The organism is Empedobacter falsenii, assembly GCF_019308355.1.
In the GTDB taxonomy this organism is placed as follows: Bacteria; Bacteroidota; Bacteroidia; order Flavobacteriales; family Weeksellaceae; genus Empedobacter; species Empedobacter falsenii_B.
Window position 1 is genome coordinate 1 of record NZ_JAAGKM010000017.1, and the last position, 56,196, is coordinate 56,196.

Annotated in this window: 56 protein-coding genes and 1 tRNA gene; 24 read left to right on the top strand and 33 right to left on the bottom strand. The window is 31.2% G+C overall.

The window, feature by feature from the left end; translation table 11 throughout:
- Window positions 1-179 precede the first annotated feature (179 nt).
- Window positions 180-449, bottom strand: coding sequence for an integrase core domain-containing protein (locus tag G0Q09_RS08245; RefSeq protein WP_257468126.1), 270 nt, complete (start codon window positions 447-449; stop codon window positions 180-182).
- Window positions 450-625: 176 nt separating this feature from the next.
- Here G0Q09_RS08245 and G0Q09_RS08250 point away from each other — a divergent pair, with 176 nt between their 5' ends.
- Together G0Q09_RS08250 and G0Q09_RS08255 are read left to right on the top strand one after the other, a co-directional pair.
- Entirely contained in the window at window positions 626-802 is a 177-nt protein-coding gene (locus G0Q09_RS08250; protein WP_219034530.1) for a helix-turn-helix transcriptional regulator, read from the top strand.
- A 150-nt stretch (window positions 803-952) separates the two neighbouring features.
- On the top strand, window positions 953-1,531 hold the full coding sequence (locus G0Q09_RS08255) for a DUF4468 domain-containing protein (protein WP_219034531.1): 579 nt from the start codon (window positions 953-955) through the stop codon (window positions 1,529-1,531).
- Window positions 1,532-1,735: 204 nt separating this feature from the next.
- On the opposite strand, the gene G0Q09_RS08260 is transcribed toward G0Q09_RS08255, so the two are convergent.
- The gene (locus G0Q09_RS08260) at window positions 1,736-3,958 is read right to left on the bottom strand and encodes a TonB-dependent receptor (RefSeq protein WP_219034532.1); all 2,223 of its coding nucleotides are present in this window, start codon (window positions 3,956-3,958) and stop codon (window positions 1,736-1,738) included.
- Between the two features lie 69 nt (window positions 3,959-4,027).
- Between G0Q09_RS08260 and G0Q09_RS08265 the strand changes: the two genes are divergently transcribed.
- Window positions 4,028-5,122, top strand: coding sequence for a PepSY-associated TM helix domain-containing protein (locus G0Q09_RS08265; RefSeq protein WP_219034533.1), 1,095 nt, complete (start codon window positions 4,028-4,030; stop codon window positions 5,120-5,122).
- A gap of 132 nt (window positions 5,123-5,254) precedes the next feature.
- On the top strand, window positions 5,255-6,064 hold the full coding sequence (gene murI, locus G0Q09_RS08270) for a glutamate racemase (RefSeq protein WP_219034534.1): 810 nt from the start codon (window positions 5,255-5,257) through the stop codon (window positions 6,062-6,064).
- A 73-nt stretch (window positions 6,065-6,137) separates the two neighbouring features.
- Here the strand turns inward: murI and G0Q09_RS08275 are convergent, their stop codons facing one another.
- Window positions 6,138-6,515 (bottom strand): GreA/GreB family elongation factor, encoded by a 378-nt coding sequence (locus G0Q09_RS08275; protein ID WP_125350614.1) that lies wholly within the window; start codon window positions 6,513-6,515, stop codon window positions 6,138-6,140.
- Between the two features lie 530 nt (window positions 6,516-7,045).
- Here G0Q09_RS08275 and G0Q09_RS08280 point away from each other — a divergent pair.
- The 6 genes from G0Q09_RS08280 to G0Q09_RS08305 all read left to right on the top strand — a co-directional run bounded on the left by G0Q09_RS08280 (window position 7,046) and on the right by G0Q09_RS08305 (window position 11,017).
- On the top strand, window positions 7,046-7,360 hold the full coding sequence (locus tag G0Q09_RS08280) for a hypothetical protein (protein WP_219034535.1): 315 nt from the start codon (window positions 7,046-7,048) through the stop codon (window positions 7,358-7,360).
- A gap of 91 nt (window positions 7,361-7,451) precedes the next feature.
- A complete protein-coding gene (locus G0Q09_RS08285; RefSeq protein WP_219034536.1) occupies window positions 7,452-7,799 on the top strand; it encodes a hypothetical protein in 348 nt (115 codons plus the stop codon).
- An 84-nt stretch (window positions 7,800-7,883) separates the two neighbouring features.
- Window positions 7,884-8,726, top strand: coding sequence for an MbnP family protein (locus G0Q09_RS08290; RefSeq protein WP_219034537.1), 843 nt, complete (start codon window positions 7,884-7,886; stop codon window positions 8,724-8,726).
- 44 nt (window positions 8,727-8,770) lie between these two features.
- Window positions 8,771-9,811 carry a cytochrome-c peroxidase gene (locus G0Q09_RS08295; protein ID WP_219034538.1) on the top strand — a complete coding sequence of 347 codons (1,041 nt, stop codon included), beginning with the start codon at window positions 8,771-8,773 and terminating at the stop codon, window positions 9,809-9,811.
- 10 nt (window positions 9,812-9,821) lie between these two features.
- Window positions 9,822-10,787, top strand: a complete 966-nt coding sequence (locus tag G0Q09_RS08300; protein ID WP_257468129.1) for a hypothetical protein — start codon at window positions 9,822-9,824, stop codon at window positions 10,785-10,787.
- 2 nt (window positions 10,788-10,789) lie between these two features.
- Window positions 10,790-11,017 (top strand): YHS domain-containing protein, encoded by a 228-nt coding sequence (locus tag G0Q09_RS08305; protein WP_114999320.1) that lies wholly within the window; start codon window positions 10,790-10,792, stop codon window positions 11,015-11,017.
- Between the two features lie 162 nt (window positions 11,018-11,179).
- Here the strand turns inward: G0Q09_RS08305 and G0Q09_RS08310 are convergent, their stop codons facing one another.
- From G0Q09_RS08310 to G0Q09_RS08330, 5 genes are all read right to left on the bottom strand, one after another.
- Window positions 11,180-12,574, bottom strand: a complete 1,395-nt coding sequence (locus tag G0Q09_RS08310) for an MBL fold metallo-hydrolase (RefSeq protein ID WP_219034540.1) — start codon at window positions 12,572-12,574, stop codon at window positions 11,180-11,182.
- A 257-nt stretch (window positions 12,575-12,831) separates the two neighbouring features.
- Window positions 12,832-13,491 carry a YeiH family protein gene (locus tag G0Q09_RS08315; RefSeq protein WP_371875734.1) on the bottom strand — a complete coding sequence of 220 codons (660 nt, stop codon included), beginning with the start codon at window positions 13,489-13,491 and terminating at the stop codon, window positions 12,832-12,834.
- Between the two features lie 277 nt (window positions 13,492-13,768).
- The gene (locus tag G0Q09_RS08320) at window positions 13,769-14,398 is read right to left on the bottom strand and encodes a Crp/Fnr family transcriptional regulator (protein ID WP_219034541.1); all 630 of its coding nucleotides are present in this window, start codon (window positions 14,396-14,398) and stop codon (window positions 13,769-13,771) included.
- 2 nt (window positions 14,399-14,400) lie between these two features.
- Complete coding sequence (locus G0Q09_RS08325) at window positions 14,401-14,814, bottom strand: YeeE/YedE family protein (RefSeq protein ID WP_114999314.1); 414 nt, start codon at window positions 14,812-14,814, stop codon at window positions 14,401-14,403.
- A gap of 4 nt (window positions 14,815-14,818) precedes the next feature.
- Entirely contained in the window at window positions 14,819-15,367 is a 549-nt protein-coding gene (locus G0Q09_RS08330) for a YeeE/YedE family protein (protein ID WP_114999312.1), read from the bottom strand.
- A 128-nt stretch (window positions 15,368-15,495) separates the two neighbouring features.
- Here G0Q09_RS08330 and G0Q09_RS08335 point away from each other — a divergent pair, with 128 nt between their 5' ends.
- Window positions 15,496-16,629, top strand: coding sequence for an MBL fold metallo-hydrolase (locus G0Q09_RS08335; RefSeq protein WP_180906036.1), 1,134 nt, complete (start codon window positions 15,496-15,498; stop codon window positions 16,627-16,629).
- 162 nt (window positions 16,630-16,791) lie between these two features.
- Window positions 16,792-18,003 (top strand): diaminopimelate decarboxylase, encoded by a 1,212-nt coding sequence (gene lysA, locus G0Q09_RS08340; RefSeq protein ID WP_180906035.1) that lies wholly within the window; start codon window positions 16,792-16,794, stop codon window positions 18,001-18,003.
- A gap of 161 nt (window positions 18,004-18,164) precedes the next feature.
- On the opposite strand, the gene G0Q09_RS08345 is transcribed toward lysA, so the two are convergent.
- Window positions 18,165-18,401, bottom strand: a complete 237-nt coding sequence (locus G0Q09_RS08345; RefSeq protein ID WP_219034542.1) for a hypothetical protein — start codon at window positions 18,399-18,401, stop codon at window positions 18,165-18,167.
- A 253-nt stretch (window positions 18,402-18,654) separates the two neighbouring features.
- Here G0Q09_RS08345 and G0Q09_RS08350 point away from each other — a divergent pair, with 253 nt between their 5' ends.
- On the top strand, window positions 18,655-19,035 hold the full coding sequence (locus tag G0Q09_RS08350) for a hypothetical protein (RefSeq protein ID WP_219034543.1): 381 nt from the start codon (window positions 18,655-18,657) through the stop codon (window positions 19,033-19,035).
- Here G0Q09_RS08350 and G0Q09_RS08355 read toward each other — a convergent pair.
- From G0Q09_RS08355 to G0Q09_RS14980, 4 genes are all read right to left on the bottom strand, one after another.
- Window positions 19,022-19,717, bottom strand: coding sequence for a potassium channel family protein (locus G0Q09_RS08355; protein WP_135836030.1), 696 nt, complete (start codon window positions 19,715-19,717; stop codon window positions 19,022-19,024). The genes G0Q09_RS08350 and G0Q09_RS08355 overlap by 14 nt on opposite strands.
- Window positions 19,718-19,726: 9 nt before the next feature.
- Window positions 19,727-21,157 carry a TrkH family potassium uptake protein gene (locus G0Q09_RS08360; RefSeq protein WP_257468131.1) on the bottom strand — a complete coding sequence of 477 codons (1,431 nt, stop codon included), beginning with the start codon at window positions 21,155-21,157 and terminating at the stop codon, window positions 19,727-19,729.
- Between the two features lie 376 nt (window positions 21,158-21,533).
- Window positions 21,534-22,703, bottom strand: coding sequence for an MFS transporter (locus tag G0Q09_RS08365; RefSeq protein WP_219034545.1), 1,170 nt, complete (start codon window positions 22,701-22,703; stop codon window positions 21,534-21,536).
- Window positions 22,704-22,744: 41 nt separating this feature from the next.
- Complete coding sequence (locus G0Q09_RS14980) at window positions 22,745-23,008, bottom strand: GNAT family N-acetyltransferase (RefSeq protein ID WP_349679664.1); 264 nt, start codon at window positions 23,006-23,008, stop codon at window positions 22,745-22,747.
- A gap of 335 nt (window positions 23,009-23,343) precedes the next feature.
- On the opposite strand from G0Q09_RS14980, the gene G0Q09_RS08375 reads away from it, so the two are divergent.
- Window positions 23,344-23,428, top strand: a tRNA-Ser gene (locus G0Q09_RS08375).
- A gap of 106 nt (window positions 23,429-23,534) precedes the next feature.
- On the opposite strand, the gene G0Q09_RS08380 is transcribed toward G0Q09_RS08375, so the two are convergent.
- Both G0Q09_RS08380 and fabV read right to left on the bottom strand, forming a co-directional pair.
- The gene (locus tag G0Q09_RS08380; RefSeq protein WP_219034546.1) at window positions 23,535-24,944 is read right to left on the bottom strand and encodes an amino acid permease; all 1,410 of its coding nucleotides are present in this window, start codon (window positions 24,942-24,944) and stop codon (window positions 23,535-23,537) included.
- A gap of 312 nt (window positions 24,945-25,256) precedes the next feature.
- Complete coding sequence (gene fabV, locus G0Q09_RS08385; RefSeq protein ID WP_219034547.1) at window positions 25,257-26,459, bottom strand: enoyl-ACP reductase FabV; 1,203 nt, start codon at window positions 26,457-26,459, stop codon at window positions 25,257-25,259.
- A 456-nt stretch (window positions 26,460-26,915) separates the two neighbouring features.
- Between fabV and G0Q09_RS08390 the strand changes: the two genes are divergently transcribed.
- Window positions 26,916-27,221 (top strand): helix-turn-helix domain-containing protein, encoded by a 306-nt coding sequence (locus G0Q09_RS08390; RefSeq protein ID WP_219034548.1) that lies wholly within the window; start codon window positions 26,916-26,918, stop codon window positions 27,219-27,221.
- Between the two features lie 33 nt (window positions 27,222-27,254).
- Here G0Q09_RS08390 and G0Q09_RS08395 read toward each other — a convergent pair whose 3' ends face one another.
- Complete coding sequence (locus G0Q09_RS08395) at window positions 27,255-27,566, bottom strand: DUF3817 domain-containing protein (protein ID WP_038333915.1); 312 nt, start codon at window positions 27,564-27,566, stop codon at window positions 27,255-27,257.
- A 196-nt stretch (window positions 27,567-27,762) separates the two neighbouring features.
- Here G0Q09_RS08395 and G0Q09_RS08400 point away from each other — a divergent pair, with 196 nt between their 5' ends.
- Entirely contained in the window at window positions 27,763-28,881 is a 1,119-nt protein-coding gene (locus G0Q09_RS08400) for a calcium:cation antiporter (RefSeq protein WP_180906021.1), read from the top strand.
- Between the two features lie 61 nt (window positions 28,882-28,942).
- On the opposite strand, the gene G0Q09_RS08405 is transcribed toward G0Q09_RS08400, so the two are convergent.
- From G0Q09_RS08405 to truA, 4 genes are all read right to left on the bottom strand, one after another.
- Entirely contained in the window at window positions 28,943-29,893 is a 951-nt protein-coding gene (locus tag G0Q09_RS08405) for a LysR substrate-binding domain-containing protein (protein ID WP_038333906.1), read from the bottom strand.
- Between the two features lie 135 nt (window positions 29,894-30,028).
- On the bottom strand, window positions 30,029-30,445 hold the full coding sequence (locus tag G0Q09_RS08410; protein ID WP_219034549.1) for a hypothetical protein: 417 nt from the start codon (window positions 30,443-30,445) through the stop codon (window positions 30,029-30,031).
- Between the two features lie 76 nt (window positions 30,446-30,521).
- A complete protein-coding gene (locus tag G0Q09_RS08415) occupies window positions 30,522-32,282 on the bottom strand; it encodes an ABC transporter ATP-binding protein (protein WP_257468134.1) in 1,761 nt (586 codons plus the stop codon).
- A complete protein-coding gene (gene truA / locus G0Q09_RS08420) occupies window positions 32,269-33,024 on the bottom strand; it encodes a tRNA pseudouridine(38-40) synthase TruA (protein WP_219034551.1) in 756 nt (251 codons plus the stop codon). The genes G0Q09_RS08415 and truA overlap by 14 nt, the downstream gene beginning before the upstream one ends.
- Before the next feature lie 34 nt (window positions 33,025-33,058).
- Between truA and G0Q09_RS08425 the strand changes: the two genes are divergently transcribed.
- Window positions 33,059-33,550: a metallophosphoesterase family protein gene (locus G0Q09_RS08425; RefSeq protein ID WP_219034552.1), complete on the top strand. Its 492-nt coding sequence runs from the start codon at window positions 33,059-33,061 to the stop codon at window positions 33,548-33,550.
- Window positions 33,551-33,593: 43 nt separating this feature from the next.
- Here the strand turns inward: G0Q09_RS08425 and G0Q09_RS08430 are convergent, their stop codons facing one another.
- The gene (locus tag G0Q09_RS08430) at window positions 33,594-34,628 is read right to left on the bottom strand and encodes an alpha/beta hydrolase (protein WP_219034553.1); all 1,035 of its coding nucleotides are present in this window, start codon (window positions 34,626-34,628) and stop codon (window positions 33,594-33,596) included.
- A 223-nt stretch (window positions 34,629-34,851) separates the two neighbouring features.
- Here G0Q09_RS08430 and G0Q09_RS08435 point away from each other — a divergent pair, with 223 nt between their 5' ends.
- A complete protein-coding gene (locus tag G0Q09_RS08435) occupies window positions 34,852-35,064 on the top strand; it encodes a DUF2071 domain-containing protein (protein WP_257468136.1) in 213 nt (70 codons plus the stop codon).
- 55 nt (window positions 35,065-35,119) lie between these two features.
- Here G0Q09_RS08435 and G0Q09_RS08440 read toward each other — a convergent pair whose 3' ends face one another.
- On the bottom strand, window positions 35,120-35,599 hold the full coding sequence (locus G0Q09_RS08440; RefSeq protein WP_219034554.1) for a GNAT family N-acetyltransferase: 480 nt from the start codon (window positions 35,597-35,599) through the stop codon (window positions 35,120-35,122).
- A gap of 161 nt (window positions 35,600-35,760) precedes the next feature.
- On the opposite strand from G0Q09_RS08440, the gene G0Q09_RS08445 reads away from it, so the two are divergent.
- Complete coding sequence (locus G0Q09_RS08445; RefSeq protein ID WP_219034555.1) at window positions 35,761-36,414, top strand: CDGSH iron-sulfur domain-containing protein; 654 nt, start codon at window positions 35,761-35,763, stop codon at window positions 36,412-36,414.
- A gap of 184 nt (window positions 36,415-36,598) precedes the next feature.
- Here the strand turns inward: G0Q09_RS08445 and mnmA are convergent, their stop codons facing one another.
- The 3 genes from mnmA to G0Q09_RS08460 form a co-directional block, all read right to left on the bottom strand.
- Window positions 36,599-37,792 carry a tRNA 2-thiouridine(34) synthase MnmA gene (gene mnmA / locus G0Q09_RS08450; protein WP_219034556.1) on the bottom strand — a complete coding sequence of 398 codons (1,194 nt, stop codon included), beginning with the start codon at window positions 37,790-37,792 and terminating at the stop codon, window positions 36,599-36,601.
- Between the two features lie 64 nt (window positions 37,793-37,856).
- Window positions 37,857-39,173, bottom strand: a complete 1,317-nt coding sequence (locus tag G0Q09_RS08455; protein ID WP_219034557.1) for a Na+/H+ antiporter NhaC family protein — start codon at window positions 39,171-39,173, stop codon at window positions 37,857-37,859.
- Between the two features lie 165 nt (window positions 39,174-39,338).
- Window positions 39,339-40,205 (bottom strand): cupin-like domain-containing protein, encoded by an 867-nt coding sequence (locus G0Q09_RS08460; protein ID WP_125350158.1) that lies wholly within the window; start codon window positions 40,203-40,205, stop codon window positions 39,339-39,341.
- Between the two features lie 289 nt (window positions 40,206-40,494).
- Here G0Q09_RS08460 and G0Q09_RS08465 point away from each other — a divergent pair, with 289 nt between their 5' ends.
- Window positions 40,495-42,648 carry an OmpA family protein gene (locus tag G0Q09_RS08465; RefSeq protein ID WP_219034558.1) on the top strand — a complete coding sequence of 718 codons (2,154 nt, stop codon included), beginning with the start codon at window positions 40,495-40,497 and terminating at the stop codon, window positions 42,646-42,648.
- A gap of 63 nt (window positions 42,649-42,711) precedes the next feature.
- On the opposite strand, the gene G0Q09_RS08470 is transcribed toward G0Q09_RS08465, so the two are convergent.
- The gene (locus G0Q09_RS08470; protein ID WP_038333863.1) at window positions 42,712-43,917 is read right to left on the bottom strand and encodes an RsmB/NOP family class I SAM-dependent RNA methyltransferase; all 1,206 of its coding nucleotides are present in this window, start codon (window positions 43,915-43,917) and stop codon (window positions 42,712-42,714) included.
- A gap of 54 nt (window positions 43,918-43,971) precedes the next feature.
- Window positions 43,972-44,394 carry an acyl-CoA thioesterase gene (locus G0Q09_RS08475; protein WP_038333857.1) on the bottom strand — a complete coding sequence of 141 codons (423 nt, stop codon included), beginning with the start codon at window positions 44,392-44,394 and terminating at the stop codon, window positions 43,972-43,974.
- 364 nt (window positions 44,395-44,758) lie between these two features.
- Here G0Q09_RS08475 and G0Q09_RS08480 point away from each other — a divergent pair, with 364 nt between their 5' ends.
- A complete protein-coding gene (locus G0Q09_RS08480) occupies window positions 44,759-46,891 on the top strand; it encodes a Tex family protein (protein WP_219034559.1) in 2,133 nt (710 codons plus the stop codon).
- 75 nt (window positions 46,892-46,966) lie between these two features.
- Here G0Q09_RS08480 and G0Q09_RS08485 read toward each other — a convergent pair whose 3' ends face one another.
- Both G0Q09_RS08485 and G0Q09_RS08490 read right to left on the bottom strand, forming a co-directional pair.
- Window positions 46,967-47,470, bottom strand: a complete 504-nt coding sequence (locus tag G0Q09_RS08485; protein ID WP_219034560.1) for a DUF2314 domain-containing protein — start codon at window positions 47,468-47,470, stop codon at window positions 46,967-46,969.
- A gap of 42 nt (window positions 47,471-47,512) precedes the next feature.
- A complete protein-coding gene (locus G0Q09_RS08490; protein ID WP_114999246.1) occupies window positions 47,513-48,901 on the bottom strand; it encodes an HTTM domain-containing protein in 1,389 nt (462 codons plus the stop codon).
- A 72-nt stretch (window positions 48,902-48,973) separates the two neighbouring features.
- Between G0Q09_RS08490 and G0Q09_RS08495 the strand changes: the two genes are divergently transcribed.
- On the top strand, window positions 48,974-49,375 hold the full coding sequence (locus tag G0Q09_RS08495; protein WP_219034561.1) for a thiol-disulfide oxidoreductase DCC family protein: 402 nt from the start codon (window positions 48,974-48,976) through the stop codon (window positions 49,373-49,375).
- A 443-nt stretch (window positions 49,376-49,818) separates the two neighbouring features.
- Here the strand turns inward: G0Q09_RS08495 and G0Q09_RS08500 are convergent, their stop codons facing one another.
- The 3 genes from G0Q09_RS08500 to hisE are packed head-to-tail and all read right to left on the bottom strand — an operon-like array spanning window position 49,819 to window position 51,646.
- Window positions 49,819-50,490: a TPM domain-containing protein gene (locus tag G0Q09_RS08500; RefSeq protein ID WP_219034562.1), complete on the bottom strand. Its 672-nt coding sequence runs from the start codon at window positions 50,488-50,490 to the stop codon at window positions 49,819-49,821.
- Between the two features lie 16 nt (window positions 50,491-50,506).
- A complete protein-coding gene (locus G0Q09_RS08505) occupies window positions 50,507-51,283 on the bottom strand; it encodes a M48 family metalloprotease (RefSeq protein ID WP_219034563.1) in 777 nt (258 codons plus the stop codon).
- A gap of 18 nt (window positions 51,284-51,301) precedes the next feature.
- The gene (hisE, locus tag G0Q09_RS08510; protein ID WP_038333824.1) at window positions 51,302-51,646 is read right to left on the bottom strand and encodes a phosphoribosyl-ATP diphosphatase; all 345 of its coding nucleotides are present in this window, start codon (window positions 51,644-51,646) and stop codon (window positions 51,302-51,304) included.
- Window positions 51,647-51,876: 230 nt separating this feature from the next.
- On the opposite strand from hisE, the gene gcvP reads away from it, so the two are divergent.
- Both gcvP and aqpZ read left to right on the top strand, forming a co-directional pair.
- Complete coding sequence (gene gcvP / locus G0Q09_RS08515; protein ID WP_219034564.1) at window positions 51,877-54,732, top strand: aminomethyl-transferring glycine dehydrogenase; 2,856 nt, start codon at window positions 51,877-51,879, stop codon at window positions 54,730-54,732.
- Window positions 54,733-54,884: 152 nt separating this feature from the next.
- Window positions 54,885-55,595, top strand: coding sequence for an aquaporin Z (aqpZ, locus tag G0Q09_RS08520; RefSeq protein ID WP_125350651.1), 711 nt, complete (start codon window positions 54,885-54,887; stop codon window positions 55,593-55,595).
- A gap of 26 nt (window positions 55,596-55,621) precedes the next feature.
- Here the strand turns inward: aqpZ and G0Q09_RS08525 are convergent, their stop codons facing one another.
- Window positions 55,622-56,014 carry a hypothetical protein gene (locus G0Q09_RS08525; protein WP_219034565.1) on the bottom strand — a complete coding sequence of 131 codons (393 nt, stop codon included), beginning with the start codon at window positions 56,012-56,014 and terminating at the stop codon, window positions 55,622-55,624.
- Window positions 56,015-56,196 lie beyond the last annotated feature (182 nt).

A 56,196-nucleotide genomic window follows, 5' to 3' on the forward strand; every position in this document is an offset into this window, starting at 1 on the left:
TGTTCTTGGATGATTTGTGTTACAGATTTTTTCATAATAAACTGTGTTTTATAAATTTAATAAAATTAAATAAGGTGGATTACTAACCCACCTTATTTTATGTTTACACAGTTTTTTGGACACTGTCACAGAAAAGTAGTATTTTCGATATACACTAATTCATCTTAATCCTAAACTTACTATACAAGAGAGTTTTGATAATTAAAACTCCTATTATAGTTTTTCCATCTTTTATTCAATTTTTCTGATTGTAAATGCGCAGCATTTGGAGTTAAATAATCACAACTTACTTGTGGTCTCAATTCATTATATGATTTAAGACTATTATTAACTTTAATCTTTGTCTGATCAAAACCTAATGAGCTTTCATACAGGTTAAACTCCATTTTAATCATTCCATTAACCCTTTCTGCCATTGCATTTTCATAGGGATCACCTTTTTCGATCATACTTATGAGCAATAAATCTCTGATCTATAATTTCGCATCCAAACATCAATTTCCTAAACCATAAATTCTAGTAACTTCTTTTCTTGGTAAACCACTTTCAACTTTTTCTGTTTTTTTCATACACTTGCAATTTGTGTATAGCTAATTCAGGACAAGTCATATCCTTTAATCCTGAAATGACTCCAGACGAATTCAAATTTTGTTCTTTACTCAAATTAGGTTTTACAACAAAAGATATTACAGAATACAACAACCTTGCAATAAGAACTGTGCAAACAAGAAAAAGTAGATTAAGAAAAACCTTTGACATCTCTTCTGAAATCGATTTATACAAATGGATTGACGAAGTTTGAAGGATGAATGACATAGCTAAATCACCTCTATTTACAAGAAGTAAAAATATTTTATGTAAACAATATTCATAAACTTTAACACATTGATTTTTAAGTATTCATTCCAAAAATGAGACATTTTTCTTAAATTAGTATTTAAACGAATGAAATATGAAAATCTTATATACTTTATTTACAATTATTTGTTTATCGCAATTTAGCTATGCGCAATATTTTACTTTAACATCAAATGGATTTGTTTCATCTAAAGATAAAACTGATTATATCGTAATTGATAAACCAAATACCAAAAAAAATGAGTTATACAGAATTGTGTTGTCAGCCTTATCGAGTATGTACAAAGATCCAAAGAAAGTATTGAGTTTAGCCGAAAATGAAAGCATAACAATAAATGGATATGAGCAAGAAGCTTTAACTGTAAAACAAAAAATGAATTATATGCAAATAGGAAAGTCAAAGATTGAATATGACTTATCTTATTCGATTACAATTCTCTTTAAAGATGATAAAATTCGAATTAATCGACCTTCTTTTGAAGCAAGAAAGTGGAATTCGAGCATAGGAGATTATTATTATCTCGTATTGAATCCAACAAGCAAAAACAAAAATTCTATCTATAATAAAAAGAATGAAGTCGATTATCCTGATGCAGTAACTGGTTTGGAGAATCATTTTAATAAATTAATTCAAGAGATTTTAGATAAATCGAATAAAATTAATAATTGGTAAAAATTATAGAACCTCTCTATAGAAAATAAATTCAAAAATCTATTCTTTAGCCCATATATTTGTTCTCTTTTACCTATCCTACTCTACGATTTTTTTTGCTTTATTGGCTTTCGAATCATTCCTGCAATCATTAATCTTATTTTTTAGTTCGGTGTTTAATTCCCTTAAAATAAAAAAGCGAATCAAATGATTCGCTTTCATAAATTAAAAATTGTATGTAAAACTTAGATTAAAAGTTCTTCCACGTCCAGCGTAATAAAACAATTCTGGAACTTTATATGCACTATACAAAACTTGTGATTTTGCGCTCCAAATTGTTTGATAATCGGTATTAAAAATATTCTGAACACCTAAATTAATTTTACCAAAAGGTAATTTGTAAGCAACCATTAAATCTGATGTATTGTATGAATCGATCACATTTTCCAAACCATCTGTGTATTTGAAACTTTGTAAAGTTTGAAATCTAAAATTCCAATTATCAAATCCATAACCTGCATAAGCTGTAAATTTAGAAGGTCCAGAAGTTGAAACATCTTGTTTTTGCCAATCACCATTTTTCTCCACTTCAGATTTGATTAGCAATGTATTTGCTCCAACATAAAATCCTCCGTTCGTATAAGAAACCTCTGCTTCTACGCCCATATTTCTTAATTTTTGATCAACCACTTCTACCCAAAGATTTAGTCCATCACGTTTTAAAGCAATATTTTTGTCGGAATTACTGATAAATCCAGAGATTTGTCCTTTAAATCCATTATTTGTTCTGAAACGATAACCAAGTTCAAATTGTCCTGTTTTCACACCAGAAAGAGGAGAATCTTTTACATTCACACTCGAACTTAAATCCCAATTATTGGTTGCAGAATTAAATTTATAATTTCCATATCCATAAAATTTTGATGGATCAGCTAATGAAACTCCTTGTGAATAAGTTGTCCAAATTTGGTTCACTTCATTAATTTTATATAACAAACCAGCATTTAGCATCGTCATATTATAGCTACTTTTTCCACCTGGAATATAATCGGCACTGTTTCCATAACCATTAGCGATTTGCAATTGTTGAGTAGAACCAATAAAATCATCCAACTTAATTGAAATATCTTGGTAACGAATTCCTCCCGAAACTTTCAATTGGGGTAAAATATCATACTCAGCTTGCGCATATCCAGCAAAACTTGTAGAATGATTAGTTGGATAACGATCAATCGTTAAAACAGTGTGATTAATCATTCCTCCACTTGATAATGACTTCTGAGAATCAAATACATTTTGTTGACCTTCAAACTTTTCAAAATCAACATCTGCACCGTATGTTAATTTCAATTTTCCCCAATCTTTGACCAAAACAGCTTTTAGACCCGAATAATACGTATCCTGTTGAGAAGCCGACATATAAGGACTTGTCCCAGAAGGCAACGTTAAATTACCTGGGAATGGATAAAATCCTAATTTCTCGACACGAGAAGCAAATTGAACATACACATCTTGCCCTCCTAAAATATTAGTTCCATTATAACTCAATGTTCCCATTACACGCTCTGTTCCTGGATTTTTATCCGTATCAAAACCATCACGCATCTCCAAAACAGAAGCATCTCCTTTGGTTAAAACACTAATGTTTTCACCTAAATATAGACTACGATCTCCACTATATTTGGAACGATAATATTGCACAGATCCATTGATTTGATGATTCGGATTGAATTTATAACCTGCTGTTGCCAACACATCAATAGATTGATTATATTGTAAATCTAATTGCGAAATATCTGCAAATATTTGATCTCCATCTGCATCATAAGCTCCACCATTTTGTTGAAATGCAACAGCCAAACGTCCCGTAAATTTATCATTTTTGTAACCAATAGATTGAGCAACGCGCCAATCATGATCATCACTTCCTGAAAAACCTGTACGTAAACCAAGTTCTGTTTCGCCACTAATTCCATTTTTTAGTGCTTTTTTCGTCACAATGTTGACAATACCACCTGTCGCATTTCCGCCATAAATTGCGCTTGCACCAGATAAAACCTCAACTCTTTCGATATTAAACGGATCAATTGCATCTAATTGACGACTTATGTTACGGATACTGTTTAAAGAAACTCCATCTATCATCACCAGCATTGAACGTCCACGCATATTTTGACCATAATTTGATCTTCCTTGCGAACCAACATCCATCCCTGGAATCATAATCGCTAAAGCTTCTTTTAATGGAACACCATTTTTAGCTTGTTGTGCAATTTGTTCTTGATTGATCACCCAAACAGTTCCTGCCAAATCAGATATTTTAGTAGGTTTTCTTGAAGCAACTACCACAACATCATTCAAATCTGTGGATATACTATCATTCGTTTGGGCATATGACAGCGAGGCACTCCCCAATAAAATTGTTAAACAGATGATATTTTTTTTCATAGTGTGTTTTTAAATAATTTATATTTGCTGCAAATATAATTTTTATTTATTCTAAATTAATTTTTATTAATGAAAAAATATTTTCTCTTCTTTCACAAATGGTTTGGATTATTTACAGGTATTATTGTTTGTATTGTGGCAATAACAGGAGCTATATTTTGTTTTCAAGATGAAATAAAAGATACTCTTTTTGATTATAGAAAAGTCGAGATTGTTCATCAACCATTCATAAAACCAAGTAAAATTATCCATAAAGTACAAGACAAAAATCCTAAACATGTTGTGCTTCGAGTGATGTATATGGATAAAGATCGATCAACGGTTGTGATGACGATGGATGATAAAAAAGAATCTTACTTTGTGTATATTAATCCATATTCAGGGAAAATTTTACATCAAGAAAATATGAAACAAGATTTTTTCTTGGTGATACAATACATTCATATGAATCTTTTATTGGGTGATATCGGAAAAAATATAATTGGTTTTTCAACTGTTATTTTTATCATGATTATGATAAGCGGTTTAATTCTTTGGTGGCCCAAAAAGAGAAAACAAGCTAAAAATGGGTTAACGATAAAATACAAAGCAAAATGGAAACGTATCAATTATGATTTGCATAATGTACTGGGATTTTATGCTTTTAGTATTGCATTTATTGTCGCTTTATCAGGTATTGCATTTAGTTTCAAACCTGTTCGCAATTCATATATGCAAATCGTTAATCTTGGAAAATCATTTCCAAATGAAGAAAAAGGATATGTCTATCAACCTAAAAAAATGTTAGAAAACAATTACACTATTGTTGATTCTGCATATGCTTATAGTTTAAAAAATAGTCCAACAGCTTCTATGTATTGGATTTATTTACCCGTACCCGAAAAAAATCCTTTGGCCATAAGAGCGTATCATAAAAGTTTGCGTTATTATGCGGTTGACGAATATCAATTTGATTCGGAACAATTTCAGGTTTCTCAATTAATGAATGAGAATTTATCAAATGGTAAAAAGTTTGCAAACTCAATGTACGACATTCATACAGGACAAATATTAGGTTTATTTGGTAAAATATTAGCCTTTACTTCTTCAATAATTGTGGCAAGTTTACCTATTACAGGTTTTATAATTTGGCGAAATAAAAAACGGAAGCAGAAAAGAAAATAATTTTATTCAAACAATTGTTGAATAGATTATAAAATTTATTATTTCTATTAATTATATGTAAATTTTCAAACCAAATTATTACGCTAACATCTTAATACATTTTGTAAATTTGTGCTTCAAAAATAAGCGAATATGCAAGGACCAATTGGTGTTTTTGACTCTGGTTATGGAGGATTAACCGTTTTCAAAGAAATACAGAAAAAACTTCCGCAATACGATTATATCTATTTAGGTGATAATGCTCGTTGCCCTTATGGAATTCGCTCGTTTGAGACAGTTTATGAATACACCAAAGAATGCGTTTTTAAATTGTTTGATTTGGGATGTAACTTGGTTATACTTGCTTGCAATACAGCTTCTGCAAAAGCTTTACGAACAATTCAGCAAAATGATTTACCCGAAGGCAAAAGAATTTTGGGTGTTATACGCCCAACAACAGAATCGATAAATGAATACACAAAGAATAACAAAGTCGGAATTTTAGCTACACAAGGAACTGTTTTGTCTGAATCGTATAAAATCGAGATGAACAAATTTCATTCAACAATTGATGTTTTTCAATTGGCTTGTCCACTTTGGGTTCCTTTGGTTGAGAATAATGAAATTGATAGCAAAGCTGCGCACGATATTGTAGAAAAAGATATTCAACGCTTATTTGATCAATCATCCGAAATCGATACAGTTGTATTGGCTTGTACACATTATCCGCTTCTTCTTCCTGTTATTTCGCAATATGTACCAGAAAATGTAACAATTCTTTCGCAAGGAGAATTGGTCGCGAATAAATTAACTGACTATCTACATCGTCATCCCGAAGTAGAAACACAATGTTCAAAAAATGGGCATCTTACATTTTATACGACAGATGATGCGAAAAGTTTTGAAGCAAATACAACAATTTTTTATGGTCAGAAAATTACTGCTTCACATTTAGATGTTTAAAATATTTTTCCAGAAAATATACCAATAAAAAACCGAGCTAATGCTCGGTTTTTTTATTATGCTTTTGGACAAATTATGAAACTGCTTCTACATTCAGAATTTCATATTTTTTTGAGCCATCATTTGCTGGCCATTCAATTACATCACCAATTTTATAACCAATTGTTGCTAAACCTTCGTCCATTAAAATAGAATGACGATTCTTTTTCGGTTTTGCCTTTTCTGGGCTAACAAAATTTAATTGATATTCTTGATTTGAATTTAATTCTTTTATTGTTACTTTTTTCCCAACAGTCACAATATTATCAGCCAAATCTCTTCTCAAAATTTGTTCTGCATGACGCAATTCTTTTGTTAAGATATTTTCTTGTTCTGCTGTTACTTTTTTTCTTCTTAAATGGTCTTTAATTAAATCGTATAATCCTGTTGTTAAAATAATATTTGTTGTCATTTTGATAAATTCTTAGTTAAACTTTCAATCATTCGAAGAAGATTCTCTAAGACTCAAATATCAAATAACCGAAAATAAAATTCGCTAAAATTTGATACAAATCTCCTTACAGAAAATTGAAAATAATTGATAATTGAAAAAAATAGAAGGTTCCCTGTCTCGAGTCGTAACAGGGATTAGTTGATAAACTCTTTCGAGCTTCTTAAGAAAGTATCATCATGCAAATATGCCAACGACAAAAACAACCACAATTGGTTGTTTCTTCTATAGATGTCAATAAAATTTGCCATGAATTGATTCTAAAATGATTAATTCAAAGTTACGATATCTTTCTCAGTCTAAAAAATATAAACCTTTTAAGATTATTTCATTAATGTCATTTCAATAAAAAGAAACTTGAATTCAATTTCTGAAAAAACTGATAATCTTCATTTTCAAAATAAATAAAAACTGTCTAATTTTATAAAAATTTTAAGGAATTGAAATCTTACCTTTTCATACTAACTGTTGTTCTAATAACTTGTAGACCATTGCTACCTGTTATTGACTATTTGGTAAATTATGATAAGATTTCTAACGAATATTGTGTTAATATAGAGCGTCCAGAATTATTGTGTAATGGAGTTTGTTATCTGAAAGAACAAATTTCCAAGACTGTTAATGATGAACAAAATGATGATAATAAAATTCAAGTTTCTTTGCGTGCAATTGATTATTTTATTTATCAACCTACCTTCGAAATTAACACATTTACCTTCATAAAATCTATTGAAAAAATTTCGACTATCGAATTAGCTTTCGAAACTCAATATCAATTAGATCAACAACTTCAGCCTCCTATTTGATAAATAATTCTTGTTTATCAAATTATTATCTCATTAACATTTAATCAAGTTGACATTTCATATAAGATTTGTCAAAAGTTTCAATTGTTTATTGATTGCATTGTTCGTGCTTTTAATTGGTTTTCGTTCATTAATTCCTTTTACTGTATTCATTAGTACTCAGGAGAAGATTATTGATGAATATTGTATCAATAAAGAGCGACCAGAAATGCAATGTAATGGAAAATGTTATTTATCGAAGCAACTAAAAGAAACGGAACAAGAATCTAATTCGGTTTTAGTAAAGAATATTCGATTTGCAGAAATTTATATACATTTCGAATGCTTAGCTATTCCATTTATTCAAGATTTTATTGTAAAAATAAAACATCGATTCTTTTGGCAATCATCCTATTCTATCGATTGGGTTTTTAAATATCTAAAACCTCCAATTGTTTAATTAATAGAACAAATATCCAGTATTGGAGAACAATAATTGTTTTCCAACAGCATTCTTATTCAAAAAAATTAAACAATTATTACAATGAAAACAATCAAATATTTTTTAAACTTATCATTTATCGCATTACTTACTTTATTTACTTCCTGCAACAACGATGATGATTTCTCTGAAATTAAATCTACCGAAACAGGTAAAATTCAATTAAAGTTTGAAAATGGATTTGATAATTTGGGAGGAATTGTTTTAGATCAAACAACGCAAACCTCATCAAACGGACAAAAACATAAATTAACAACATTAAAATATATCATTTCTAACATCACATTAATTGATGAAAAAGGAAATGAATTTGATTATCATAAAAACGATCCAGACAAAGGCGCTTTTGTTATTAATCAAGATTCTGCTATAGCTAATGTCGTTTATTTAAATTTGGATAATATCCCTCAAAATAAATATACAAAAGTACGTTTCGGACTTGGTGTATCTCAGAAAGCTTATTTATTAGGACAGACTGGGCAAGCTACTTTTTGGGAAAAAGCAAAGAAAAATGGAATGACTTGGGCTTGGGCTGCTGGTTATGTTTTCTTTAAAATAGAAGGTTTTTATGGGAAAACTACTACTGACACTTTCTTCTTAACTCATACTGGAAATATGGGAGATATTAACAAAAATAATGTTCAAGATTTATATAGAGAAATAACAATAGATTTACCTACATCTGCACGAGTAACTTCTAAGATTAAGCCTTCTATTCATATTATGGCAAATTTGAATACCTATTTAAGTGGTGATCATAAATTGACTTTAGATGAGTCGAACAATAACATTATGGGATCTTCCAACTTTGCACAATTGGTCACAGAAAACATACAAAATATGTTTCGAGTTGATCATGTACATAACGACGAAAAAAATCAATAAAGTTTATAGCGGTGTTTTATAAACACCGCATAATTCTACAAACAATGAATAAAATAATAACAATTATTTTCAGTTTATTTATCTTGTTAAGTTGTAACGATGATGATATTGATTATGGACAGATCGTTGATGAACCTTATCAATTAGAAATTCCTTCTTATTTTCCTAAAATAACATTTGATACAGATAAATATCCGTTAACTAAGAATGGAGTTGAGTTAGGAAAAAAACTATTTTATGAAGGTCGATTATCTAGAAATAATACTATTTCATGTGCTTTTTGCCATATTCAAGAAAATGCCTTTACTCACCACGGACATCCTGTTAGTCATGGAATTGATGATCGATTAGGAATTCGAAATGCTCCTCCTATTCAAAATTTGGCATTTCTAAATCGATTTATGTGGGATGGCGTTATTCATGATTTAGCTCAACAACCAATTTCTCCTATTACAGCTGAAGAAGAGATGGATACTACTTTTCCCGAAATCATTAAGAAATTATCATCAGATTCTTCTTATCGAAAAATGTTTAAAAATGCTTTCGGAGATGATAAAATCGATGCAAATCGTATTCTCAGCGCATTAGGACAGTTTATGGCTTCAGTTGTATCAAAAGATTCTAAATATGATCAATATTTAAGGAAAGAGACAAATTTAACCGAAACCGAAAAAAAAGGTTTACAACTTTTTCAACAGAAATGTTCAAGCTGTCATAAAGGAACACTTTTTACAGATGAGTCTTTTCGAAATACAGGAATGTATTATAATAAACAATACAAAGATGGAGGTTTATATCGTGTTACATTAGATTCGACTGATTTTATGAAGTTTAGAGTTCCAAGTTTAAGAAATATTGAAATGACCAAACCTTATATGCACGATGGACGATTCTATAGTTTAGAAGCTGTTTTGAATTTTTATTCAGAAGGCATACAAAATGATAAAAATTTGGATTCTCAACTCAAACAAAATAATCGAATTGGAATTCCTATGACAGAAGAAGAAAAAAAGGCAATTATCTCTTTTCTAAAAACATTAACTGATTACTCATTTATTAATAACCCTGCTTATGCAGAATTTTAAATCTATTCAAATGAAATTATATATCAATTTATTTTTCGTTATATTATTTATACCCATTTCATTATTTGCTCATACAGATAATGATTCTATTGTAATCTCTCATTTATATGATTTAGAATTAGAATGTGATGCTTGCGGTTGTTCAGCAACTTCAACATCAAATGGAATTGAAAATCTTATAAATTCAAATTTCGTTGGTATTCGTTATCTACATCAATCTTATAAAGCTAAAGAAGATGCTTTTTCTAATAAAAGAACGCAAAAGCAACAATTCAATACCATTCAATTATGGGCAAGAATTCCAATAAATAATAGAATTGACATCAATGCTAGTATTCCTTACCATTTTCATAATAAAGAAGGTAAAAACTCTTCTTCTATTTCTGGTATTGGAGATTTAAATATGATGGGAATAGTTAAAGTCATTAAATCAAACACAAGTTCTAATGAGCTAAAACATGGATTAAGTGCTGCAATAGGTTTAAAAATTCCAATCGCAAAATTTAATCAAGCAAATGCTGAAACAACCAATCCAAGTTTTCAATTAGGTACAGGAAGTTGGGATACTCAGTTTGCAATAAATTACCAATTAGCTTTTAAGAATTCGACTTTACAATTAGTAACAGACTACAACTTGAAAGGAGAGAATAAGAAGAAATACAAATTTGGAGATCAATGGAATCAATTAATTCAATTACAACATCTTTTCATTAACAATGAATTAAAAATACTTGGAAAAGTCGGTTTTCAAAACGAACTTTATTATAAAAATGAACAATTTGGGGAGACGATTCCAAAATCTAAGGGAAAAGCTCAATTTGCGAAATTAGGATTAGAAGCAGCTGCTCGAAAGTTTAATTTTGGTATAGAATATTTTCAACCCATACTTTCTGATTTAAATTCGGGAGAAATCGAAGTAAAAAACAGAATAGGTTTCTTTTTTAATTACAATTTATTTCAATCTAAAAATCAATAACAATGAAAAAAATAGTAACATTAACATTCTTCATCATCTCTTTTTCAATTTTTGCTCAACAAAAACTAAAAGTAAAAGTTGTAAACGAGAAAGATCCTATTTGTGGAATGAATACCGCACAATTCTTAACAGATACCGCAATTTATCAAAAGAAAATTTATGGTTTTTGTAGTAAAAGCTGTAAAGTTGAATTCAAAAAAAATCCAAAAAAATACATGAAGAAAAAGTAAGAGTAAGAAAATAATTTGACAGTAATTGTACTTGATTCTAAGAAGAATTATTAAGCAACTACTGTCATTTTTATTTAAAATTGTTACTGCTTGATTAGTACTAGCTCTACTTCTACATTCGAATTTGATGTCAACATTTTTAAAATCTTTTTGAAAAACATATTATTTCACTAATGGTTTTTGATTCAATTTCCAATCAGCAATTCCTCCACTATAGTTTTCAACTTCAAAACCTTTCGATTCCAAAAAACTTTGTGCAATCGTTGCTCTATCTCCAGCTTGACAATGCAAGACAATTTTTTTAGTTGGATCTAATTCATTGTATCTTTTTGGTAAATAACCGACAAAAATATGCTTCGCTCCTTCGATATGACCTTCTTTAAATTCTGTTTCCCCTCTAACATCTAAAATCTGAACCTCATCATTTCCAATGTAATTTTCCATTGTATCTGCGTCGATTAAAATAGAAGATTCTAAAGAACTAAAATTACTCAACATATCTGTTGAAGTAATATAACCATAAACATTATCCAAACCAATTCGCATCAATTTTCGTGTCATTTCTTCTATTTCATCCTCTTCTACAATCAACACAATTGGTTCTTGATAATTTACCATCCAACCCATCCAAGTATTGAATGTTTTATTGTTTTGAATATTTAATGTTCCTGGTAAATGGATTTGAGAAAAATCTGTTTTGATACGCGCATCAATCACTTTCATTCCAAAATCTTTCGCTTTTTCAAATTCGATGTATGTTAATTTAGCCCATTTCGGAACTTCGATCAACAAAGGACGTTTTGTTTTATTCAGCTTTTTCATCATTGCAAAATAAGCTGGTGCTTCGGGTTGATCTGCCAATAAATAATCAACAAATCCTTTTTCATTCGAATCAAATTGCAACGCCCAATTTCTGATTTTCTCATAACCAACCGTCGTACTTGCTACAGCACCCAAAGCTTTTCCGCAAGCAGAACCTGCTCCATGTGCTGGCCAAACTTGTAGATAATCTGGCAATGCTTGAAATTTTTTCAACGATTCAAACATCTGCTTCGCTCCTACTTCTTTAGTACCAATTAATCCAGCTGCTTCTTCTAATAAATCTGGACGACCAATATCTCCTACAAAAACAAAATCTCCAGTAAAAATCATAACCGGTTCTTTCGTCGCAGGCGTATCTGTTAATAAGAAACTAATACTTTCTGGCGTGTGACCTGGTGTATGCATCACCTCAAAAATTAGATTTCCAACTTCTATTTTATCGCCATTTTTTAATCCGATATGTTCAAAATCGTATTGCCAATCTTCACCTCCTTCATCAGACAAATACATCTTTGCTCCTGTTACATAAGCTAACTCTTGGCTACCAGAAAGATAATCAGCATGAATATGTGTTTCTGCAATATGCGTAATTTTCAGCTTATTTTCTTCTGCTATTTTTAAGTATATATCAATATCTCTTTTTGGATCGATTACAATTGCTTCTCCTTTTGCTTGACAACCTACAAGGTAACTTGAATGTGCCAATGACTTTTCAAAAATGTGTTGAAAAAACATATGATAATATTTTTATGGTTTAACCTTTTCTAATTTGTTAAGCAAAGTTAAGTTGCTAAAAAAAAATCGACAGTAACCAATGTTACAGACTTAAAATAGAAAGAATAAAGATTTTAAAAATAATTTAAAACCAAAACCAAAGATAAAATGGAGATAAAAATCCAAAGTAAAATTCCGTATGATAAGGTTTTAAAACCTGCTTGTTTGATGGATTGTATGTTAATCAACGAGCCAATCATAAATAAAGCAACAACCATTTATTGTTTCGAAATTCCTTGTAAAATGTGATAAACTTTTTCGCCTTGAGGAAAATTAGTAGCGATAAGCATTGTTGCAATAAAACCAATAATAAAATAAGGAAATTTGTAAGAAGAGTTCTCTTTTTTGTTGAAATAACCAATTAATAAAGCCAACGGAAAAATCCATAATGTTCGGCTCAATTTCACAGTAGTTGCAACTTCTAAAGCTTGTTCACCGTATTGTTTGGCTGCACCGACAACAGAACTTGTATCGTGAATTGCAATTGCCGACCACAAACCAAATTGATATTGCGATAACTGAAAATAATGTCCAATAAACGGAAAAATCATTAATGCAATCGCATTCAACACAAACACAACTGCCATAGCAATGGTAATTTGATTCGCTTTTAGTTGTAAAACCGAAGAAATTGTGGCAATGGCACTTCCTCCACAAATAGCAGTTCCTGAAGTAATCAGCAGCGATGTATTCTTATTGATTTTTAATAATCGGTAGAATACAAATCCTAATGTAAAAACACTTAACACAGAAATAAAAGTGAGAAAAAATCCATCTTTACTTACCGAAACTGCCTCGTGAAGATTCAAACCTAACCCTAAACCAATGATTGCAATATTCAATAATTTCTTTGAATATCGTTTTGAGAATTCCCAAATTCATTCTGAAAAATTAAACCATAACCAATCCCTAAAAGTAACGCCACAGACGACTCTACAAAAGGAAAAAAAGTAAATAGCAACAATCCAAAATAAACTATACGGGCAATCATTTGTTTTATGAAATACAAAAACAAAAGTAATTGACCGTATCAAAATAGATTGTAACATTTGTTACAAATGATATTATTTTTATAAAATTTTCTATTATAAATTGTTTCAACAAAAAAAAAGGAAGCTTAACAATGCGCTTCCTTTTATATTTTTTAATAATTACTTACTTAATCGTGATTTCGTTTCTATTCAGTTGAAGGAAACCTTCCTTTTCTAAAGCTTTCAACAAACGAGAAATAACAACACGAGAAGTATTGAGTTCATAAGCAATTTCTTGATGCGTTTTTAACACAACTTTACCTTTATTGATACTTGCGACATCCAACAGATATTTTTTCAAACGTTCGTTCATATCATTAAAAGCTAAATTGTCAATCGCTACCAACATTTCCTCCATTCTATTATTGTAACTATCAAAAATAAAACGTCTCCACGATGGATATTTTGCCAACCATTCGTCCATTTTTACAATCGGAATCATCACCAGTTCTCCATCAGTTTCGGCAACAGCACGTATTTTACTTTGTTTATCACCCAAACAACACGCCATCGTCATAGCACATGTATCACCTTTTTCGAGAAAATACAACAACAATTCTCCTTCGTCAAAATCTTCGCGCATAATCTTGATTGCACCACTCAAAAGAATTGGCATTCCTTTGATAAATTGGTTCAAATCTATCATCACATCATTCGCTTTAAATTCTATCAAAGATCCTAATTCATCGATTTCATTCAATAATTCTTCCTCAAATTGATATGGATAAGTTGCTTCTATTTTCTCTTTTATCATGTTTAATGTGGGATTTTGTTTCTAATTTTTCCGTAAAGAAAGGTACCGATTAATGCACCTAAAATTGTAATTAAAATTGGATAAACTCCCGCGCCTAATAACACAAATATTGGTCCAGGACAAGCGCCAACTAAAGCCCAACCTAATCCGAAGAAAATTCCTCCGATCAAATAACGAGCAATTGATTTCGTTTTGGGTTGAATCACAATTTTTTCACCATCGATATCTTTTACTTCTTTCTTTTTCATCCATTGTATTCCAATCAAACCTACAACCAAAGCCGAACCAATAAATCCGTACATGTGGAAAGATTGAAAATTGAACATTTCGAAAATGCGAAACCAAGAGGCCGTTTCTGCCTTGTACATGGTTACACCAAAGATAACACCTAATATGATATAAACTAAACTTCTCATGAGATTAAAAAATTAAAGGAAACAAAACGTGAACCATCAAAAGTCCACCGATAAAAAAGCCGATAACAGCGATTAATGAAGGTAACTGCAAATCACTTAAACCTGAAATCGCATGTCCAGATGTACAACCACCAGCGTAGCGCGTTCCAAAACCAATTAATAATCCACCAACAAATAATAAAGCAATATTTTTAACAGACATCGTTTCAAAAATTTCGGTTGGAGAATATGCTTTTCCTGCACTTTCAAATCCCATTGCATTCAATTTTGCAATTGTAGCTTCTGAAATTTCAGGTATTTGATTATCTGATAAAAAATGTATCGAAACAAAACCTCCTATTACTGCGCCAACTAAGAATAATAAATTCCATTTTTGAGCTTTCCAATCAAACGAGAAAAAATCACATGATTTTCCTCCTCCCAAAGCTGAACAAATAGTTCTGAAATTTGATGAAAATCCAAAACTTTTTCCGAAATAAATCAATAAAAGCATTACAATTGCGATTATTGGTCCGCCAATATACCATGGCCAAGGTTGTAAGATAAATTCCATTTTGTATTTTTTCTAAAACGTGTACAAAGTTGGTAAATCAAAATTAAAATGAAAGTTACAAATGTTACAGTTTACTTAAGATATATTATTTCAAAAGCAATCCAAGAATTTTATACATTTGATCATTAATGAAAAAAATCAATAAACGAAAAGTTTTTAAACGAATGCTTTACTTCCTATTAAGTTTGATTGTAATTCTTGTAATTGCAACCTTCGCTATTCTACAAATGGATACTTTTGGTGCTGATGCAACTGGAAAACGATTGGAACGAATGAAACAATCGAAGTTGTATAAAAATGGACAATTTCAAAATATTCATCACACACCTGCATTTGCAGAAGGTTTTGATACCAAAAAAGTGATGTGGGATTTTTTCTTTGGTGCGAAAAATCCAAAACTCAATCCGAAAGATTCTATTCCGCATATTCAGACGGATATCAAATCTATTGATAAATCTGAAAATGTATTTATTTGGTTGGGACATTCGTCTTATTATATTCAATTGGATGGTGTTAATTTCCTAATCGATCCTGTTTTTAGTGATTACGGTTCGCCTTTACCAATTTTCAATAAAGCATTTAAAGGAGCAAATACGTATCACGCAAAAGATTTCCCAAAGATTGATTATTTGGTTATTTCACACGATCATTACGATCACTTGGATTATGAAACAGTGAAAGAATTACGTCCAAAAGTGGAGAAAGTGATTCTTCCGCTTGGAGTTGGCGCACATTTCGAGAAGTGGAATTATCTACCAGAACAATTAATCGAAGAAGAATGGAACACAAGCGTTTCATTAAAAAATAACTTAAAAATTACTTTTACACCAGCTCGTCATTTTTCTGGTAGAAAATTTAAACGAAATACAACACTTTGGACTTCTTATGTATTGGAAACACCTACGCAAAAAATATTTTTAGGTGGTGATAGCGGTTATGATACGCATTTCAAAGAAATTGGAGAAAAATATGGTCCGTTTGATTTTGCGATTCTAGAAAATGGACAATACAACGATGCTTGGAAATACATTCATGCTTTACCAACAGATTTACCTGCGATCATTACCGATTTAAAAGCTAAACATATTATTCCTGTACATGCTGCAAAATTTGCTTTGGCAAAACATGCTTGGGACGAACCTTTGGAAAAAATTATAGAGAATGGTAAGCAAAATAAGCTCGATATTTTGACGCCTATGATTGGTGAACCACTAAATTTGAACGATTCTGTCTTTCACTTCAAAGAATGGTGGAGGGATTAAAACATTTATTACCGAATAATATTCGAAATATTTTTTAAATCTTTAAACAATATTCGAAATTATTGATTTATAATAAGTTTATTCTGAATTATCTTCAGAAAACCATTTGTATTCCGTAATTTTGGCAACTGAAATTTAACTTTAAACAAAAAAATAAACAAAATGGAACTGAATAGAGAACGTCTATTGGAATTGGTGCAAAAATATGGTGCGCCCTTGTATGTATATGATGCGAACAAAATTAGATCGCAATATGAAAAGATGACAAATGCATTTTCTACAGTCAAACGTTTAAAGTTAAATTATGCATGTAAGGCGAACACAAATCTTAATCTTTTAAAGTATTTCAAATCACTTGGTTCAGGATTGGATACGGTTTCTATTCAAGAAGTAGAATTGGGATTAATGGCGGGTTTCAAGCCTAAAGAAATCATTTATACGCCAAATGGTGTTTCGTATGCTGAAATTAAAAAAGCAATTGATTTAGGTGTTCGCATCAATATCGATAACCTTTCTGTTTTAGAAACATTTGGTCAAGATTTTCCTAAATATCCAGTTTGTGTGCGTATTAATCCACATATTATGGCAGGTGGAAATGCAAATATTTCGGTTGGACATATTGATTCAAAATTCGGAATTTCTATTCACCAATTACCACATATCAAACGTGTTGTAGAAAATACAGGTTTACATTTGGACGGTGTTCATATGCACACAGGTTCTGATATTTTAGATATTGATGTTTTCTTGCAAGGAGCTGAAATTTTATTTGAAGTTGCAGCAGAATTCAAGAATTTATCTTACATCGATTTTGGATCAGGATTTAAAGTTCCTTACTATCCAGGCGCAGACGAAACAGATATTGAATATTTAGGTGAGCGTTTATCTGCTCGTTTTAATGAATTTGAGAAAGCGTACGGAAAACCTTTGACATTAATGTTCGAGCCAGGAAAATATATGGTTTCTGAGGCAGGATCTTTCTTAGCGACTGTAAATGTTGTGAAACAAACAACTTCTACTGTTTTTGCTGGAATTGATACAGGTTTCAACCATCTAATTCGTCCGATGTTTTACAGTGCTCATCACGAAATTGAAAATATTTCGAATCCAGAAGGTCGTAGCCGTTATTACACAGTTGTGGGATACATTTGTGAAACAGATACATTTGGATCGAATCGTAAAATAAATGAAATTAGCGAAGGAGATGTGTTGTGTTTCCACAATGCGGGAGCATATTGCTTCTCGATGGCTTCGAACTACAATTCGCGTTTCAAACCTGCAGAAGTCTTATTAATTGACGATAAGGATTATTTAATTCGTCGTCGCGAAACAATTCAAGATTTAATCGCAACAACAGAGGATATAAAATTCTAAGCTCAGAATTTTTATATATTTTTATAGTATTTTAAAGCTCAATCCAAGGATTGGGCTTTTTATTTCCCTAACTTCAGAGGTTTGCTAAAAAATATATCATGTATAACACTTCTTACTAAATTTTGTTCATATGTTTTTGAATCATCATATTCGTAAGGAATTCATTTCTCAACTGGCTTTAAAGGAGAAACATCTTGTTGTTGATTTGTATAATTTTTGATATAATCTTGCATCAATTCATTGTTCTTTTCAAGTGATAAATCTTGTGAATATTTAAAATCAAAATATCCAGATTGTTGAGCAAAATTCATCAACAATTTATTTTTTAAATTATCATTCTGAGCAACTTCTTGCGCAAAAAGAGCAATTGGAAAAAGAAAGAATAAAAGTGGTTTCATTATCAATCATTTACTTTTTTAAAGTTATGAAAATATTTTGAAGATATAATCTATCCAATTTTAAAAACTTTACAATGACATTCGTCTTATGCAATTCGAAATGAATTAAATACTTTTGCCTCAAAGTTAGTATATGGAAGAAAAAAAAGACAAACGAAGTACCTCTCAAAAATTAATAGACGATGCTTTCTTCCTATTTTTGATGATTCTTGGAGCTTTTTGTGTGTTAATAATACTTGTTGTTGTCTAAAAAATGAAATTGTTTGATACTTATTTTAGTTTCTATATTCTGAGTTGGATTTTCATCAAACTTACACGAATTTATTCCATAGAAATTGAGTATCTCAACCATTATTTGACAGATATTTTTGCCGTTCCTGCAATGACACATTTGGGAAGTTATATCATTTCGAAAGTAAAATACAACAATCAATTATATATTTACCCTACAAGTTATTTGGTCATTACAGCGTTCGTTCTCAGTTTTTTGTTAGAATTTCTTATGCCAAAATTTTCTTCAAATTACACAGCAGATATATTGGATGTTGTCTGCTATTTTATCGGAATTATTTTTTATTTAAAATTCCATAAGCCTTATCTCTTAAAAAATGAGCATAAGATTATTGAATATTAAATTTCTTCAAAAACTTATAAATTTCTTGATTTGCTCCATAGATTACCAATACATCATCTTTTGTAATTACTGTATTTGATGTAGGAAAACCTTGTACTTCTGGAACAATTTTATATTGACCTAAAAAACTAGCTTCTTCTTTGTTTTTAATAATTGTCATTACCAAAATATTATGTTGCTTTTTGAATTGGATTTCATCAAATGTTTTTCCAACCAATTCATTTGGTGTTACAACCTCTATAATGCTAAACTCTTTGTTTAATTCAAAAGAATCTACAACTCCTTTCACATTTAGTTTTTTTGTCCAACGTTCTGCAGATTCAGCTTCGGGTCGAATAATTTCTGTAACTCCAATTGCTTGCAAAACATTTTCGTGTAAAGAATTGATAGAACGACTAATCAAACGTTTTACATTTTTATTTTTAAAAATAGCAGTAGCCATAATATTGGCACCTTCATTTTCCCCAATACTTACAATTACAATATCTGTATTATTTAGTGGTAATTTATTAATTGATAATTCATCTGTTGCATCTAAACAAATGGTATAGGATAACTTATCTTTCAAAGCTTCAACACGTTGAATATTATTGTCAACACCGATAATTTCGTGACCAAGCTTTACCATTTTCTTACCAAGCGCCGCGCCGAAATTTCCTAAACCTATAATTATTATTTTCATAATTTTCTTTTAAATTAAAATATCATCTGATGGATAACGATAATTTGACGAAACCGTTTTCTTGAAAAAAGCCATCAAAATTGTAATCATCGAAACACGACCAATAAACATCATTGTAATGACAACAATTTTACTAGGATCGGATAATGTTGGTGTTAAATTTAAAGATAAACCAACTGTTGAATATGCCGAAAAAGCTTCGAATGCAACATCAATGAGATGCAAATGATTATCAAATTTAGTAATCAAAAATATTCCTGTTCCAATCACTAAAAAAGATAAGGTCATTGTAGCAAAAGCTTTCTGTACATTGATCGGATTTAATTCTCTTTTATAAATTTCAATCTTATTTTTTCCGCGTGCAATATTAATAAAATTAAGAATTGCAATTGCAAAAGTACTCGTTTTAATTCCTCCTCCTGTTGATGCTGGTGAAGCACCAATCCACATTAACAAAATAACCAAAAGTATGGAAGAGAATTGTAAGTGAGAAAAATCGATATTATTAAAACCTGCTGTACGAGGCGTTATGGCGACAAATAAAGCCGAAATAAATTTACCAAAACCATGATGTGGACCTAATGTCAAATAATATTCTTCGAAGAATAAAATGATCGTAGAAATAATTAATATGACTAATGAAGTTATTAAATTTACTTTAGAACTTAACGAAAAAACCCAATTCTTACGATTATTCTTGTTGTGAATAATTTTTGAGATTAATTTTCGAATTAAATAATCCACATAACGCAAAATATTAATCAAGATAGGAAAACCTATTCCTCCTAAAAAAATCAAAGTGATTAGAACTGACTGAAAACCATAATTGTGTACAAATCCTTTGTTCATCAAACCGTTGGGCAAAGTCGAAAAACCAGCGTTACAAAAAGCCGAAACCGAATGAAAGATACTGAAAAATAATTTGTCTACAATACTAATATTATATGGTGCAATCGAAATATAAATTAAAGCCGCACCTACTAATTCGATTCCAAAAGTTAAATAAATAATCTTTTTTACAAACGAAAAAACTTCACTCAAAGAATCATTATTAGCAATACTTCCCAAGGCAATTTGATTCTCATAAGAGCTATTTCCTTTGAAAAAATAAGCAATATATCCGGCAAAAGTCAAAATTCCTAAACCTCCTGCTTGAATGAGTAACATCAAAATAAAATGACCAACTGGCGTGTACGTGACATAGGTATCAACAGACGTTAAACCCGTTACACAAACGGCGCTTGTAGACGTGAACAATGCATCTAGAAAAGAAATTGGATGATAAGTTGCTTTTGGTAACATCAATAAACACGCTCCGCCAAAAACTAAAATGAAAAAACTGAAAATAAATAGTTGCGGCGGCGTAATAACTGATCGTTTGAATGTAAAATTAGGCGTAGCAATTTCTCGAATTAATTTTAGTACAATCGCAAATTGCAAATATTTACTAACAAAAAACCAACTATAATCGGTGACTTGAATTTTAATACAATAAAGAATAAACAAAATACTTAAAATATCAAAAATGATGACTCTCGGAATAATTTTTTCTTTAAAGTAGATATATTTGAGAATAGTTCTCAGAATTCCGATTGACAAAAGTATTATAAAAAATATATTGATATAAAGTTTATAAACAACCGGAAATCCAAATCCAAACATCACTAACAATGCAATAATTGCGAGGATGTAAGAAATTGAAAGTAGTATATTAAAAAACTTGTTATTGACTAAAAATCGAAACATAGTTTTACTTCATTTAATAAAAAACAAATTTATAATTATGTTTGCTTTTTACAAGTTTTTCATTATTTTATTACTCTGTTTTAAAAATTTTCATTCTGCCAACCATAAAAACCATAATCAATCCAAAGCAAGCAAATAAAGCATAAGAGTATCTCAAATCAAAAGCTTCTGCAATATAACCAATCAGCGGTGGTCCCATCAAAAATCCTAAAAAAGATATACTAGAAACCATTGCCAATGCAACACCTGGGTTAACATTTTTGTTTTTACCTGCTACACTATAAACCGTTGGCACATTACACGCAACGCCCAATCCAACCATCATAAATGCAATTGTACACACAATAAATTGAGGAAAAAATACCGAAAGCATCAAACCAGAAAACATCAAAATGCCACTAATTTGCATCACGCGTTGTTTACCATATTTACTGATAAAATAATCACCAACAAAACGTCCTGTCGCCATCATCACCATAAACGATGCATAACCAACGACAACCAAATTCTGCGGCGCTTTTACAATATCTTGAAAATAAACACCACTCCAATCGAACATCGCACCTTCTGTTGCCATGCTCAAAAAACCAATAATTCCCAATTGAACCAAAACTGTATCTGGTTTAGAAAAAATAGATTTCTTTTCCTTTGTTGGAGCTGGCGTAGAATCGACTAAATATTTTTTATTAATGAACCAACTCAAAATGATTAAGCCATAAATAATCACAAAATGATAAAATGTATTCACATGCAAATTCATCATCAATAATCCAATCAAAGCACCTGTAAAACCAGCTATACTCCACGCACCATGAAAAGATGACATAATTGATTTACCGTATATTTTTTCCACTTCAACCCCTTGCGTATTCACCGAAATATTGCACATATTTCCGATTACTCCAAAGAAAAATAATACAGCTCCCAATTGATAAAAGTTCTGAGCTAAACCAATACAACAAAGAATGAAAGGATAAATTAAAACAACAATTCGCAAGACATTTTTACTTCCAAATTTTGCTACTAATTTTCCTGAAAGTGCCATTGTACATAATTGGCCAATCGGCATTAATAGCAACAAAGTTCCTAATTGTCCTTCTGAAATTCCTAAATCTGATTTGATTGTCGGAATACGACTTGCCCATGAAGAAAAGGCTAAACCTTGCGAAAAAAAGAAAAGCGAAACAGCTAAACGAATGCGATTTTTTTGAGTTGATGATAATTCTGTTGATGAATGCATGGCTAAAAAATGATTTGCAAAGTTAAGTTACTCTCCCGAAATTATAAACTCAAATGCAAAATAGGATAAGCTTTTCCTTCACTATCTTTTTCAGAACGAGAAATAAACTTAAAACATTGACTCAGATAAAAATCAATCGCTTGCTGATTTTGTTCATTCACATCGACAGATTTTACATTCAATTCTTGAATAGAAAAATCCAACAACACCTTCCCTACTCCTTTTCGTCGAAAATCATTGTGAATAAATAACATTTCAAGATTTTGTGTTGCAACACCTACAAATCCTACCAATTTATTCTCAATCTCGTAACCAAATAAAGTAACATGCGGAAAATAATTTGGTAAATTTTCTTTATAATATTCGAAATCTTCTTGTGCTAAAAAATCGTGTGTGTTTAGTACTCAACTTTCCTAAACTCTCTCAATCTCGGAAAAACTACTTCTTCAATTCTTCTAATCATAACTAAAATTAATTACAACAAAGATATAAATGACTATTTTCAAAAAAAAGAATAAAAAATATTCTATTGAGAATCATTTTGTTAAAAATTATTTTAAAAATAATTGATTTCAGAGTTTGGAAAAACGAAAAAGCGTTCTATATTTGCACTCGCAATACCGCAATAAACTGCGTTATTGGAGAGTTGGCAGAGTGGTCGAATGCGGCAGTCTTGAAAACTGTTGAGGGTCACACCTCCGGGGGTTCGAATCCCTCACTCTCCGCTGAAAGCTTGAACATTTGTTCAAGCTTTTTTTGTTTTACATCAACACAAAAAATCCTTCATCTAAAAAGACAAAGGATTTCTAAAAAACTCAAAATGATGATTTCCTAATCATCAACCTTACTATGTTGTTTTCCGTAGAAAAAATAAATACAAATTCCGATTACTAACCAAATCAAAAGTCTCCACCAACTTTCCATTGTCAAAGATGTCATTAAATAAACACAAACAATAATTCCTAAAATTGGAACTAGAGGAACCAAAGGAACTTTAAACTTACGCTCAGCATTTGGCATTTTTTTACGCATCACAATAATTCCAATACAAACTAAAGTAAAAGCAAATAAAGTTCCAATACTTACCATATGACCTAAATCTTTGATTGGTACAAAACCTGCAAAAATGCTTACAAAAACCAAAAAGAATAAATTGGTTTTCCAAGGTGTATGAAATTTTTTGTGAACATCTGAAAAGAAAGAAGGTAACAATCCGTCATTACTCATGCTATAAAATACGCGACTTTGTCCTAATAACATCACTAATATAACCGATGTATATCCTGCGATAATTGCTAAAATCAATACACTTTGTAAAAATGTATAACCTGTTACTGCAAATGCTGTCGCTGCTGGTGACGCATCCCCCTTAAAGGTTTCGTATGGTACCAAACCTGTCATTACCCATGAAAATAATACATACAAAATGGTACAAATAACTAATGATCCTAAGATTCCAATCGGCATTCCTTTTTGCGGATTTTTAGCTTCTTGTGCTGCAGTAGAAACTGCATCAAAACCAACAAAAGCAAAGAAAACGACTGCTGCTCCCGCTGCAATCCCTGGCATTCCTCCAAATTGAGTTCCTGGAATATTTTTAGGAATAAATGGTATATGATTTTCAGGGTTAATATGACTCCAACCTAAAACAATAAAAACAATTACAACTGTAACTTTTAAAATAACAAGAATATTATTAATAATAGCAGATTCTTTTGTCCCTCTGATTAATACTAATGATAATAAACACACAATAAAGATTGCAGGTAAATTTATTATTCCGCCATCAGCTGGGGCATGCAATAATTCTTGAGGTAAATGAATATTAATTCCTTGCAAAAATTTATCGACGTAAGCCGACCAACTCACACTTACTGTTGCCGCTGCTAAAGCATATTCTAACACCAAATCCCAACCAATAATCCAAGCTATAAATTCGCCCATTGTTGCGTAAGAATATGTATAAGCACTTCCAGCAACTGGAATCATTGAAGCAAATTCGGCATAACAAAGTCCTGCAAAAGCACAACCAACTGCTGCTAAAACAAACGATAAAGTAACTGCCGGCCCAGCATGATCTGCCGCTGCAATTCCTGTTAAACTAAATAATCCGGCACCGATGATAGCGCCAATACCCAAAGCAACTAAGGCTCCAGAAGATAGAGATCTTTTTAAACCACCTTCCGTTTCTTGCGAATCTTCTATTAGCTTCGCTAATGGTTTAATTTTCCAAATTGACATAAAAATACATGTGTTAAAACTTGATGAAATGTAAAGTGTTTCGGATATATTTTTCAGATTTGAAAAATAAATTTTATATTTTTTAGATATATTTTTAAAAGAAAACTTAATATTTACGAATAATATAATTTGAAATTAATATTAAAACACAACTTTAAATTATTCATAAAAATTGATTCATATTTTTAACAAAACAAAATCCAATAAATCGAATAAATACGAATAAAATTATTTTTACTTATTTTATTGAGACAAAAAAAAACCTCGAAAATAATTTTCGAGGTTTTGTATTATTTTATTGAAATGATCTTCTTATTCTGCAATACTTGGAACTGAAACCAATTCGTTTGTATCAGCATCATAATCGATTTCATCAAAACTAAATCCAAACAACTGTAAGAATTCATCATGATAACCTTTGATATCAGAAATTTCTTTGATATTCTCAGAAGTTACAATTTTCCACAAATCATCTACTTCTTTTTGTACATCTTCGCGCATTTCCAAATCATCGATACGAATACGTCCATTTTCGTCCAAAGGAACTTCTCCATTTGCTGTATACAAGCGCTCTGCAAACAAACGTTGCATTTGCTCGATTGTTCCTTCGTGAATTCCTTTTGCTTTCATTACTTTGTACAATAACGAAATATATAATGGCACAACTGGAATCGCAGAACTCGATTGTGTTACCAAAGCTTTGTTTACAGAAACGTAAGAAACACCATTCAAATCTGACAATAGTTCGTTGATAACTGGAACCGTTTTTTCTAAATCATTTTTAGCCATACCAATCGATCCATCTTTGTAGATTCTATGAGTCAATTCTGGCCCGATGTAAGAATAAGCAACAGTTTTTACGCCTTCAGCTAAAACACCAGCAGCTTTCAAATCTTCCATCCAAAATTTCCAATCTTCACCTCCCATTACAGCAATTGTATTATCAATTTCTTCTTGAGATTCAATCGGATCAATTGTAATATCCGTAACTTCTGCTGTATGAAAATCTACTGTTTTATTTGTAAATGGTTCACCAATTGGTTTAAGAACTGACGAATATGCAACACCTGTTTTTGGGTGTGTACGACGTGGCGAAGCTAAACTGTAAACCACTAAATCTATTTGACCTAAATCTTGTTTGATTAAATCAATCGTTTGTTGTTTAATCTCATCAGAAAAAGCATCTCCATTAATACTTTTTGCATACAAACCAGCTTCTTGCGCTTCTTTCTCAAAAGCAGCTGTGTTGTACCACCCCGCAGTCCCCGGTTTTCTTGGTGCAGCAGGTTTTTCGAAGAAAACACCTATTGTTGCAGCATTATATCCAAAAGCAGCTGTAATACGAGATGACAGACCAAAACCTGTCGAAGCTCCAATTACCAATACTTTTTTTGGTCCTTCGGCTGAAATATTTTTTGATTTTACGTACTCAATTTGATTGTGAACATTTTTTGCAGTTCCCTCAGGGTGAGTCGTAATGCAAATAAAACCTCTTGTTCTTGGTTGAATAATCATTATACTTAATTTAGTCGCATAAATTTATAAAATAAATTCTATATAACGAAACGATCTTTTTGTACATAAAATCATTCTATTTTTGAGAAAATTAATAGAAATACAGATTTCGATTTACTACATTTACAATTACTCAAAACCTACTTACCTATGAAAGATATTCACATGGGTTATTTAATCAAAAAAAGTCGACGAACTTGGAATTGATATATCCCGTATCAAAGGTTTCTTCAAAACTTATTCTGAAAAAGAAATTAATACTCAATCGCTAAGTAAAGACATACAAATAGACGATTTATTAAATGGTCGAAGTTGTTGAAATATGATTTTTTTTAGAATTTATACACTGAAGAAAAAAAGAAAATTCAAAAAATTTCGAATGAATACAATATCCCTAAAAATACCATTCATAATTGGATAAAAAAATACCTACCACAAAATTAAATCTTACTCATTATGGAAAAACCAAACTACCAAAAAATCTATCAAGACATTATCAAACGTAATTTCCCTGAAAAAACTGAACAGACAAAAAAATTGTTAAAAAAGAATATGAATGTCTTGGATGTTATAAAAGTTTCAGAAATCTTAAATGCTAACAAAACAGCCGAAAATCAAAAGCATAAATCTTATGATTTGAATTCTGTTTTAGAAATTTTAAAATTTCAGCAAAAAAATAATTATACCAATACGTATACTGCTGATAAATTTAAAATCAGTCGAAACACTGTAGCTAAATGGCGTAAAATATATGGGTATTAAAAAAACGGTTTCTAAAAGAAACCGTTTTTTAATTTATCTATTATTTTTATCCTCTTTTATTACTTTATGTACCGCTAAAGTTGCAAACGGAATAAATGCATACATCACATAAATGATAAAGTCTTCGTCGTCCCATTTATATATTCTTCTAACTCTAAAAAGTAAAATCAAGTAAGCTGTAAACCAAAAACCATGAAAACAACCAGCAAATGGCATTGGCAACACATAATCGAATTGATATTTTATTGGCATTGCGACCAAAAATAAGAGCGTACAACTTATCGTTTCCCACACACATGATGTGCTAAACCATTTTTTTAACTTTTCGTCAGATACGTTTAACATTTTGCAAATTTAATCGTTTATTGATAGTAGAGGTATGATAATCATTAGTTAAAAAGTTTATTTTTACTCAATTATTGAAATAACTATTAATATTTATGATAATTAAATGTTATAATTATTATTATTTATGATAATTACACATAATAATTATCAATATTATTTATTAAATTTGTGAAAATCCAAAACCTCATAATTAATGCATGTAGATAATTTTCTTTCAAAAAAATTCAATTTAGCTTTACCATATTGGACAATCATCTGTCCCATTCTTGCCATATTTTCACTAACTATAGCCGAAGGATTTAAAGGTCAGATGTGGTTTTCTGGAGTCTTAGGAATCATTTTAATTTCAGCCGTTTTATCAGCTGTACATCACGCAGAAGTTGTAGCGCATAAAGTTGGAGAACCTTTCGGAACCATTATATTGGCTTTAGCTATTACAGTTATAGAAGTTTCGCTAATTGTTTCATTAATGATGTCCGAACCTACCGGCTTCCCTTCTGTTTTGGCAAGAGATACCGTTTTTGCTGCTGTAATGATCATTCTTACCGGAATTATCGGAATCTGTTTATTGGCTGGAGGAGTTCGTTATAGAGAACAAAATTTCATCAAACAAGGTGTTTCAACTGCTTTAATTACTTTAGTTGCAATATCTATATTAACCTTAGTTTTACCTAATTTTTTAACTTCAGAAAAAGGAGGAGAATTTTCGACAAGTCAATTAATTTTTGTCGCAATTATTTCGTTGATTTTATATGGCGGATTTATTTCTGTCCAAACCATTCGTCACCGTGATTATTTCTTACCACAAAGTAGCAAAGATAATGTGACATCAGAATTGCATGTTGAAAAACCAAATTTACTTACAACAATTTCTAGTTTGGTTTTATTATTAGTTGCTTTGTGTGCAGTTGTTTTGTTATCAAAAAAATTATCGCCAACCATCGAAACAATTGTGATGGATTTAGGCGCTCCAAAATCATTGGTGGGAATTATAATTGCCGGAGTTATCTTATTACCAGAAGGTTTAGCCGCATATAAAGCCGCAAAACAAGACCGTTTACAAACAAGTCTCAACTTAGCTTTAGGTTCGGCCTTAGCATCAATTGGTTTAACAATTCCTGCGGTAGCAATTGTTTGTTATTTCACAGGATTAGAAGTCACATTAGGAATAGATGCAAAGTCATCTATCTTATTAGTATTATCCTTGTTCACCGTTTATTTATCATTAAATTCTGGTCGAACAAATATTCAGCAAGGAATTGTCTTATTAACACTTTTTGCCACATATTTATTTACAACAATAGTTCCTTAAAGGAAATTTGAAGACATAAAAAAAACGACTCAAAATTAAATTTTGAGTCGTTTTTTTTATGTTATTTTTTAGGTAAAGAAACCATATTCGAATCTAATTTTTGATCTTTTTCTAAGAATATTTTTCCTCTCAAAATACTTTGAATTGTATTAATTAATTCTTTTTCGAAAGAATCTCTTAATTGAGATTGATGAAAAATCAACGAAACTTCTCGCGTTGGAACTGGCGACTCAAAGTTTTTGACAAATTTTTTATATTCTTGTGGTAAATCATCTGCAACCAAAGCAGGCAACAAAGTCATTCCGTATCCATCGTTTGCTAATTTAACTAAAGCTTCAAAACTTCCTGAATCTAACTTAATCGGACGATTTTTCAGATTAGAAGTGTCACATAAAGCCAACACATTATTTCTGAAACAATGTCCTTCTTGCAAGATTAATAAATCAGAAGTGTTTAAATCATCTTCATTGATTTTATCTTTGTCAGATAATCGATGCCCGTTTGGTACATAAGCTACCAATGGCTCATAATAAAGCGGTTTTTCGATAATTTGATCCTCGAAAAGTGGCGAAACCACAATTCCAAAATCCAACGAACCATCTTTTATTCCTTTTATAATTTTATCCGTTTGCAATTCTTTGATAATAAGATTTGATTTCGGATTATTTTTCTGAAATGTTTTATAAAATAATGGTACCAAAGAAGGTAAAACAGTAGGAATAACACCAATAATGAAATCACCTTCTAATAAACCTTTTTCTTCGTTTACCAAGTGTTTCATACGGTTAGCTTCCATTAAAATTGTTTTTGCTTGCGCAACAATTTTCTCTCCAATTTGAGTGATTTTGATTGGATGCGATGTTCTATCGAAAATATCAATATTCAATTCTTTTTCCAATTTCTGAATCTGCATACTCAATGTTGGTTGAGTTACAAAGGATTTATCAGCAGCAATTGTAAAGTTCTTATGCTCAGCCACTGCCAGCACATATTGTAATTGTACTAATGTCATATATAAAAATTGATATCTATAAATTTTTGTGATAAAGATATACATTATTATATTATCAATCTATATCTTAAATCATAATTTAATCCATAAAAAAAGCCCGAATAAATTCGAGCTTATCATTAAATATAAATTTAATTATTTGTTTAATTGTTTCTGAATTTCAGCTGTCCAATCTTGTAATTTTTTAGCATCTTCTGGTTTCAAAGTTTGAGTAAAACCTTGTAATTCTTTTTGAAAATCTACTGATTGTTTTGTCAATTCAGCTAATTTATTTGCATCACCAGCAGTTGCAGCTAATTTCATGTCAGCAGCCCATTTGTTGTATTTTCCAACAAATTCAGTAATTTTTGGATCAGAGAAAGTTGGTAAATCTTTTGCTACATCAGCAATTTTATCCATTGTCTCTTTACCAGCTTCTACTTGGTCTTCTACTGTATTTGCTACATTTTCTTGTGTGTTTTCTACTTTTGCATCTACTTTTTCTTTTTCAGATTTACAAGAAGATAAAGAAACCACACCTAATACTGCAGCGGCTAAAAATAATTTTTTCATTTTAATTAGAGTTTTAAAGTTAATATTATTGATTGTTGAATATAAACAAATCTAACGATTTATTTCTGTTAAATTTTTAATTTTCTTTCGAGAATTGGACTTCATATAAATTGGCATAATAACCTTTCTGAGCCAACAATTCGCTATGTGTGCCTTGCTCAACAATCATTCCATTATCCATCACAATAATTTTATTTGCATTTTGAATCGTCGCCAAACGATGTGCAATAATGATAGAAGTTCTACCTTGTGTTAGCTTATCCGTTGCTTTTTGTATCAATTCTTCCGACTCTGTATCAATAGAAGACGTTGCCTCGTCCAACACCAAAATCTCTGGATTATAAATATATGCTCTCAAAAACGAAATCAATTGACGTTGACCTACAGAAAGTGTCGAACCACGCTCGCTTACCTCACTGTAATAGCCTTTTGGTAGTGACATGATAAAATTATCAATTCCAATAATTTTCGCAGCATTTTGGACTTCTTCCAACGAAATATCTTTATTACCTAAAACAATATTGTCATAAATCGTTGTATTAAACAAGAAAACATCCTGCAAAACAACTGCAACGTGTAGACGTAAATTCTTCAATTCCATATCATGGATATTTACATCGTCTATTTTAATTGTTCCAGAATCGATGTCATAAAAACGACTCAATAAATTAATTATAGTAGATTTTCCAGCACCTGTTGCTCCTACAATTGCAATTTTTTCACCTGGTTTTGTCGAAAAAGAAATTCCTTTCAACACCAAATTATTCGGAACATAAGAAAACTTCACATTTTCAAAATCGATTTTACCTTTTACATGATCCAACTTTATTGTTCCATTATCTGGCAACGTTTGATCATCATCAATAATTTTGAACACACGATCCGCTCCTACCAAACCACGCTGAATGGTATTGAAACGCTCTGCAATTGCACGCATTGGCGCAGTTAACAACGTAACATATTGTGTAAAAGCAATCAAATCACCGACAGAAACATCTCCATAAACAGCAGTTCTAAGTCCTCCAAACCAAATCAAACTTCCCGTTGCTAAAGCCGAAATAATATCGACAACAGGAAACATTAATGAAAAATAGAAAACTGTTTTTAGATAATTTTTCTTTAAATCATTATTAATCGAAACGAATTTGTCATATTCTGCTTGCTGACGATTAAAAACCTGAATAATATTCATTCCAGTTAATCGTTCTTGCACAAACGTATTCAACTTCGCCACAATTGTACGTTCTTCTTGATAAACATTTTTCAATGCTTTTTGGAATAATCGTGTAATAATCATCATCAACGGAAGAATCACAATCACAACTGTTGCCAAAACCCAGTTCATCCAATACATCACAAAAACGATGAAAACGATTTTCAATACATCGCCTAACATCACTAAAATTCCATCATTGAAAACCTCAGCAATCGTTTCGATATCAGAAACTGAACGCGTTACCAAAACTCCATTTGGCGTTTTATCGAAATAACCAAGCTTGAATTTGATCAAATGATTATACAAACGAACGCGCAACAAACGGATAACTCGCTGTGCAACAACATTCGCTAAATAAACCATAAAAAAGGACAAAATTCCTTCGAAAACTAATACCAAAGATAGTTTCACGATTTGCATTTGAAGCCCTGGCAAATCTTTTGTCTGAATATAATCATCGATGATATTTCCCGTTAAATACGGACGATAAACAGAAAAACACGCACTAAAAACCGCTACAAAAACCACCGACCAAAACATCACTTTGCTTTGTGCTCCGATTTGTAAAACACGTTTTAATCCATTAAAATCAAACGATGTATTCTCGTTATTTGAACTCATTTTTAAATAATTCTTTTGGATATTGAACATCTACCAAATACAATCCTTGCGCTGGTGCCGAAGCTCCTGCCGAAGAACGTTGTTTTTGTTCAATAATTTCTTCAAAATCGTGAATAGAAATTCTTCCTAATCCAACTTCAACCAATGTTCCAACAATTGCGCGCACCATATTTCGTAAAAAACGATCGGCAGTGATTTGAAAAACCAATTGTCCGTTTTCATTTTTGCGCCAAAAAGCCTCTCTCACATCACAAATATTTGTTTTCACATCGGTATGTAATTTAGCAAAACTTCCGAAATCTCCTTGCTTAATTAACAATTTTGCTGCTTCATTCATTTTTTCAATATCCAATTCTCGATTAAAAATCCAAGCACTATCAAACGCAAAAGGATCTTTGAAAGGTGAAATAAAATAATTGTACGAACGCGAAGTCGCATCAAAACGCGCATGCGCTTCATCATCCATCAAAAATAAACGATAAGCAGCGATGTCTTTTGGTAAAAAAGAATTTAATTTTTTGATTAAATCAACCGATAATTCATCTTCATAATCAAAATGAATAAACATCTTTTTCGCATGAACACCAGAATCTGTACGCCCTGCTCCGACAATCGAAATTTCTTTTCTTAAGATTTTAGACAATCTATCTTCAATAACTTCTTGAACCGAAATTTGATTGGGTTGAATTTGATAACCAAAATAATTTTTCCCGTTGTATGCTAATTCTAAAAAATATCGCAATTGTTGTAAATTTGAGCAACAAAAATACAACCTTTTGAAGAAAATTCTTTTACTTTCGGACACGCATTCTTATATCGACGATAGAATTTTGGAATATGCGCAACAAGCAGACGAAATTTGGCATGCTGGAGATATTGGCGATATTTCTGTAACTGATAAATTAGCTGAAATAAAACCTTTGCGGGCTGTCTATGGAAATATTGATGATAATAAAGCTCGCGCAGAATTCCCGCTCAACAACAGATTTACGTTGGAAGGTGTTGATGTTTGGATTACGCATATTGGCGGTTATCCAGGAAAATATAATCCTGCAATTCGAAAAGAAATCACAGAAAATCCTCCAAAATTATTTATTTGTGGACATTCACACATTCTAAAAGTAATGCCTGATAAACAATTAGGGTTAATTCACATGAACCCTGGCGCAGTTGGTAAACACGGTTTTCAGAAAGTTCGTACAATGTTACGGTTTGAGTTGAATAAAGGAAAAATTGAAAATTTGGAAGTGATTGAATTTAAGAAATGATTTTCGAATCTCGCATTTCGAGATTCGAAGTTCGCATTTCGCTTTATTTCGCCAACTTGAATTCTTTCAGAATAGTAACAAACTTCGAATTAGTGATATATTCTCTAAATTCGTGCGAATCTTGTCCAGAAAAATCTGTTTCTTCTAAGAATGTATAATTTTTAGAAAGTTCATCATATAAATCTTTTTTGTAACCAAAATCTGTCGCAATCAAGCTTCGAGATAAAACCCCAATCTTTCCTTTCCCTAATACATAATCCGTATTATTTATCGTGATATGCATGCGTTTTAACTGAGGTGTAAAGGTTTTTAATTGATTATTATCCAATGTGAAATCAACTTTTCCAATCGCAGGTGCCAACATAATGCTGTAAATTTTATTATTATTTTCTAACAAAGTTTCTGCATTCGTAAAATCGACATGATGCGCAGTTTCAGCACGTTTTATCTCACTTTCACGCAACGAAGGATTCACCAACGAGCTCAAAACAACCGATGCGCCACGACTATGCGAAATCAAATAAACGTCTTTGTTATGAATGACATTCAAAATTCTACGAAGCCCGAAAACACCCGCCATTTGGCTATTTGTCGTTGCACTTACCCAAACTTTTGCAGTACCAAAAAGACTCTCGTTCACCAATCCATCCCAATAAAAATTAATCACCTCATCATTCGAAGAATTAATATTCATATAAGTTTTGGCTTTATTGTAATTTTTCAGGCTAAACAAATAATCATTATCAATTCCATGCACAAAAATGATGACACGTTTCTTATTTTTAACTCTTTTTTCGATATTTTTTAAACGCAAACTTTCATAAGAAGTTAATTGATTTTGAAAGTTGTTTTCAGTCGCAATTTTCATCAACGAATAATCTCTACGACTTGCATTTCTAGGAGGTTTACCATACGATTTCAACCAATTATCTGGGTAAAAATTTCCGTTTTGATCCACAAAAGAACTTGTTGTATTCGGTTGAATAAAATTATTTGGATTCTGAGAAGTTGGCACATTATGTATTGCTGCACATGACGTTAAAAAACTAATCACGAAGATATAAAACAAGTTTTTCATATGATAAAAATTGGTATGCGAAGTAACTACAATTTTCTTTATTTCGCAATAGATTTTGCACCTTCAACCATAAGTTTAACAAGGTTTTAAGTGAAATATACGATCAAACAAATTCTAACCGAAAAAAAATCATCGTGGTTGAAATGACCCAACAAAACGATGGAAATATTATCAAGAATGGAACAGAGCGTTATTTTTTCATTACAGAATTGACAAAGAAATTTTGAGAGAATTAGTTCCAAAAGATTTAGAAATTGATGAAATAAATGATTCTGATTGGGTCTCAATTATCGCATTTACAATGGAAAAAATTCGACCTCGTTTTTTACCTGCACTCTCTCCTACTTCTGATTTTGACAAAATTAATTTGAGAACATATCTCACAAAAAATGGAAAATCTGGTATTTATTTTTCATCGATTCGAGACCAGATTTAATGCATTATTCAGAAGGTGTGCAAGTTGTCGCTTGGAAAAGGATAAAGTTTAACAATTAAATTTTCTTTCTCAATAAATGTTGCATTCCATTGAACCATTCTCGTTGAGAACCATCATCTATATAACCAACTTTTAGATACAAATCATATGCTGATTTATTTTTGAAATTAACCGCTAAAACCAATTCATCAATTGTTGGAAAATTATCTTTTACAAAATCATCCATCAAACTCATCGAAATTTTTCCGTAACCTTTTCCTTGAAACTCAGGGTTTATTGATAAAGAACGCAACAACAACGAATTCGTATTATTCGTCATCTCCAATTTATCGTCACCATAGTCTAACACAAAAAAACCAATTGGTTCATCATCTAACAAAATTGTAATTGGTTTTGCATGTCCATCTGTGCGTAATTTCAAACGCTCAAAAGTCTCGCTAGGTAAGGCTGTAAAAGAAATTTGATCTTCTGGTAAATGATATAACAAAGCATTGTGATGTTTAATTTCTGTATGTTTGAGTTGAATTGTTGGCATAATCATTATTTTCAAATAAAAGTAATCAAAACATTCTAAATCCTATGTAAAAACAACAACCTTTATCTATTAAATTATAGTCAATTACTGCACAAAATTTAAACTCATTCTAACCAAAATAGTTTTTAAATTGTAGTAAATATCAGTCTAAATCTACAATTATGGATGATCAAAACAAGTTAAATATTCAAATAGGAACAAGTCAAAATACAGATGGTATCTATATAGAAATCACAGAAAATGGATCTTATATCTTGCACGGAAAACCTAAAATTGTTCAGCAGTTTATCATTCCAAATCAGCAAGGAATTTCTGTCAATTACCAAGAAGGAGAAAAATTTGAAGCAAAAGATACAACTTATCTTTGCCGTTGTGGATTATCTCAACACAAACCTTATTGTGATGGTTCGCATAAAAAAGCAGCAGAAAATAATGTTGATTTAACTGAAAGAGCAACTTTTAATCCCGAATTATTAACTGCAGAAGTTATAGAAGAACCTGTTATTTCACTTACTGATGACGAGAAATTATGTGCTTTTGCTCGATTTTGTGATAATGGAAAACGTATTTGGAATCAAGTCCAAGATTCCACACACAACTCTGTTAATTTGAGTATTGAAATGGCGCATCATTGTCCTTCTGGACGATTGATTGTTTGGGATGAAAATAATCAACCAATTGAAAACGATAACACCTCAGCTTCTATTGGAATTATTGAAGATGTTGCGAATGATTTGAGCGGTCCTTATGCGTTATGGGGAGGAATTCCGCTAAAAAGTGCGAATGGCGAATATTACGAAGTGGGAAATCGATAAACAATTTGCCGTTGTGGACAATCTTTTAATTAGTCTTTTTGTGATGGAACACATGCTTAGATGAGATTTCAAGATGGTTTACCAAAGCAACAAAAAGTAAAAGGATTTTTTTTTATAAATGATATTAACATAAAACGCTCAAGAAAATCTTGAGCGTTCAATATAATAATGATGTTTATATTTTTTAATTATTAATTACACCAGAGCCTAAAAGTTCGTCTTCAACATACCAAGCACAGAATTGACCTTCTGTGATTGCAGATTGAGGGTTTTCAAATTCAACATACATTCCGTTTTCAGCTTTGTGTAAAATTGCTCTTTGCAAAGGTTGGCGGTAACGAATACGCGCCATCACTTCCATTGTTTCGTCGGTTTTCAAAGTTAAATCTTCGCGAACCCAATGTACTTCCTCTTCTTTTATAAACAATGCTTTCTTCAATAAACCTGAATGATCAGCGCCTTGACCTGTGTAAATAACATTAGTCTCTACATCTGTATCAATAATAAACAAAGGTTCTACTTTTCCTCCAACTCCCAATCCTTTTCGTTGACCGCGAGTGAAATAATGTGCGCCTTGATGTTTACCTACAATATCTCCGTCTTCTTGTTTGTATGAGAAACCTTTTGCTTCGAAATCTAATGCTTCATATTTATTTTCAAAAGTTGGAATTTCTCTTTTATATCCGTTCCAATCTTTGGCTATTTCTACAATTACACCTTCTTTTGGTTTTAATTGTTGTTGCAAAAATTCAGGTAAACTAACTTTTCCAATAAAACATAAACCTTGCGAATCTTTCTTATTCGCTGTAACCAAGCCTTGCTCTTGCGCAATTCTTCTTACTTCTGGTTTTTCTATATCTCCAATTGGGAATAATGCTTTGCTTAATTGATCTTGCGACAATTGACACAAGAAATACGATTGATCTTTATTGTTATCGTTACCTTTTAACAATTGAAAAATCTCTTTTCCATTTTCATCAATTGTAGAAGTTTTTCGTGCATAATGCCCTGTTGCTACATAATCTGCACCAAGTTCTAAAGCTGTTTTCAAAAACAAATCGAACTTAATTTCTCGGTTACACAACACATCAGGATTTGGTGTTCTTCCTTGCTCGTATTCATTGAACATATAATCTACAATACGTTCTTTGTACGAATCAGACATATCAATTACCTGAAAAGGAATATCTAATTTTTTAGCTACCAACAAAGCGTCTGCACTATCTTCTATCCATGGGCATTCATCTTCCAACGTTACCGATGCATCGTTCCAATTACGCATAAATAATCCGATCACATCATAGCCTTGCTCTTTTAGCAAATAGGCTGTAACACTTGAATCTACTCCTCCAGAAAGTCCTACGACAACTCTTTTCATCTTAAAAAATTTCAGTCTACAAAGTTATAAAATAATATTCGACGAATGAATATCATACATCAATCTATTTTTTGAATGATTTTGGCTGAAAAAATAAGATAAAAATAAGCGTACAAATTCCAGTTAAAAATGGATAATATAAGTTAGATAACACATCAACCGAAGAAACCTTTGTTGCACTTGAAATTGTATTTGCAGCTGCAACCGCTGCCAAAACTTGCGCACCATAAGGTAAGATTCCTTGTACAAAACACGAAACCGTATCCAAAATACTTGCCACACGTTTTCCCTCTAAATCATGATGATCAGAAATATCTTTTGCAATTTTACCACAAATCAAAATTGTAATTGTGTTATTTGCCAAACAAGCATTCGCCAAAGCTGTAAGCGACGCAATACTCATCTCAGCCTGACGTTTTGTTTTAATATTTTTGGTTAGATGATAAATGATAAAATCTAATCCGCCATTCAAACGAATAATTCCAACAATTCCACCAATAATTAAACAAATAATACTCAACTCAAACATTCCTTTAAAACCTTCATTAATAGAAGAAACTAAGTCTAGTAAAGGAACACCAGAATAGAACAAACCAATTCCAAGAAACGAAAGAATTCCTACAATTAAAGCCCAAATCACATTAATTCCAGACATTGCTAGTCCAAAAACTAATAGATAAGGTAAGATTAAAATCAAGTCAAAATCTAACTGTTTTCCTTGGAAATTGGTTGTGTCAAAATGTTGAGAAAGTGAAAAATATATAATCGTCGAAACAATAGCTGCTGGAACTACTATTCGAAAATTAGTTTTAAATTTAGATTTCATGCTCACTTCTTGCGTACGTGTTGCAGCAATTGTTGTATCAGAAATAAATGATAAATTATCGCCAAACATCGCTCCACCAACTACTGCTCCTAACAAAATTGGCATAGAACCTGGAATCATTTTATCCATTTGCACTGCAATCGGCGCAACAGTTACAATTGTTCCAACCGATGTTCCCAAAGCCGTCGCAATAAAACAAGATAACAAAAAGAAACCTGCTACAATAAAGGAAGAAGGAAGATAATTCAAAAATAAATTCACTGTTGATTCTACAGCACCAATTGTAGATCCTAAACTTCCAAACGCTCCAGCGAGAAGAAAAATTAAAATCATCAACATAATGGTTTCTTCACCCGCATTCTTACAAAAAGCCTCGGCTTTCGTATGAAATGAAACCTTAGGGAATTGAACAAATGCAATTACTAATGCTAACATGAAAACAACCAATGCTGGAACAGAATAAAAATCGTTCAGATAAATAGATGCCGAAAAATAGACAAGTATGAAAATGATTAAAGGCAATAAAGCCCAAAAATTTCCTTTTTTTATGATCATATTACTAAAAATTCAGAAAAATATTCTGCAAATATCTATCGAAATTTTAAAACATGAAAATCAAATATTTATTGATTTATAAGTTTTTAGGACAGTAGAATAAAAAAAGGAACATCTTTCGAAAGATATTCCTTCATTTAGAAAAATTTTCTAAAAACTGTATTTTTATTTCGCAATTAATTTATTTGTTTGTGTAATTGCGCGCTCATTTTTTTCTTCAATCCAAGTTTTACCTTTTATTTTTCGCATCACATTATCGTATGTACGCATCAAAAATATGTTATAAATCGCTTCGGACAAATTTTTTGGTTTATGTGCCAACGAACGCAAACTCATCGAAAAACCTGGCGTCAAATATTTCATATAATGCCACCAACCTTCTGGCATATAAAGCATTTCTCCGTGTTTTAGGTCTGCAACCATCGGATTTATATTTTTCAGCGCTGGCCATTTATCAAAATCAGGATTATCAAAATCAATATCTTCTCTACAAATTACCGAATGCGGAATTTTGTACATGTATTTCGAATCCTTTGGCGGAACAATAATACAACGTTTTTTTCCTGCAAAATGGAAATGCAAAATATTCGCTAAATCGATATCATAATGCATAAAAACATTCGATCCTTCACCTCCAAAAAATAACATTGGCATCGATTTGAAAAGATTCAAACCCAAATCTGGCATTTTATAATCTTGTTGCAATTGCGGAACTTGACTCATCAAATTGTACAAAAATATACGCAAATCTGTCGGCTCACTTTGCAACAAATCTACATATTCAGACATTTTCATCTTTGCTACTGGTTCATTTACTTTCTTCGTATAATCAACCGGATCATTATTGTATAAAGGGACAACCTTGTTGCCTGCAACTTGTTTTATATACTCAAAATTCCACTTTTCGTACGCAGGCCAATCCTCTGTAATTCGCTCTACTACAACTGGTTTTTGAGGTTTAACGTAATATTTCTGAAAATCTTTTGCAGAAATACTTTCTACTCTTTCAACTTCTGTGAAATTAAAATTCATCTTTTATGTAAAATAAAGTGCAAATTTACTTAACTTTTTTGTTAAATCTGAAAGAAGCAATTATTAAACCAATCTTTTTTAAATATGATTTAATAATTATTTCTGATTTGATAATTTATTAAATATACATTGAACTTTACTATAACTGATGATAGAAAATACATCAATTCTTTCATTATCTTTACATTGAATTTTTAAAATCGATTCGTTGAACACAAAAAATCTATTTTTTTCCATTTTTTTTATTCTACTGAATACGTTTTGTTGTGCACAGCAAATTTTTCCGTATTTGGAACTTAAAGATGAGGACGATTATGAAAAAATAGAAGCAATTTCTCTCGAAAATGACTATAATTTTCATCATTTATTGGGAAATTTGAGTCATAATTTTACTTTTCAGAACAATTCTTCGGAAGATATTTCGGCTAAATTTATTTATCCTTATCAAGCTTCTCAAAATGTGTACGAATTAAAAGCTTTTGTAAATGATAAAGTTTTCGAAATTCAATCCAAATCGATTGTAGATATTCGAAAAGAGTTAAAAAATATTGATGCTTCAACTATTTTTAAAAATCAACAAAACAATCAAGTTTTACAATTAGATTTAGGAAAAATTCCTGCGAATACTATACTAAAAATTCAGCTAAAAGTTTCGAAAATTGTTGAAGAAAATAGTTTTAATTATCAAGTTTCGTTTCCAGAATTTATCGTCAAACGAACAGAATCTTTTACGCAAATTCATCGTTGGAACAATCAATTGAATGGTTTTCCGAAAAACATAAATTCAAATATTCATCTTTCTGGAAATTTCCCGATTTCAAAAATTGTTTCTGATTTAAAGTTTTCAAAGGAAGATGATCGAAATTATGTTTCAAAAAATTCCGATAAAAAGATTCCAACTCTTCAATATGCTTATACAAAAAATGAACTACAAACCGGAATTGAAACGTTTACTGAAAATGGTTGCGATTATATTTTAGGAACAATTGAACCTGCAAATAATCCTTCTAAATATAATGCTCCACGAGAATTTTTGTTCGTTTTGGATGCTTCTGGTTCTATGATGAATCAACCAATTGAAACTTCCAAAAAATTGATGAATCAACTTCTTCCAAATCTAAACGAAACAGATAAATTTAATGTGTTGGTTTATTCTACGAAAAATGAATTAATTTTTAATTCTTCTCAATTTCCAACGAAAGAAAACATCAATTTAGCTTTAGAAAAAATTAATTCTTTGAGTGGAACTGGCGAAAAATTATTGGATGAAGCAATAGAGCAAATTCAGAAAAATCCTTTTGATAAAAATTATAAACGAATCATTGCAATTATTTCTGATGGAGCGATAAATTTGAATGAAACGGTTTACAATTCACTCCGAAATTATGCAAAAGACACACAATTTATAACATTAGGAATTGGAAAAGAATTGGATTATCATGCGATGAATTTTATTAGTTTGGCAACAGGAACGCTTCCGATTACGGTCAATGAACCAAGAGAATTGAATCAGAAAATAACACAATTTCAGCAAGCTGTTTTGAATTCTTCTATTTATCATCTTAAAGTTCAATCATCCCAAATCAACCTCAACGAAACGTTTCCGAAGAATTTCAATACGTATTTAGCTCAAAATTCTGTCAATTTTGTTTCACGCGATTGTAATCGTCGTTATCCAAAAAAAATAGAAATTATTGGTAATCAATCGAACCAAAATTTCACTCAAAATTTTGAAATCAAACAACCAAATCCAAGTGAATTTACCGAAGCAATTAAGTTTTATTGGGCAAAACAAAAAATTGATTATCTCTTAAAAGATGAGGAACGTTGCGGTGAAATGTGCAAAAAAGATGGACGATATCGAAAAGAAATTGAGAAAATTGGAACTGAATTCAATATTTCAACACCTTATAATTTATTGATCCAGAAAGGAAATATAGAAAATTACAACAATGATTATGATACAGATGGCGATGGCGTGATGGATATCGAAGATGAATGTCCGTATATAAAAGGAAATCGTTTTGGAAATGGCTGTCCTGAAAATAATTTGAGTGATAAAAAGATTGGAAATTATGTTCAAGATTATTCAAATTATTTAATGGAAACCGTCGAATTTGATTTTGATAAAGCTGAAATCAGAGCTATTGATTATCCAAAATTGGATGAAGTTGTTGCAATTATGAAACGAAATCCATCACATCATTTTGTTATCGAAGGTCATACAGATGCGGTTGGAACAGAATCTTACAATATAGATTTATCACAACGAAGAGCAAACGCTGTGTTGAATTATTTGGTAGAAAAAGGTCTAAATAAAAATCGATTTTCAATTTCCGCTAAAGGCTTTTCAGACTTGAAACACAAAGAATGTAATCCTGCTGCAAATTGTATTGATTGGAAAAATTTTGAGAATAGACGAGTTAGATTTAAGATAAAATAATTATTGTAACAAAAAAAGACCAAGCTTTCACTTAGTCTTTTGTATCTTATAATAATTAACAGCTTAAGAAATTCTTTCAATCAAAGCCATGTAGAATCCATCATAATTAGTTTGAGATGGATAATGCATTTTATCTGAAACCATTTTATAATTTGGATTATTCTTCAAGAATTTTTCTACTTGCTGCTCATTTTCTTGTGGTAAAATAGAACAAGTTGCATAAACCATCATTCCTCCAACTTTAATGATTTTAGAATAATCAGCTAATATTTTTTCTTGTGTTGCTAATATTTCGTCAATAAATTCTGGTCTTAATTTCCATTTTGCATCAGGATTACGTTTCAAAACTCCCATTCCAGAACAAGGTGCATCAATCAATAAGCGATCAGCAGAATTCTCCATACGCTTGATTGTTTTTGCTTCAATCACCTTTGTTTGTACATTCTGAACATTGTTACGTTTTGCACGGCGTTTCAATTCTTTCAATTTCCAATCGTACAAATCCATTGCAATAATTTGCCCTTTGTTTTCCATCAAAGCAGCTAAATGCAATGTTTTTCCTCCAGCACCAGCACAAGCATCTACCACACGCATTCCTGGTTGAACACGTAAATACGGCGCAATCAATTGCGATCCTGCATCTTGAACTTCGAACCAACCATTCTGAAATTCATCTGTACGGAAAATATTTGTTTTCTCTTCTAGCTCTAAAGCATCTTGATATTTCGATAAAACTTTCGTTTTTATTCTACGCTCCTTCAACGCTTTTTGTAATGTTTTACGGTCTGTTTTCAAGGAATTCACACGTAAAACTGTTGGTGCTTGCGAGTTCATTGCATGCACTTCATCTAACCAACGATTTCCCAACGACTTCTCTCCTAACTCGAACATCCAATCTGGATACGATTCTGCAACCGCAATATTTTTAGACGAATTGTGATGTCTTTTCAAGACTTCTTTTGGATAGATTTTTTGAAATTCTTCCCATTTTGGTAACGTTTGCTCTGGATCTAAAGCAAACCAAGTTCCAACAAACTCCCAAATTGTATCAGGAGAAAGCGGACGGCTCATTGCCCCTTCAACCAAACGTTTCCAACGAACTAAATCGTAAACCGTTTCGGCAATAAAAGCACGATCGCGCGCTCCCCATTGCTTATTCGATTTCAATGTTCGCTCAACTTCTTTATCTGCATATTTTCCTTCGAAGAAAATTTGTTGCAATGTGTCGGTAATTCCGACAAATAAATTTTTATATGGTAAAATCTTCATAACTCGGTGCAAATTTACAAAGACTTAAATGATTAGCGTAATTAATTTATAAGATTATACAACTTCAAAAAGATCTTTTATCTTTTGAGGAACCTCAACCACTTTATTTTGCTGATAATCGAAGGTCACAATTCCTGTTTTCGCTTTTGCAATTAATTTATCTTTTGTAGAAATTTTATAGATTACATCAAAACTAACACGCGAAAAATCTTGCACACCAATCTCAATCAACAATTCATCGCCATAAAAAGCTTGATTTTTATACTCAATCGCAACATCACCCATAATCACGCTTACACCTCCAAAATCTAATTCCGAATAGCCATAATGTTGAAAAAACTGAATTCGCGATTCATGTATAATGGACAATACTTTATCGTTTGCCAAATGATTTCCATAATTGAGATCAGTTATGCGTACTGGTATTATTGTTGAAAATAAAAATTTGTCTAAAAAATCTAATTTTATACGAGCCATTTTGTAGATATCTTTGCTCAAAGATAAGAAAGTTGTATAAAAAAAAAAACGGGTTTAAGCTCCTCAGCTTAAACCCAATTGATTTTAAAAAAAACTTACACTAGTAAGTATAAATTTAACATTAAAAAAAATCAATCTTACTCTCTACTACCTATGGTCAAATTTAGAAATAATTTAATAAATACCAAAACTTTTTAGAAATTTTTTATTATTCTTTTTTATTTAAAATAAGACTGATATAAAAAACTCTAAATATTTAGATTATTATATAAAAAAATACTCTATTAAATACGACCTGTATAAATAAAACATGCTATTTTTTATATTTGTGAAAAATAGTAATTTGCAAGGCCAAACTTTTAACATGAATTTGATTCAATACATTCATCAACATCTTAATTCTATTTCAGAAAAATCAATCAACAATACAGTAAATTGTTTGAATGAAGATAATACCATACCCTTTATTGCGAGATATAGAAAAGAGGTCACAGGAAATCTTGATGAAGTTCAAATTTCTGCTATAAAAAAACTGCAAAATCAATACAATGAAATTGTTTCTCGAAAAGAATTTATTTTAAAAACATTGGAAGAGCAGAATCAATTGAGCAATGAATTACAACAACGTATTCAGAAAAGTTTTGATTTGGTTCAATTAGAAGATTTATATCTTCCTTATAAAAAGAAGAAAAAAACACGTGCAACCATTGCAAAAGAAAAAGGTTTAGAGCCTTTGGCAAAAATCATCATGAAGCAAAATAATATTCCTGATTTGGATGATTTAGCAAAAAAATATCTAAATGAAGATGTGACAAGTATCGAAGATGCTTTTGCAGGTGTACAAGATATTATTGCAGAATGGATCAATGAAAATGAATATGTACGTCATCGATTGCGAGATATTTTCAGAAAATCTGCTTTGATTGAAAGTAAACTAGTAAAATCTAAAATAGATGATGAAGATTCGGCTAAATACTCGAACTATTTTGAATACGAAGAATTATTGAAAAAAATTGCTTCTCACCGATTATTGGCTATTTTACGCGGCGAAAATGAAGGTTTTTTGAAAGTAAATGTATCAATTGATAAAAAAGAAGCCTTCAAATTTCTTGAATACACGTTGATCAAATCTATTCAACCAGAAGTTTCTTGGGTTATTGAGGAAGCTATAAAAGATGCTTACAAACGACTTTTAGCTCCTTCAATCTCAAATGAAGTGTTGAAAGAAGCAAAACAAAAAGCAGATGAAACATCAATAAATGTTTTTTCGAAAAACTTAAATCAATTGCTTTTGGCGCCACCTCTGGGAGAAAAACGAATTTTAGCGATAGATCCTGGTTACAAATCGGGATGTAAAGTGGTTGTATTAGATGAGCAAGGTGATTTGTTGCACAACGAAAACATCTATCCGCATGCGCCTCAAAATGAAAAAACACAAGCCATCAAAAAACTAAAATCGCTTATCAATGCTTATAATGTCGATGCAATTTCGATAGGAAATGGAACAGCTTCTCGCGAGACTGAAAATTTGGTTCAGAATATTGCATTTGATCGTCCACTAAAAGTTTTTGTTGTAAATGAAGCTGGTGCTTCGGTTTATTCGGCTTCTAAAATTGCGCGCGACGAATTTCCGGATAAAGATGTTACCGTTCGCGGTGCTGTTTCTATAGGCCGCCGTTTACAAGATCCTTTGGCAGAATTAGTAAAAATAGAGCCAAAATCGATTGGAGTTGGTCAGTATCAACATGATGTCGATCAAACTTTATTGAAAAATGAGTTGGATGATGTTGTTTCTTTCTGTGTAAACAAAGTTGGTGTAAATCTGAACACAGCAAGCAAACATTTACTAAATTATGTTGCAGGAATTGGTGAAAAAATGGCTGAAAATATTGTAGAATATCGAAGCGAAAATGGTGCATTTAATTCGAGAAAAGAGTTACTAAAAGTTCCTCGTTTGGGTGAAAAAGCATTCTTACAAGCTTCTGCTTTTTTACGAATTCCAAATGCAAAAAATCCGTTAGATAATTCTGCTGTTCACCCAGAATCGTATGCTCTTGTAGAGAAAATGGCGAAAGATTTGAAAGTTGATTTGAAAGATTTGATTCAAAATAAAGAATTGATTAATCAACTTGATTTAACCAAATATATTACCGAAAAAGTAGGTTTACCAACTTTAGAAGATATTAAAAAGGAACTCGAAAAACCTGGTTTAGATCCGCGTTCTACAGCCAAAGTTTTTAGTTTCGATCAACGATTAAAGAAATTCGAAGATTTGCAATTGGGCATGAAAGTTCCTGGAATTATCAACAATATTACTAATTTTGGTTGTTTTGTAGATATAGGAATTAAAGAAAATGGTTTGATTCATATTTCTAAAATTTCGAATGAATTTATTTCAGATGTAAATTCAAAAGTGCATTTGAGTCAACAAATTGAAGTAACCGTAATTGGAATTGATACAGAAAAACGTAAAATTCAATTGTCTTTGATTGATTAAGGAAAATAATTTCAAAATTAAAAGGCAATCTAACGAAAGATTGCCTTTTTGATTTTATTATTTTCTGAGCAGAAATTAATCCTCAAATTTTACTTTATATTGTTTATCAAACTCTTTTTTCTGCGCATCAGTCATTTTACTACGCATATATTTTATTGTAAATCCACCAATCATTTTATCACCTTTATAATACATCCAATCTGATAATTTAGTTGGATCTATCACAATTGTATCATTGTGTTTAACCAATTTTGTGTATTGAGGTACGTTGTCCACAATTCCTTTTAATTGATCGTTGTCCGAATATACATCACGAATCCAAATATGCTCTTTTTGTGTCGCATTCGGAATATCATACATTTGTTTGACAATAAAATTAGTTGTCGTTGTATCTTTCATCGACAACGCCAATTTGAAATCATCAAACGTTTGTTGCGCTTCCTTCCCAATACTATCCAAATCTTTTTGTTCTTGCTTTTGCTTATCCAAACCTTTATAAGCTTCTACTCCAGCATTTTCTTTGTTACCACAAGAAAATAATAAAACCGAAAAAGCTATTGCGAATAATGTATATTTCATAATTGTATTTCTTTGATTGTTGTCCTATAAAGTTACATAAATTTATTCAAAATAAGATAAATTCAACTCTTTTGGTGTTGGCTGAATCCATTTTTGATGACCAAAATAACTCCAAGTTGTATAAGCTAAATTGTAATTTGGATTTGTAAATTGATAATAATCGCTACCATTGACAGAAACTTTTGCATCCACAAAAACTTTGACATCTTTCACACCATTTTTCGCATAATCATATTTTACATAACGTGCAAATTGCCACATCATATCTGGGCTAACCGCCATTTTTGACATTTGTTTGAAGGTTAGATATTTTGTCAAATCTACTTTCTCGCGTTTCAAGAATTTACCTTTTTTCTGTGGATCTGGTTTCGAAACATATACCACAACTTCACCCGCTTTGTTACGCAACATCATTCGCCAAGCCATGCGATGACCTTCCTCTGTCCAAAAAACATTTCCGGGAATAAAGTAATGGCGAACAGGTAAATATATTTGCCAAACTACGTAGAAAAACATCAAATAAGAGAACATGACACGACGAGTTGTCAATAAATTATCATCATCTGAACGATCCATCATAAATGATTTTTTAGGAAAAACAACTTCCTGAATCTTAACGGGATCATAAAAGAAAATTAACATTGCCAAAGCAAAGAAAGGAAATATTCCAATCCCGAAAACTGCAGAATTGAAAATATGAAAGGCTACAGCACATTTGAAAGCAATTCCACGCGTTCTGTTCATCAACATTGCAGGAATAATCAATAAATCGAAAAAGAATCCGCCCCAAGCAAAAACTTGTGCAAACTCTAAACTACTTACAACTTTTCCTAATCCAATCAAATTATATTTTGTTGTTAATAAATCGCCATATTCGTGGAATTTCATTTGTAGAAAAACACCGTTAAACCAATCTGGATAAATCTTTGCAAAAGCCGCAAAAACATACACAATCAATAACTGGATAATAAATAAAGTTGGTACCCAATTGCGCATGGTTAGACGTTTTATTTTCGGAAAAATTAAACTATCAATCGAAAAGAAATGATGCGCAGGAATTATCGTCATCATCCACGAAACTAGCATAAACAGATAATAATGGTTGTTGTAGCTTGTTTTTTGCATGAAATACGTCAACGACCATAAAATAGAAAATACGATAATTGAAAATCGATAAGCAAATCCAAACACGATAAACCAGCCTAAAATTCCCATGAGCACGTACAAATAAATCATATTTTGTCCCAAGAAAACATTTGTCCACTCGAATCCGATGAACGAAAATGTAATGTGCGGTTCAACAAAATTTGTTTGTACCCAACCTGTAAAAATGGCTCCCCAACATTCTGCAACAATTAATAAACCAAAGATTATTCGGAAAATTACAAGTGGAGAATTATCAACTTTTCGGAATAAATATTCGCTAAACATGATTGATTGTTAATTTTGGCTAATTTAAAAATAACCTTTAGAGTTTAGCTACTTTTAGCGTATATTTATTGTATGAAAACGAGGAAAATTATTTTGTTTGATGGAATTTGCAATTTATGCAATCAATCTGTTCAGTTTGTGATTGAACATGACAATAAAAATCAATTTCAGTTTGCTTCATTACAATCTGATTTTGGACAAAATTTTTTGAAAGAAAATAATTTGGATGCCGCTCAATTTGATTCTGTCGTTTTTATTGAAGATGATAAATTTTATACCAAATCATCTGCCGCACTTAAAATTTCGAAATATTTGGACGGAATAACTTCTTGGTTGACTATTTTTATGATTGTTCCAAAGCCTTTACGCGATGTGGTTTATAGTTTTATTGCGAAAAATCGTTATCGTTGGTTCGGAAAACAAGAAAGTTGCTGGTTACCTACTCCTGAATTGAAAGCGAAGTTTTTAGATTAAGTTTTAAACTTCTTGATTCAAATAGTTTTTAATCTTCTTAAAAAGAATTACCCAAAAATAAAAAGTCAATAAAAGGTTTATTACTACAATTATCAAGAGAACAAAGTTTCCATTTAATATTGTTGAATCTATTTCTCCCATTTGAATTAAAAAAGCGAAAAATAAGCAAACAACAAATAAAATGATAATACTCTATATTTCCTTTTTGAAAGAATGCTAATGAATAAAAATAGTATTGTTATCAATCCTAAACTATAAATTGAAACTTCATCTTCACCTCCAGAAGATTGTAATTGGGAAGTATAATAAAAATCATTTCCTTGCATATAGCCTAATCCATCTGTGTATTTAATAAATAAAAAACAACAAATGACTTGAGCAAGATATAAAACTTCAAGGAATGAAAAATGTACTTTCATTTTATTAACCTCTGTTTAAATTATTTAATCTTCTACAACTATTTTTTCATTAATTTTTACAATAGCTTCATTGATTCCTTTAAAATACTTTTCCTCACTAAAGTTTGGAACAACTACCTCATCAATTAGCTTTTGAGAAAAATCGTCAGAAATTATATTTCGAGCAATATCATTCGTCGAAATTCTAACTTCTCTTGATTTTAAATTAAACACAATTATCATATTTCCCTTTTGAAATCGATCAGAACTATTGTTATTAAGGATTGAAAATGAATAATCTGTTATATTTTCATTTGGAAAATAATCATCTGTAGAAATTATAAATAGCTGAAAACGATTGGTCTTTTGAATTTTCTTTAATTGTTTTTCAAGTTTTGCTAACTCTTCTCTATTAAAAACTTTTTCTAAATCAACAACATTTGAAAACGGAATCAAAGAATAATTTTCAATATAAGGAAATTCAGTACAATTTTTAATCAAATTCTTTTGTAGATTGAACTGAAAAATGTTTACATCTGATATTAAAAAGTCTTCTGCATCAGTATTGAAATATTTATTAAAATCTAATAAATTTTTAGCTGGTTTTTTCTTTTTAAATGATTTACAGATTTCTTTGCTTATTTGATCATAATCTTGTGCATAAGAAAATGTAATATTTGTAAATAAAATAATTGATAGAAGTATTTTTCTTATCATTACAACGAATTAAAATCTACTGATTTTTATATTTCTCAATGGCAGCTTTTATTTTTTCGCGACGATTAGATGGAGATGGATGCGTACTTTGAAATTCTGGAACTTGGCTTCCTCCTGAAGCTTCTTCCAAAATATCCATTACACCAATCAATGCTTCAGGATTATATCCTGCCTGAATCATAAATCGAACGCCCAAATCATCAGACTCCAATTCATCATCACGACCATATTTCATATTCACCATATTCGCCACAACTTGCGCATAATAAGCCGAATTTGCATCTCCAGCTGCCACACCTGCCGCTCCTGAAATTCCTTGCGAAAGCTCTTGTTTCGACATTTGTTCTGCACTATGACGCGCAATAACGTGACCAACCTCATGTCCCAAAACTCCAGCCAATTGATCTTCGTTTTGCAAACGTGTCAACAAGGCTTCGGTAATAAAAATTGGTCCACCAGGCAATGCAAAAGCATTTACAGTACGATTATCTGCCAATACATAAAACTGAAATGGATAATTCGTTTTATGCGCATCACTATTATTAACCACTTTCGCGCCTACTCGTTTTACAAGTTCTTGGTATTGCGCATTACGAGATAGTCCACCAAACTCTTGAGCCATTTGCGGAGCCGAATTAATTCCCATTGCAATTTCGTCATCTTTAGTTAATGAAATATATTGCTTTTCGCCCGTAATTTCATTGACTTCCGAAGAAGAAAAATATTTTATAACAGAAAAAATAACAATTGCTGCAGCAATTATTAATTTCATCGACGTTCCGCCCTTTTGCATATCAGTGTAAGGTGTTAATTATTTTTTGTACCTTTTCTTTAGAATCTCCAAAACATCTTTCAATTCAAAACCACGCGCATGTAAAGCCATAAGGTAATAAAAGAAAACATCTGCCGATTCTTCCAAAAAATTTTCGTCGTTATCTTGTTCCGAAGCAATCACCATTTCTACGGCTTCTTCCCCCATTTTTTTAGCGATTTGCGAATTACCTTTTTTATGAACACGTTTCATTTTAGATTTTTTCGCATCCTCTAATTTCGCCTCTTCCATCATTATTTCCAATTTCTTTAAGAATGGAAATTTTTTTTCTTTTTTGACTTCAGAAGTATTTTCATTAAGTTCCATAAAATCGTTTGTTTTCATAGATTTTTTTAAACGTAGAATAAATTTAAGAAATTCTACCGAATTATTTATCTCAATTCTATTGCCAATATTACTATTTTTTGAAAAAAAAGAAAGTTTTTATTCACATTTATTTCTAAAAAAATAAAATTCTAATCAATTCATTCAATTAATTTTTAAGATTGTTATTCACTTTTATTTTAAGATAAAAAAACGTATTTTTACGCGAAAATAAACATAGCGCAAACACAATGAACACAAACGATTTTTCCATTAGACATATTGGAAACAATGCGCAGCAAGCAGCTGAAATGCTTTCTGTTATTGGGAAAGATTCTATTGATTCTTTAATTGAGGCAACAGTTCCTCAGAACATTCGATTGAAAAATGCTTTGGATCTACCAGAAGCTTTATCAGAATTTGAAGCTATTAATCATTTAGCTGAAATCGCTTCAAAAAATAAAAAAGTAAAAAATTATCTTGGATATGGATATTATGGTACAATTTTACCAGCACCAATTCAACGTAATATATTAGAAAATGCTGGTTGGTACACAGCTTATACACCATACCAAGCGGAAATTGCGCAAGGACGTTTAGAAGCTTTATTAAATTTCCAAACTGTTATTTCTGATTTAACAGGTTTACCTATCGCAAATGCCTCTTTATTAGACGAAGGTACTGCATGTGGTGAAGCAATGCACATGTTATTTGAATCTCGTTCTCGTGATCAAAAGAAAAACAATGTCAACAAATTTTTTGTAGCAGACAACTTATTCCCTCAATCTGTAGCAGTTTTAGAAACGAAAGCACACGGTTTAGGAATTGAATTAGTTGTTGGAAACTTTGAAACAACTGAATTAACAGAAGAATTCTTCGGAGTGATTGTACAATACATCGGAAAAGGAGGACAAATCAATAATTATAAATCATTTGTAGAAAAAGCAAATGCGGTTAACGTAAAAGTTGCTGTTGCAACAGATTTATTAGCTTTAACATTATTAACACCTCCAGGTGAATGGGGAGCTGATATCGCAATTGGTACTTCTCAACGTTTTGGTGTTCCAATGGGATACGGTGGACCACACGCAGCTTTCTTATCTTGTACAGAAGAATATAAGCGTGTAATTCCAGGACGTATTATTGGAGTTTCTCAAGATCGTTTAGGAAATTATGCATTACGTATGGCTTTGCAAACGCGTGAACAACATATCAAACGTGAAAAAGCAACTTCTAACATTTGTACTGCACAAGTATTGTTAGCAGTTATGGCTTCTTTCTACGCGGTTTATCACGGAAAAGATGGTTTACAATATATCGCTGATCAAATCCATACTAAAGCAGCTGTTTTACACGGAGGTTTAGAGCATTTAGGATTTAAATTAGTGAATACAAATTTCTTCGATACAATTCAAATTGAGGTTGAAAACTCTGACGAAATTGTGAAGATTTTTGCAGAAGAAGAAATTAATGTAAATGGATTCGAAAACGGAAAAATTTCAATCACAATTGATGAAATGACTTCTGAAGAAGATATTTTTGAAATATTAAGTGTTTTTGCAACAATTAAAAACACAGAAGACAGTTTCGAATTTGAAGTAGATGATTCTTATTTACCTCAAGATTTAATCAGAACTTCTGATTTCTTAACACACGAAAACTTCAATTTATATCATACAGAAACAGAATTAATGCGTTACATCAAACGTTTAGAACGTAAAGATTTAGCGCTTAACCAATCGATGATTGCATTAGGTTCTTGTACAATGAAATTGAATGCTGCAACAGAATTATTGCATATGTCTTGGGAAAGAATGGGGAATGTACACCCTTTCACTCCAAAAGATCAAGTAGAAGGTTACCAAACATTAATCAAAAACTTAGAAGATTATTTAGCTGTAATTACAGGTTTTGATGCAACTTCTTTACAACCAAATTCTGGTGCACAAGGAGAATATGCAGGTTTAATGGTTATTCGTTCTTACTTTGAGGCAAAAGGAGAAGGACACAGAAATGTAGCGTTGATTCCACAATCTGCTCACGGAACTAACCCTGCTTCTGCTGCAATGGCTGGAATGCAAGTTGTTGTTGTGAAAAACTTAGAATCTGGTGAAACAGATTTAGTTGATTTGAAAGAAAAATGTGAAAAACACAAAGATAACTTAGCTGCATTGATGATTACTTATCCATCAACTTATGGCGCTTTTGATAGCAATATCGAAGAAGTTACTGAAATGATTCACGCATACGGAGGTCAAGTTTATATGGACGGTGCAAACATGAATGCGCAAGTTGGATTAACTTCTCCAGGAAATATTGGTGCAGACGTTTGTCACTTAAACTTACACAAAACATTCGCTATTCCTCACGGAGGTGGAGGACCTGGTGTAGGACCAATTTGTGTAAAAGCACATTTAGCTCCTTTCTTAGGATCTTCTCCATTAATCGAAACTGGAGGAAAAGAAGCGACAAATACATTTGCTGCAGCTCCTTATGGTTCTGCATTCATTTTACCTATTTCTTACTCTTACATTTTAATGTTAGGTGCAGAAGGTTTATTGAAAGCGACACAAGGTGCAATCTTGAATGCTAATTACATGAAAACTCGTTTAGAGAAACATTTTGATATCTTATATACAAATGGAAACAATGTAGTTGCGCACGAATTTATCTTAGATTGTCGTCCATTCAAAAAAGCAGGAATTGAAGTAACTGATATTGCAAAACGTTTGATTGATTACGGATTCCACGCACCAACAGTATCTTTCCCAGTTGCTGGAACATTGATGGTTGAGCCAACAGAATCTGAGAATAAAGCAGAATTAGATCGTTTTTGTGATGCATTAATTTCCATTCGTCAAGAAATCGACGAAGTTGCAAACGGAGATTATCCAGTTGACAACAATGTATTACACAACGCGCCTCACCCAATTCACTTGATTACAGCAGACGAGTGGGAATATCCTTACTCTCGTTCTAAAGCTGCATATCCAGCAGAATGGGTTCGCGAACGTAAATTCTTTGCATCTGTTTCTCGTATTGATGATGCTTACGGAGATCGTAACTTAATCTGTACGTGTGCTCCTATCGAAGCCTATATGGATTAATTATTCTAGAAAGAATATATTTTTAAATACAAATCGCTCTGAGAAATCGGAGCGATTTTTTTTATTGAAATAATTTAAATGTTTAAAATGTTTGTATTTCTTAATTTTTTTTTTAAATTCATTCTAACTAAACTTTTAATATTAAAACATTTATGAAAAATTATGCTGCCGAGTTTTTCGGTACTTTTTGGTTAGTTTTCGGAGGTTGTGGTAGTGCAATCTTTGCAGCTGGTATTCCCGAATTAGGAATTGGTTACGCTGGTGTTGCATTAGCATTTGGTCTTACTGTATTAACAATGGCTTATGCAGTTGGTCATATTTCTGGAGGACATTTCAACCCTGCTGTCTCTTTCGGATTATTTGCTGGAGGACGATTTGATGGAAAACAACTTATTCCTTATATTATTTCACAAGTACTCGGAGCAATTGCTGCAGCTGGTGTATTATACTTAATCTCATCTGGAAACTCAGATTTTGCAATTGACAATACCAAAGCTGGTGCATTCGCTTCCAATGGATATGGAGCCTTTTCTCCACATGGTTATAGCATGTTATCTGCTTTTCTAATTGAATTTGTCTTAACAGCCTTCTTCTTAATTGTTATTTTAGGTGCTACAGATAAATTTGCAAACGGAAAATTTGCTGGAATTGCAATTGGTTTGGCTTTAACATTAATTCATTTAATTTCTATTCCAATCACTAACACATCTGTAAATCCTGCCCGTTCTACATCACAAGCTATTTTTGTAGGCGGCGAACCTTTAACGCAATTATGGTTATTCTGGGTAGCACCAATCGCTGGAGCAATTGTAGGTGGATTAATTTATAAATTATTATTACAAAAAGACGAAAGTCAAGCATAAACTAAAAGCTCCGAATGGAGCTTTTTTTATTTTATTAACTGATATTCAGGATAAAATTCATTAAGTATTTCTTCTTCTTTATTCGGTAAAAAATAACAGGTTACATAAAAAAGTAAAAAGATAAAACTAAATATAATCGAAAATACAATATTTAAAATAATTTGGTTATTATCAAGATGAATCAAAACCTGCAAACTTAGATTAAACAAAGAAAATGCAAACGAGATGATATAAAGATTTTTAAAAATAAGCTCTTGTAAAATCAGTTTTCTATTTTTCACACTTAATTTTTGACGATATTTTTTTTGTAACCTTATATATCGATAAATAAATAATCCAAAAAATAAAACAATCGTACTTAAAATAGCAATTTTACTATATTTAAAAGCTATCAAATTAAACAATAATATTCCACTCATAACAAAAATAAAATACTGAAAAGTAAGTAAATGACTTTTCATCACTTTCCAAATTGACACTATCCACAATTTTGTGTAAATAGAAATAAGATGGGTTTGACTGTTTTTACAGTTGAATCCTTTTTTCAAATATAGTTAAAAATTGATTCAAAATAATTCCCCAATTGTGAATTGGTTGTGTC

Excerpts from the sequence above, each read along its gene's own strand:
- G0Q09_RS08275 (WP_125350614.1), bottom strand. The coding sequence starts at position 6,515 with ATGACAACAAATATTATTTTAACAACAGGATTATACGATTTAATTAAA.
- G0Q09_RS08380 (WP_219034546.1), bottom strand. The coding sequence starts at position 24,944 with ATGTCAATTTGGAAAATTAAACCATTAGCGAAGCTAATAGAAGATTCG.
- G0Q09_RS08350 (WP_219034543.1), top strand. The coding sequence starts at position 18,655 with ATGAAATTGTTTGATACTTATTTTAGTTTCTATATTCTGAGTTGGATT.
- G0Q09_RS08475 (WP_038333857.1), bottom strand. The coding sequence starts at position 44,394 with ATGGCTCGTATAAAATTAGATTTTTTAGACAAATTTTTATTTTCAACA.
- G0Q09_RS08245 (WP_257468126.1), bottom strand. The coding sequence starts at position 449 with ATGATCGAAAAAGGTGATCCCTATGAAAATGCAATGGCAGAAAGGGTT.
- G0Q09_RS08390 (WP_219034548.1), top strand. The coding sequence starts at position 26,916 with ATGGAAAAACCAAACTACCAAAAAATCTATCAAGACATTATCAAACGT.
- hisE (WP_038333824.1), bottom strand. The coding sequence starts at position 51,646 with ATGAAAACAAACGATTTTATGGAACTTAATGAAAATACTTCTGAAGTC.
- G0Q09_RS08310 (WP_219034540.1), bottom strand. The coding sequence starts at position 12,574 with ATGTTTTTTCAACACATTTTTGAAAAGTCATTGGCACATTCAAGTTAC.
- G0Q09_RS08265 (WP_219034533.1), top strand. The coding sequence starts at position 4,028 with ATGAAAAAATATTTTCTCTTCTTTCACAAATGGTTTGGATTATTTACA.
- G0Q09_RS08320 (WP_219034541.1), bottom strand. The coding sequence starts at position 14,398 with ATGATAAAAGAGAAAATAGAAGCAACTTATCCATATCAATTTGAGGAA.
- G0Q09_RS08295 (WP_219034538.1), top strand. The coding sequence starts at position 8,771 with ATGAATAAAATAATAACAATTATTTTCAGTTTATTTATCTTGTTAAGT.
- G0Q09_RS08330 (WP_114999312.1), bottom strand. The coding sequence starts at position 15,367 with ATGGAATTTATCTTACAACCTTGGCCATGGTATATTGGCGGACCAATA.
- G0Q09_RS08255 (WP_219034531.1), top strand. The coding sequence starts at position 953 with ATGAAAATCTTATATACTTTATTTACAATTATTTGTTTATCGCAATTT.
- G0Q09_RS08480 (WP_219034559.1), top strand. The coding sequence starts at position 44,759 with ATGAATTTGATTCAATACATTCATCAACATCTTAATTCTATTTCAGAA.
- G0Q09_RS08305 (WP_114999320.1), top strand. The coding sequence starts at position 10,790 with ATGAAAAAAATAGTAACATTAACATTCTTCATCATCTCTTTTTCAATT.
- G0Q09_RS08355 (WP_135836030.1), bottom strand. The coding sequence starts at position 19,717 with ATGAAAATAATAATTATAGGTTTAGGAAATTTCGGCGCGGCGCTTGGT.
- G0Q09_RS08260 (WP_219034532.1), bottom strand. The coding sequence starts at position 3,958 with ATGAAAAAAAATATCATCTGTTTAACAATTTTATTGGGGAGTGCCTCG.
- G0Q09_RS08445 (WP_219034555.1), top strand. The coding sequence starts at position 35,761 with ATGGATGATCAAAACAAGTTAAATATTCAAATAGGAACAAGTCAAAAT.
- G0Q09_RS08490 (WP_114999246.1), bottom strand. The coding sequence starts at position 48,901 with ATGTTTAGCGAATATTTATTCCGAAAAGTTGATAATTCTCCACTTGTA.
- G0Q09_RS08470 (WP_038333863.1), bottom strand. The coding sequence starts at position 43,917 with ATGAAGATTTTACCATATAAAAATTTATTTGTCGGAATTACCGACACA.
- lysA (WP_180906035.1), top strand. The coding sequence starts at position 16,792 with ATGGAACTGAATAGAGAACGTCTATTGGAATTGGTGCAAAAATATGGT.
- G0Q09_RS08455 (WP_219034557.1), bottom strand. The coding sequence starts at position 39,173 with ATGATCATAAAAAAAGGAAATTTTTGGGCTTTATTGCCTTTAATCATT.
- G0Q09_RS08410 (WP_219034549.1), bottom strand. The coding sequence starts at position 30,445 with ATGAAAAAATTATTTTTAGCCGCTGCAGTATTAGGTGTGGTTTCTTTA.
- fabV (WP_219034547.1), bottom strand. The coding sequence starts at position 26,459 with ATGATTATTCAACCAAGAACAAGAGGTTTTATTTGCATTACGACTCAC.
- mnmA (WP_219034556.1), bottom strand. The coding sequence starts at position 37,792 with ATGAAAAGAGTTGTCGTAGGACTTTCTGGAGGAGTAGATTCAAGTGTT.
- G0Q09_RS08365 (WP_219034545.1), bottom strand. The coding sequence starts at position 22,703 with ATGCATTCATCAACAGAATTATCATCAACTCAAAAAAATCGCATTCGT.
- G0Q09_RS08430 (WP_219034553.1), bottom strand. The coding sequence starts at position 34,628 with ATGAAAAACTTGTTTTATATCTTCGTGATTAGTTTTTTAACGTCATGT.
- G0Q09_RS08405 (WP_038333906.1), bottom strand. The coding sequence starts at position 29,893 with ATGACATTAGTACAATTACAATATGTGCTGGCAGTGGCTGAGCATAAG.
- murI (WP_219034534.1), top strand. The coding sequence starts at position 5,255 with ATGCAAGGACCAATTGGTGTTTTTGACTCTGGTTATGGAGGATTAACC.
- G0Q09_RS08485 (WP_219034560.1), bottom strand. The coding sequence starts at position 47,470 with ATGAAATATACATTATTCGCAATAGCTTTTTCGGTTTTATTATTTTCT.
- G0Q09_RS08345 (WP_219034542.1), bottom strand. The coding sequence starts at position 18,401 with ATGAAACCACTTTTATTCTTTCTTTTTCCAATTGCTCTTTTTGCGCAA.
- G0Q09_RS08325 (WP_114999314.1), bottom strand. The coding sequence starts at position 14,814 with ATGAGAAGTTTAGTTTATATCATATTAGGTGTTATCTTTGGTGTAACC.
- G0Q09_RS08415 (WP_257468134.1), bottom strand. The coding sequence starts at position 32,282 with ATGAGTTCAAATAACGAGAATACATCGTTTGATTTTAATGGATTAAAA.
- G0Q09_RS08335 (WP_180906036.1), top strand. The coding sequence starts at position 15,496 with ATGAAAAAAATCAATAAACGAAAAGTTTTTAAACGAATGCTTTACTTC.
- G0Q09_RS08250 (WP_219034530.1), top strand. The coding sequence starts at position 626 with ATGACTCCAGACGAATTCAAATTTTGTTCTTTACTCAAATTAGGTTTT.
- G0Q09_RS08525 (WP_219034565.1), bottom strand. The coding sequence starts at position 56,014 with ATGAGTGGAATATTATTGTTTAATTTGATAGCTTTTAAATATAGTAAA.
- G0Q09_RS08505 (WP_219034563.1), bottom strand. The coding sequence starts at position 51,283 with ATGCAAAAGGGCGGAACGTCGATGAAATTAATAATTGCTGCAGCAATT.
- G0Q09_RS08395 (WP_038333915.1), bottom strand. The coding sequence starts at position 27,566 with ATGTTAAACGTATCTGACGAAAAGTTAAAAAAATGGTTTAGCACATCA.
- G0Q09_RS08440 (WP_219034554.1), bottom strand. The coding sequence starts at position 35,599 with ATGCCAACAATTCAACTCAAACATACAGAAATTAAACATCACAATGCT.
- G0Q09_RS08300 (WP_257468129.1), top strand. The coding sequence starts at position 9,822 with ATGAAATTATATATCAATTTATTTTTCGTTATATTATTTATACCCATT.
- G0Q09_RS08500 (WP_219034562.1), bottom strand. The coding sequence starts at position 50,490 with ATGATAAGAAAAATACTTCTATCAATTATTTTATTTACAAATATTACA.
- G0Q09_RS08400 (WP_180906021.1), top strand. The coding sequence starts at position 27,763 with ATGCATGTAGATAATTTTCTTTCAAAAAAATTCAATTTAGCTTTACCA.
- G0Q09_RS08460 (WP_125350158.1), bottom strand. The coding sequence starts at position 40,205 with ATGAATTTTAATTTCACAGAAGTTGAAAGAGTAGAAAGTATTTCTGCA.
- gcvP (WP_219034564.1), top strand. The coding sequence starts at position 51,877 with ATGAACACAAACGATTTTTCCATTAGACATATTGGAAACAATGCGCAG.
- aqpZ (WP_125350651.1), top strand. The coding sequence starts at position 54,885 with ATGAAAAATTATGCTGCCGAGTTTTTCGGTACTTTTTGGTTAGTTTTC.
- G0Q09_RS08495 (WP_219034561.1), top strand. The coding sequence starts at position 48,974 with ATGAAAACGAGGAAAATTATTTTGTTTGATGGAATTTGCAATTTATGC.
- G0Q09_RS08290 (WP_219034537.1), top strand. The coding sequence starts at position 7,884 with ATGAAAACAATCAAATATTTTTTAAACTTATCATTTATCGCATTACTT.